Source organism: Polynucleobacter sp. UK-Gri1-W3, assembly GCF_018881595.1.
Lineage (GTDB): Bacteria > Pseudomonadota > Gammaproteobacteria > Burkholderiales > Burkholderiaceae > Polynucleobacter.
The window spans coordinates 118,630-176,300 of the sequence record NZ_JACVQA010000001.1 but is presented as its reverse complement, the minus strand read 5'-3'; the positions used below and the strand labels follow the sequence as shown (position 1 = coordinate 176,300).

The following is a 57,671-nucleotide window of genomic DNA, read 5'->3' as shown; positions in this document are numbered from 1 at the left end:
TATTGTTCTGGCAGTGTTGGGCGCGATTGCGATGTTTGTTACTTATTATGTTTTACCAACGAGCAAACCAGAGGCAAAAGTTCAGCAAGCTTCATTGAAAGAAGTTTTCTTTAGACCAGATTTGATGCGCTTAAATCTCGGTGTGTTTGTGTTGCATGCAACTCAAGTAGCTATGTTCTTGGTGGTCCCACGTTTACTCGTGCAAGCTGGTTTGCCGCTCTCATCACATTGGGAAATTTATCTTCCTGTAGTGCTTCTGTCATTTGTCTTCATGGCACCTGCAATTATTTATGGTGAAAAGAAACAACAGTTAAGAACGATTCTATTAGTTGCGATTGTTTTATTGCTAGTTGCAGAATTGATCTTTACGCAAGCGAATTCAGTGATGATGATTGCCGCTGCATTACTGGTTTATTTTGTAGGATTTAACCTCCTAGAAGCATTACAGCCCTCTTTAGTATCTCGTTTTGCAAAAGAATCTAAGGGCACCGCATTAGGCGTTTACAACACTACACAATCGATTGGCCTGTTCTCAGGGGCCGTTATTGGTGGCTATTTAATGGATAGCCATGGCGATTTGTCGGTCTTTGCGATGGGTGTAGTGCTCTTGGTTTGCTGGCTTATAATTGCTTGGTCGATGGGTGAAATGCCAACGAGAGCAACAGAATCAAAGGATGTAAGCACAACGACATAACCGCAGCTTCATAGATTAAATTAAAGCAAGCAGTTTATTTTTTAGCAGTAATAACAGTAGTATTTTTTCTTCGGGAGACAACATGGCTTCGGTAAATAAGGTCATCATCGTAGGTAACGTAGGACGTGATCCAGAGACGCGTTACATGCCAAGCGGCGACGCAGTTACAAATATTTCAGTAGCAACATCTGATCGCTACAAAGACAAACAAACCAACGAAATGAAAGAAACCACAGAATGGCACCGTGTTGCATTCTTTGGCAAGCTTGCAGAAATCGCTGGTCAGTACCTCAAAAAAGGTTCACAGGTTTACGTTGAAGGTCGTTTGCGCACACGCAAATGGACTGACGCAAGTGGCCAAGAAAAGTATTCCACAGAGATCGTTGCAGAAACTATGCAAATGCTTGGTGGCAAGCCAGTAGGCGGAAGTGGTGATGGTGGCGAGAGCTATAGCCGCTCAAAGCCGGCTGAGCATTCTGCTCCAGCAGCCTCTAATGCCGCATCACTCGGTGCAATGGATGACGATATTCCGTTTTAAAGTAATTACCGCAATAGCAAAAACCCCTTCTAGGATTTCCTACAAGGGGTTTTTATTTACCTACTTATTTACTGCCCTACTGGCGTGCATGACGAATGTTATCTGGCCAAAGTGAATTGTGATCGGTGCGGAATGGATTAATGTCTAGCCCACCGCGCCTTGTGTAGCGAGCATACACAGACAGCTTTTCTGGTTTGCACTGACGCTTGATATCGGTAAAGATAGTTTCAACGCAGTGCTCATGAAACTCACCTAATTGCCTAAAGCCAATCAGGTAACGTAATAAACCTTCTTCAAGGATTGGTCTACCTTGGTAACGAATTTGTACGCTAGCCCAATCAGGTTGACCGGTAACCGGACAATTGGATTTGAGCAGATGGGAGACTAAGCATTGCTCAATCGGCCCAAAGGATTCATTCACACCCAGCAGGCTTGGGTCTGCTGGCAAATTTGGATCCACTTCAATATCGAGGCGATCCATCAAGATGCCACCCATCTCCTGCATGCCTTTTTTGGAAACTGCTTCAGTGGGGTTGATGCGAGTGGTGATTTTGCTGCCAGCAACTGCAGATAGGTCCGTAATAAGCCGCTCTTTCACTTCATTCTCATCTTCAAAGCGTGCGCTATTAAGGCTGTTGAGATAGAGCTTGAATGACTTGGATTCAATCATGTTGGTTGAGTCTGCGGGAATCTGAAACTCAGCCAATGCAATTTGGGGCTTGCCTTTTTGATTAAGCCAGCTCAGTTCAAAGGCGTTCCAAATATCCACACCTACAAACGGTAAAGCTTGACCCTCTTTAAGTCCCAGCTTTTTTCTATTTTCAGTTCTTGGGATAGGAAACAACAAACTTGGATCATATTGATCTGGGTATTGTGTTGATTGTCCGAGTGAAATTGTTGCCATGAATTGCTTTTTTTCTTTTTGTTTTGAGTCGATATGTTTTTAGTTTTTTGGCTTATTCGATACGCCTGATACAACATGGCCGGTTGGGGCTACAGAAGCCGCTGATTGGCAATGGCCTGTTTGATCGTCAAAGAAAAAGTCAGGTTCGAATTCTCGCAAGAACTCGCTCTTTGAGAGACCACCTAGGAACATCGCTTCATCCACATCAATGCCCCATGCCATCAATGTTCGTATAGCGCGTTCGTGTGCTGGGGCAGAGCGTGCTGTTACTAGTGCAGTGCGAATGCGCATCCCATTTTCACTAGTGGAGCGTTGCAGTCTATGAAGCGCTTCCAATAGTGGTTTGAATGGTCCAGGAGGCAATGGAATATCAACCTTCTTGCTCTCGTGATCAACAAAGGCCTCCAACCCCTTTTTTTGAAACACTTGTTCAGCTTCATCAGAGAACAGTACTGCATCTCCGTCAAATGCGATACGAATTTCATTAGGATGAGATTCGGCAGTTTTACTGGACTCTGGATATACACGCGCTGCAGGAAAGCCTGCATCAATCGTCGCTCTCACATCGTCCTCATTGGCAGACAGAAAGAGGTTGGCATGTAGGGAACGCAGGTAGTGATACGGAGGCCTACCTCTTGTAAATACGCCACGTTCTAAATGCAAGCCATGATGTTCTGCTGAGCGGAACACCCGCAGGCCGCTGACGGGGTCATTGCGAGAGAGAATCACCACTTCAACCCGCTGTTCACCCTCATCATTAAAGGCGAGGAGTTTCTTCACTAGTGGGAAAGCTACACCCTTTTGAGCAGCCTCACTCAGGCGCTCGAGCTGCAACTTCATATAAGCACTGTCATCGGTCGATTCGAAGATGCGATTTTCTTCTTCGAAATCAAACAGGGCGCGCGAAGAGATCGCGACGACGAGTTTTCCGGTGAGTGTGTATGACATATTTAACGGAGTCTATTTCAGGAACAGACGATATGCAGAGTTATTGGTTTCATCCCAGTGTGGATAGCCTAAAGTAGATAAGAAGCTCTGGAATTTCTTCTGTTCATTTTTCGGCACTTGAAGGCCAATCAAAATACGGCCATAGTCAGCACCATGATTACGGTAATGAAACAGACTGATATTCCAGTTTGGCGCCATGCTGGTTAAGAATTTCATCAAAGCACCTGGGCGCTCTGGAAATTCAAAACGATAGAGCAATTCATCTTTAGCCAGTGCGGAGTGTCCACCCACCATATGACGTAAGTGTGATTTTGCTAATTCGTCATGAGTTAAGTCAATTGTTGCGAACTTTGCTTTACGGAAATGCTTTGCAATTGCTTCGCTGTCACCGGCTTTTTGTGTGCTGATACCAACAAAAATATGCGCTTCACTGTGATCGCCAATGCGATAGTTAAATTCAGTAACATTGCGTTTGCCGAGTAATTCGCAGAAGCGTTTAAAAGAGCCGCGTTCTTCAGGAATGGTGACTGCAAACACCGCTTCACGGAACTCACCAACATCTGCACGTTCTGCTACAAAGCGAAGACGGCTAAAGTTCATATTAGCCCCGCAAGCCACAGCCACTAGGGTTTTCTTCTTAATGCGCTTTTTCTCAACATACTTCTTCATGCCTGCAATGGCTAGTGCGCCAGCGGGCTCAAGAATACTGCGCGTATCGGTAAATACATCGTTAATAGCCGCACAAATTTCATCTGTGTCGACGGTGATGATTTCATCAACTACTTTTTTGCAGATACGGAATGTTTCTTTTCCAACCAACTTAACTGCCGTGCCATCAGAGAACAGGCCAACATCTTTCATCTCAATGCGTTTATTTGCCTTGAGTGATTGATTCATAGCATCTGAATCCGAAGCCTGAACGCCGATCACTTTAGTTTTTGGACTAACAGCTTTGACGTATTCACCAATGCCGGCTATTAAGCCACCGCCACCAATCGCCACAAAAATCGCGTCGATGGGTTTTTCATATTGGGTAAAAATTTCGTGGGCAATGGTGCCTTGCCCTGCAATCACATCAGGATCGTCAAAAGGGTGCACAAAAGTGAGGCCCCGTTTTTTGCCTAAAATCTCTGAGTGCTTGAATGCGTCACTATAGGATTCACCATGCAGAATGATTTCTATCCAAGATCCGCCTCTTGCCTTCACTGCATCGATTTTGACGCTTGGAGTGGTCACTGGCATCACGATCACGGCTTTGCACTTCATTTTGGCGGCTGATAGGGCTACGCCTTGGGCATGATTACCTGCGGAAGCAGCAATAACCCCACGCTTTAAGGCTTCTGGGGGTAGATGGGCCATTTTGTTATAGGCGCCACGCAGTTTGAAGGAGAAAACAGGTTGGTTATCTTCCCTTTTAAGGAGCACCTGGTTGCCCAAGCGTTTAGTCAGTTCTGGGGCGACCTGAAGCTCTGTTTCTCTGGCTACGTCATAGACGCGAGCCGATAAAATTTTCTTTAAATAGTTCGTTGCCATCCAATGAGCGTACCACGGATGGCTTCTAAGCCCTTAGATTTGCAGGGGTTTATTCATTTTGGGAGCAACTTTCTCGGAATCCTGCCACTATCAGCTTCGCTCTATTAAAATGCTTATTTATCAAATATGTCGCTATGAACGCACCATTGGCTTTAAACCAGTTGTTGGATGCTGAGGCGGGTTCTCCCCGTCTTCGCGAAATTCCCTACAACTACACCTCCTTTTCTGATCGAGAGATTGTTATTCGCTTATTGGGCGAGGAGTCCTGGCGCGTTCTCAATAACTTGCGTGGCGTTCGTCGCACAGGTCGTTCTGCGCGCATGTTGTTTGAAATTCTCGGTGATATTTGGGTAGTTCAGCGCAACCCTTTCTTGCAAGATGACTTGCTCGACAGCCCAACCCGTCGCAAACAATTAACCGATGCTCTATGGCATCGCTTGGGCGAAGTGAAGAAGCGCAATGGTGGGGATTCTGCAGATCAAGTAGATATCCTATTAAGTGCTGCCTATCGCGCAATTGAAAATTTCGAAAACGGATTTAAAGAAGTCGAAGTCATACGTAAGCGTGCTCGCAAGGAATTGGGTCGCCACACTGCTTCAGACAATATTTGTTTTGATGGTGTTTCTCGCGCTGCGCATGTTACTGATGCAACTGACTGGCGCGTTGAATTTCCACTCGTTGTGCTGAAACCCGATTACGAATCTGAAATTCCAGGCCTAGTGAAGGCTTGTGTTGAATTAGGTTTGACCATTATTCCTCGTGGAGGCGGCACTGGTTATACCGGTGGTGCTATTCCACTCTATGCAATGTCCGCAGTGATTAACACTGAGAAGTTGCAAGATATTGGCAGCGTCAAAGCTAAGAAGTTACCAGGGCTTGATGGTGAGGTACCAACAATCTTTACGGGTGCTGGCGTTGTTACACGTCGAGTAGCGGATGCTGCAGAGCTTGCTGGTCTTGTGTTTGCGGTCGATCCTACTTCTGCCGATGCAAGTTGTATTGGCGGAAACATTGCCATGAATGCTGGTGGTAAGAAGGCTGTTCTTTGGGGAACCGCCCTAGACAATCTTGCTAGCTGGCGCATGGTTGACCCTGAAGGCAATTGGTTGGATGTTGAGCGTGTTGAACATAATATGGGCAAGATCCATGATGTGGGAACCGTACGCTTTCAGTTGACTTGGTCTGATGGAAATAGTGAACCAGGTGAGCGCATTCTCAAAAAAGAATTATTAGAAGTTGAAGGTCGACGCTTCCGCAAAGAGGGTTTAGGTAAAGACGTTACTGATAAATTTTTATCAGGTTTACCTGGTGTGCAAAAAGAAGGTTGCGATGGTTTGATCACTAGCGCAACTTGGGTATTGCATCGCATGCCGAAATTCATGCGCACTGTTTGCTTGGAGTTTTTTGGTCAAGCACGAGAAGCTATCCCAAGTATTGTCGAGATCAAAGCGTATTTAGATGGTTTGAGTAAGCAAGGCGGGCCAATTCTGGCTGGTCTTGAGCATTTAGATGATCGCTATTTAAAAGCGGTTGGCTACTCCACCAAATCAAAGCGTAATAGCATGCCGAAGATGGTATTGATTGGTGATATTGCCGGTGACAACGAAGAGGCTGTCGCAGCCGCTACTAGCGAAGTAGTGCGTATGGCGAACTTACGCGTTGGTGAGGGTTTTGTGGCCGTTAGTGCTGAGGCTCGCAAAAAGTTCTGGCTAGATCGTGCTCGTACAGCTGCGATTGCCCGCCATACCAATGCTTTTAAGATTAACGAAGACGTCGTGATTCCTTTGCCCCGTATGGGCGAGTACACCGATGGTATCGAACGCATCAATATTGAGCTTTCACTCAAAAATAAGCTGCAAGTACTTGATGGCCTTGAAGCTTTCTTGAAAAAGAGCGCACTACCACTAGGTAAGAGTGATGCTGAATATGAAATTCCTACAGCAGAAATCTTGGGTGATCGGGTTCAGCAGGCCTTAGAGCTTATTGCCAAGGTGCGTGGGCGTTGGGCAGAGTGGCTTACTGAGATGGACTCTTATTTCCCACGCTTGCAGGACTACAGCTTGCGTGCCTCTTGGAAAGAAGAAGTGCGTTCAGAGCTGCGAATCATTTTTGGTGGTCTTGCATTTGAGCCGATTTTGGCTGAGTTGGAAGCAATCCACAAAAATATTTTGCGTAAGCGCGTATTTGTAGCTTTGCATATGCACGCTGGAGATGGCAACGTTCACACTAATATTCCGGTGAACTCCGATGACTACGAGATGCTGCAAGATGCGCATTGTTCGGTAGATCGCATCATGAAATTGGCACGCTCTTTAGATGGTGTCATTTCTGGTGAGCACGGAATTGGCATTACAAAATTAGAGTATTTGACTGAAGCCGAACTTAAAGACTTCCGTAGCTATAAAAATCGCGTTGATCCAGAGGGTCGATTCAATAAAGGCAAGTTGATGCCTCATGCTGATCTCAGCATGGCTTACACACCAAGCTTTGGCTTGATGGGTCATGAGTCAATCATCATGCAACAAAGCGATATTGGAGCGATTGCCGATAGCGTGAAAGATTGTTTGCGTTGCGGTAAATGTAAGCCTGTTTGCGCAACCCACGTACCACGTGCAAACCTGCTCTACAGCCCACGCGACAAAATCCTAGCAACTTCTTTGTTGATCGAAGCCTTCTTGTATGAAGAGCAAACTCGCCGCGGTGTTTCGATTCGTCATTGGGAAATGTTTGATGACGTTGCTGCACACTGCACGGTATGTCATAAGTGTTTGACGCCTTGCCCAGTCAAGATTGACTTTGGTGATGTGACCATGAACATGCGCAACCTTTTGCGCAAGATGGGACAGCAACGCTTTAATCCTGGTACTGCTGCATCTATGTTCTTCTTAAACGCAACTAGCCCAGAAAGTATTAATCTTGCTCGCAAGACCATGATTGGCTGGGGCTACAAGTTGCAACGCTTGGGTAACGATGTATTGCGTAAGTTTGCAAAGCAACAAACTGCTCATCCACCTGCAACAGTAGGTAAACCAAGCGTCAAAGAGCAGGTCATTTTCTTTGTAAATAAGAAGATGCCTGGCAATCTTCCTAAGAAAACGGCGCGTGCTTTGTTGGATATTGAAGATGCGAACTATGTTCCCATTATTCGTGATCCTAAGACGACTTCTGCAGACACAGAGGCGGTGTTTTATTTCCCGGGCTGTGGGTCTGAGCGTTTGTTCTCGCAAGTTGGTTTAGCTACGCAAGCCATGTTGTGGAATGTGGGCGTACAAACTGTTCTGCCACCTGGGTACCTTTGTTGTGGTTACCCCCAACGTGGCAATGGTGATTTTGATAAAGCGGATAAGATGATTACGGATAACCGCGTGTTATTCCATCGTGTTGCCAATACCCTGAATTATTTAGATATCAAGACCGTCGTTGTTTCGTGCGGAACTTGTTATGACCAATTAGCTGGATATCAGTTTGAACAGATCTTTCCTGGCTGCCGCATTATTGATATCCATGAGTTCTTGGCAGAGAAGGGCGTGAAGCTCTCCGGGGTAACGGGTGTGAAGTACATGTATCACGATCCTTGCCACTCCCCAATGAAGTTGCAAGATCCCTTGAAGACGGTTAATGAACTCATTCAGCTAGAGGATGGCAAGGCCATTCAGAAGAATGATCGTTGCTGTGGTGAGTCTGGTACTTTGGCTGTTACTCGCCCCGATATTTCTACTCAAGTGCGCTTTCGCAAACAGATTGAGATGGAAAAAGGCGCTAATGATTTGCGCAAAGACGATTTCACTGGTGATGTCAAAGTGTTAACCAGCTGCCCATCATGCTTACAAGGTCTCACGCGCTTTGATGCCGATAGCGATACAACAGCCGATTACATTGTTGTGGAGATGGCTCAAAAAATACTGGGTAAGGATTGGATGCAAGACTATGTAACCAAAGCAAACCAGGGTGGTATTGAGAGGGTTCTCGTTTAATGATTCCGAGTAATGTTGTTGTGCATCAACAGTCTAAGGTTCTAGAGCTTTCCTATGAGGGCGGCAATATTTATCGCTTACCTTTTGAATTGTTAAGAGTTTTATCACCCTCTGCTGAAGTCCAAGGTCACGGTCCAGGGCAGGAAACATTGCAAACTGGCAAGCGCGATGTTTTAATCGCCAACCTAGAGCCAGTAGGACACTACGCCCTCAAGCCTAGCTTTTCTGATGGACACGATTCTGGCTTGTTTACCTGGGATTACTTATTGTTTCTGTGTGAGAACCAGGAGCAATTATGGAAAGAGCATTTAGATAAATTGGTCGCTGCCGGTCTAGATCGTGATGCGCCAATGGGTCAGCCTGGTGGTGCATCAGGCCATTCTTGTGGAAGTCATTAATGAGTAAAACGCACTTCGGGTACAAAAGTGTTGACGAGTCGGAGAAGGCTGGCAAGGTTGCTGAGGTATTTCATTCGGTAGCCAGCAAATACGATGTGATGAATGACCTGATGTCATTTGGTTTGCATCGAGTTTGGAAAAAAATTACGATTGCGCGCGCAAATGTGCGCCCTGGCCAAAAGGTATTGGATATTGCTGGCGGTACTGGTGATCTAGCAGCAGCTTTTGCAAAAGCTGCTGACTGGGGCCGCAATCCTGATGCTCAAGTTTGGTTGAGCGACATCAATGCCTCTATGTTGGGGGTTGGGCGTGATCGTTTGTTAGATCGCGGCATGGCATTGCCTTGTGTTCAGTTTGATGCTGAAAAAATACCTTTCCCCAATAATCATTTTGATGTGGTGACGGTTGCATTTGGTTTGCGCAATATGACGCACAAAGATGTTGCTTTGGGTGAAATGTGCCGCGTAATTAAGCCGGGTGGCCGTGTCTTAGTCTTGGAATTTTCTAAGCCAGATGCTTTTTTACAGCCGGTATATGACACTTATTCATTTAAGGTTTTACCTTGGCTGGGCGAGAAAATTGCGCAAGATTCAGAAAGCTACCGTTACTTAGCAGAATCCATTCGGATGCATCCCGATGCAGAAACTCTTAAGGAAATGATGTTGGGAGTAGGATTTGATGAAGTAGAAACCCACAGGATGACTGGGGGTATCGTTGCCCTACATATTGGTATTAAATACTGATAATTAGATAGTTTTTAAGGTCTTAAAAACTAAAGAAGTACAGCAGTCAAAAGAAGGGGTAAAGATAAAAATGAATAAACATTTTTTTAAAGCGGTTCTCTTAAGTTTTACTTTGATCATTGGAATGGTTGGACAGGTGGATGCTGCTCGCTTGGGCGGCGGAAGAAGCCTTGGTCGAGCTCCAAGTGCGCCAATGCAACGTCAAGCTGCTCCTGTCCAAAAGCCAGTTCAGCAAGCACAGCCGACTGCTCCAGCCCCGACTCCTCAAACACCTGCACCTAGTCGTTTTGGCGGCATGGGCGGCATTTTAGGCGGCCTAGCTGCTGGTTTGGGAATTGGTTATCTCTTATCTCATTTCGGAATGGGTGAGGCGGCATCTTCTCTCATTACTGGTTTACTTATTGCAATGTTGGCAGGCTTTGTCATCATGTTTGTGATTCGCAGATTATTGCCAGCAATGTCTGTTGCTGGTCAGAATGCCAACGTACCACCACAAGGTATGCAACGCAGTAACGTAGACTCTCCAAGACAGGAACCTGCTTTTGCACCTGCTGCAAATGCATTCGGTGGTGTGAGTGCTGAGCCTGAGGTATTTCAGTCAACCTTACCCCCAGGATTTGATCAGCAAGCATTTTTGGAGAATGCAAAACAATATTTTGTGAGCTTGCAAAAAGCTTGGGATCAAGGCGACCTTGCATCCTTGCGTGAATTTACGACGCCTGATATGTTTGCCACGATTCAGCAGGATTTATCTGGTCGCACCGATGGCAGCAATCAAACGGATGTTGTCACGATTAATGCCCAGCTTATTGGTATCGAGACGGCTGATAGTCATTACCTCTGTAGCGTTCAGTTCAGCGGCATGATCCGCGAGCAACAGGGTGCTCCAGCTAGTGATTTCTCTGAAATCTGGAATTTAAGTAAGCCTGTGGACGGTCCTGGCGGCTGGGTACTAGCGGGCATCTCTCAGTTGGTTTAAGCTTTAGGTACTTTCCGTTGGAAAACCCGCACTAGTGCGGGTTTTTTACACTTATGAATAGACATTTTTCAACCACCCATACGTTTGCTTCTGGCGCAGCTTGCCGGGGGATTAATCACGTTTTGGGGAGTGAGCCCTGGGCCTCGGCTGAGTTGGCTCGGCACGCAAACAAAACCATTTTGTTGCAGCTACCTTTGGGCAATCTTTGTTTTGAGATAAAACCGGATGGTTGTTTAGCGAGCCTAAAAGAGATCGAGGCACCTTCGCTCACCTTGCAGGTTTCTGCTAAAGCGTTGAGTGATCTAGCAGGCAGCTCAGGTTCTTTGCGAGAGCAGGCATTTAAAGCTGTCAAAATTACTGGCGATGCAGACTTAGCCCAATTATTAGGTCGCCTAGCAGGACAGTTGCGCTGGGAATACGAGGAAGACTTGGCTCGCTTGGTGGGCGATGCGCCAGCCAATTTCGCCGTAAGACAGGGTAAAAAGTTTGTCTCTGCCACTCGATCTGCTGCCAGCGATTTACTGGACAATGTAGTGGAATATGTCAGCGAAGAAAAGAAAGTACTTTTAAATAAGCGAGACTTTATGGTTCGTAAATCCGAATTAAGTGAATTACGCGAATCTGTGGATCGCATGGAAAAGCGCATTCAACTTTTAGAGCAAAAGGCTAAATAAATCGTGCGTCGAATTGCCCGTCTCTGTTTCATATTTTTCACTGCATGGCGATATGGTTTATTGCCACTTCTGCGCGATCTTTTAAAGCCTGGCATTCGTCGAGGTTTCTTAACGATATTGTGCTGGGCTTCGCCGGGCCGTCATTTGCCTAGAGGCGACCGCATTCGATTAACGCTAGAGGCGCTTGGTCCTATTTTTGTGAAGTTTGGCCAAGTACTTTCAACTCGTCGTGATTTATTGCCAGAAGACATTGCCAATGAATTGGCTAAATTACAAGATCAAGTACCGCCATTCTCTAATGAAGAATCCCGTCGCTTAATTGAGAAAGATTTAGGGCAGCCGATCGAAGAAGTCTTCCTTAGCTTTGATGCAACTCCAGTAGCAAGCGCATCTGTTGCGCAAGTCCACTTTGGCGTATTACGTGGCACAGATAAACGCCCAGAATGGGAGGGTCGCGCAGTAGCTATAAAAGTCTTACGTCCAGGCATTCTCCCAGTGATTGATGGTGATATTGCACTGATGTATGACTTGGCTAAAGTCGTAGAAAAGATTTCTGAGGATGGTCGCCGATTAAAGCCGCGAGAGAATGTGGCAGAGTTTGATAGACACTTGCATGATGAATTGGATCTCATGCGCGAAGCTGCTAATGGGAGCCAGCTACGCAGACAATTTGCGGATTCTCAAAAGTTAATGATTCCCGAGATGTACTGGGACTTATGTCATACCAATGTGATTGTTATGGAGAGAATGTATGGCATCTCCATTGGTAAAACTGCAGCGTTAAGAGAGGCGGGCGTTGACTTTAAAAAGCTGGCTTCTGATGGTGTAGAAATCTTCTTTACTCAAGTATTCGAGTATGGTTTCTTTCATGCGGATATGCATCCCGGCAACATCATGATTAGCTTGGAGCCTGAAACATTCGGCCGTTTCATTTCACTAGATTTTGGAATTGTTGGTGCATTAAGTGAGTCGGATAAAAATTATTTAGCACTCAATTTCTTAGCATTTTTTAATCGTGACTACCGTCGCGTTGCTGAGTTACATATTGAGTCAGGCTGGGTTCCAGCCAATACCCGGGTCGAGGAATTAGAGGGCGCGGTACGTTCAGTTTGCGAGCCGTATTTTGATCGCCCGCTAAAGGAAATTTCCTTGGGTATCGTGCTGATGCGTTTATTCCAAACGTCACGCCGCTTTAAGGTGGAAATTCAGCCGCAACTCACTTTGTTGCAAAAAACCCTTCTCAATGTCGAGGGACTGGCCCGTCAGCTAGATCCTGATCTGGATCTGTGGAAAACAGCGAAGCCGATTCTGGAAAAATGGGTAAGCAAGCAGTTAGGGTGGCGTGGTCTTATTGATGGCATCAAGGAAGAGGCACCTACTTGGGCCAAAATTCTGCCGACACTGCCACGTTTGATTGCGGATAGCCTGGCACAGGCCCGAACCCCCATAAAAGACCAAACAGGCGAATTAGAGGTTTTAAAGGCCCTTTTGTTGCAAGAAAGACGCACACATCGCCTTTTGGCAGGCGCTTTGCTCTTTGCCGGTGGGTTTTTGGCTGGAATTTTGATCATCAGCCTAGGCATTTATTAGTCTCTCGCTGATTGGTTGCTAACCCGCTAAAATAGCGGGTTAGGCAGAACACATGAAAAAATACTTTATTGCTGGCATCCTCGTTTGGGCACCATTGTCGATCACCATTTGGGTGATTGCTTGGGGCTTGGGTCTGCTCGATGGTGTTTTTGGTTCGGTAATGCACGCCATTATTGTGGTTCTCCCTGATGATGCCGCTAGAGATTTGCAGCATTTCCGCGAGCTCCCAGGTGTTGGCATATTGATTGTGATTGTGGTCATCCTGCTCACCGGATTAACTGCTATTAATTTCGCTGGACAGTGGTGGTTAAAGGTCTGGGACAAATTTGTTAATCGCATACCGATTGTTCGTTCAATTTATTCAAGCGTTCAGCAAGTGTCATCCACTTTATTTTCTGGTAGCGGCCAGGCCTTTAGTAAAGCCTTGCTCATTCGTTATCCCCATGCCGATTCTTGGGTGATTGCTTTTCAAACCGGGATACCTGCTAAAGAAGTAACTGCCAAATTAGGCGAAGACTACGTTAATGTTTTCTTGCCAACTACCCCAAACCCTACCTCTGGTTTTTTCATGATTGTGCCGCGTGCACAAACAATTGAGTTGGAGATGAGTGTAGAAGAGGCATTGAAGCATATTGTTTCAATGGGCTCTGTTCCTCCCAATAGTTCTAGTGGCCTAACTGCATCTCAGTTGCCACACCATTTTTGATTTATAGGAAATTCTTATGTCGATGCGAAGCCATACCTGCGGCCAGGTAACCGATTCACTGATTGGTCAAGAAGTCACACTCTCCGGCTGGGTTAATCGCCGTCGCGACCACGGAGGCGTTATCTTTATTGACCTGCGCGATCGCGAAGGTTTTGTACAAGTAGTTTGCGATCCCGATCGCCCAGAAATGTTTGCCCTTGCTGAGCAAGTACGTAGCGAGTTCTGTATTCAGATCAAAGGTCTTGTTCGTGCCCGCCCTGCTGGTACTGAGAACGCTGATTTAGTCAGCGGAAAAGTAGAGATTCTTTGCCATAGCTTAGTGATCCTCAATGCTTCTGTAACTCCGCCATTCCAAATTGATGATGAGAATTTATCTGAGACTACTCGTCTGACCCATCGTGTATTGGATTTACGCCGTCCACAAATGCAAAAGAATTTGCGTCTGCGTTACAACGTCGCAATGGAATGCCGTCGTTATCTAGATGATGCTGGTTTTATCGATATCGAAACACCAATGCTGACAAAGAGCACTCCTGAGGGCGCACGTGATTATTTAGTACCATCCCGTGTGCATGATGGCCAGTTCTTTGCATTGCCACAGTCACCACAATTATTTAAACAGTTGTTAATGGTTGCTGGCTTTGATCGTTACTATCAAATTACTAAATGCTTCCGTGACGAAGATTTGCGTGCTGATCGTCAGCCTGAATTTACTCAGATCGACTGTGAAACCGCTTTCTTAAGTGAGTTGGAAATTCGTGATTTATTTGAAAACATGATTCGTCATATTTTCAAGAAGACCATGAATGTTGAGTTGCCTAACCCATTCCCAACCATGCCTTATTCCGAGGGCATGGCGCGTTTTGGCTCCGACAAGCCAGATTTACGTGTGAACTTTGAATTCACCGAATTAACGGATTTAATGAAAGACGTTGATTTCAAGGTGTTCTCGGGCCCTGCCAACCAAGTTGGTGGCCGAGTGGTTGGCTTGTGCGTTCCTGGCGGCGCTGAAATCAGTCGTAGCGAAATCGATGACTACACCCAATTTGTGAGTATCTATGGTGCTAAGGGTCTAGCTTGGATCAAAGTGAACTCTGTTGCTGAGGGTCGCAATGGTTTGCAGTCACCAATCGTTAAGAATTTGCATGATGCAGCAATTGAAGGCATCTTGAAGCGTACTGGTGCAAAAGATGGCGACATCATTTTCTTCGGTGCCGATAAAGAAAAAGTAGTGAACGATGCGATTGGTAATTTACGTTTACGCATTGGTCAGTCTGCTTGGGGTAAAGCGCATGGTCTCTTTACCGAAGGTTGGAAGCCATTGTGGGTAGTTGATTTCCCAATGTTTGACTACGATGAGGGCGAAGCCCGTTGGGTTGCTTGTCATCATCCGTTTACTAGTCCTAAAGACGAGCATATGAAGTATCTGGAATCCGATCCAGGTAAGTGCTTGGCTAAAGCGTATGACATGGTTCTGAACGGTAGCGAAATTGGTGGTGGCTCTGTCCGTATTCACCAAGAAGCAGTTCAAAGCCAAGTATTCCGTGCATTGAAGATTGATGCAGAAGAAGCGCAAGCGAAGTTTGGTTTCTTATTAGACGCCCTTCAATATGGTGCGCCTCCACACGGTGGTATTGCGTTTGGTCTCGATCGCATCGTAACCATGATGACTGGTGCAGAATCCATTCGTGATGTGATTGCCTTCCCTAAAACACAACGCGCGCAATGCTTATTAACTCAGGCTCCTAGCCCAGTCGATGAGCGTCAGTTGCGTGAGTTGCATATCCGTTTGCGTCAAGCTACACCAGCCGCTTAAAGCAATTTAAGTAACCCACCTTGAAAATCCCTATTTCGGTTTTAGTCGTTATCTATAAATCGAATAGGGATGTTTTGTTAATAGAGCGCGCTGATCGTGCGAGCTTTTGGCAATCAGTAACTGGCAGCCTTGATGCTCTGGATGAAAATCTGGCCTTAGCAGCTGCCCGCGAAGTTTTTGAGGAAACAGGTATTGCTGTTGATCAGTTGCCAACAGGTGCATTACAGAATATGCACCACCAGATCGAATATGAAATCTACCCCGAGTGGCGCTTTCGTTATCCTCCTGGAGTCACTACAAATATCGAGCATTGGTTTGCTCTACAGGTTCCTGACGACACAATAGTTAAATTGGCCCCTAGAGAGCATGTAGCTTATGAGTGGCTACCCTACAAAGAGGCGTCTAAAAAATGCTTCTCTCCTAGCAATGGCGAGGCTATTGTGAAATTATTTTCTGCGAGTTAAGCCAAGTCAAACAGTCAACTAGGAATAAGATAGGGCGATGAGACATTCATCAGGGCATCATCACAGCAGCGCAGATTCAAAGACACCAGGACGTAGTGATTGGCGTGTTATTCGCGATCTTCTCCCTTATCTTTTAGAGTATCGCTTTCGGGTATTAATTGCTCTGAGCTGCTTAGTTGCCGCCAAGGTTGCCAATTTAGGCATTCCAATAGTCATGAAGGAGTTGATAGACTCTTTAGACATTAAGGCTAGCACCCCCCAGGCTCTTCTGGTTGTCCCTCTAGGAATTATTCTTGCCTATGGTTTATTAAGAATTTCTGCATCTGTATTTACAGAACTACGAGAAGCTTTATTTGCTAAGGTAACTCAGAATGCAGTTCGCAAAGTAGCGCTCCAGGTATTTGAGCATTTACATTCTTTGGCGCTGAGTTTTCATCTAGCCCGCCAGACGGGTGGCGTGAGTCGAGATATCGAGCGCGGTACACGCGGTATTCAGTCGCTGATTTCTTATTCCTTGTACAGCATCCTACCGACATTTATTGAGTTTTGCTTAGTGTTGGGTTACCTTGCTTATTCCTACGATATTTGGTTTGCCGCAATTACATTCATTGCTTTAGTCCTCTATATTGCTTTCACGGTAGTGGTTACAGAGTGGCGCACCCATTACCGCCGCACCATGAATGATATGGATTCAAAAGCCAATCAAAAGGCGATCGATTCTCTATTGAATTTTGAGACAGTAAAGTATTTTGGTAACGAAGCTTTTGAGGCTAGCCGTTACGATGAAAATTTGCTGCGCTATCAAGCCGCTGCCGTGAAGTCACAAAAGACCTTGGCCTTCCTCAATCTCGGCCAGCAGATCATTATTGCAACTGGTCTGATGCTCATTCTATGGCGAGCAACCGCAGGTGTTGTCAATGGCACGATGACTTTGGGCGACTTGGTCTTAGTCAATACACTAATGATTCAGCTTTATATACCGCTCAATTTCTTGGGTGTGATTTATCGCGAGATTAAGCAGTCATTAACTGATATGGATCGCATGTTCTCTTTACTCAATACCGACAAAGAGATTGCTGACTCCCCGGATGCAAAACAACTGCAAGTTCAAAATCATGGCCATGGCCCCGATGTGCGATTTGAACATGTATCTTTTCACTACGAGGCTAAGCGTGAAATACTGCATGATGTCAGTTTTAATATTCCCGCTGGAACGATCACAGCGGTAGTAGGTCAAAGTGGCGCAGGTAAGAGCACCTTAGCCAGATTGCTATTCCGTTTCTACGATGTTCAAGCGGGAGAAATTCTGATTGATGGACAAAATATTCAGGCTGTGACACAGGCTAGTCTGCGCAAGGCAATTGGTATTGTTCCGCAGGACACAGTCCTGTTTAATGACACGATTGGCTACAACATTGCCTATGGTGATCCTTCCGCAACCATGGAAGAAGTCCAGGAGGCTGCCAGGGCAGCCCAAATCGACAGCTTCATTAAGCGCTTACCTGATGGGTATGACACCCAAGTGGGAGAGCGGGGTTTAAAGCTCTCGGGTGGTGAGAAGCAGCGCGTGGCGATTGCTAGAACACTACTTAAGAAGCCTGCTATGTTGATCTTTGATGAGGCTACCTCAGCGTTAGATTCGAAAACAGAACGTGCTTTTCAGGATGAGCTGCTCGGTTTGGCTAAGAACCGAACAACACTCATCATTGCCCATCGTTTATCAACCATTATTCATGCGGATCAAATATTGGTTATGGATCACGGACAGATTGTTGAGCGAGGAACCCATGCAGAGTTGCTTGCGCATCAGGGTAAATATGCCGAGATGTGGCAAATGCAAGAACGTGCGGCCCTTGATTAGAATGGCTTGATAACTTAGATTATTTCTTCACCCTCTATGTCAGTCAATAAAGAAACAATTCTCAAAGATGCTTTTACTGCTGCAGTTGCTGTAGCGGACCCGCAAGTTATTGTTCCTCAATACTTGGCAAAGATATTTCCAAAGGGGCAAGAGCCAATCGGGAGATGTTTAGTGGTGGGTGCAGGAAAAGCCAGCGCTTCCATGGCTAGCGCACTAGAAGCTTATGCAAAGGGACATTGGCCACAAGTGAAATTAGAGGGGGTTGTCCTCACGCGTTATGGCCACAACTCACCAACTAGCCATATCAGAATTGTTGAAGCAGGGCATCCAGTGCCTGATCAGGCTGGTATGGATGGGGCTAAAGAGGTTTTAGCGTTAACCAAACGGCTTAAGCAGGGTGACGTATTGATTGCCCTGGTATCCGGCGGAGGCTCAAGTCTTCTTACCTTGCCGCAAGAAGGCATTTCCATTGATGACATGCGCAAGACCACAGAAGCACTCTTACGAAGTGGTGCACCAATTGAAGAGATGAATGTAGTGCGTAAGCATCTATCTGCAATTTTGGGTGGCAATTTAGCTAGGGTTGCGATTGAGCGTGGTGCACGAGTAGAAGCGCTATTAATTTCTGATGTAACAGGCGATTCCCCTGCTGATATTGCTAGCGGTCCATGTGCTGCTGACTACTCAACCTATTTAGATGCACTGAATATTTTAGAGAAGTATGATTTAAATGATTCTTCTATTCCGAAGTCAGTTTTGAATCATCTCAAGCAAGGTTTAGCTGGAGAAAAACCAGAGACCTTAAAAGATTCTGATTTAGTTGATGCTCAAGTGGCAAATCATGTGATTGCAACCGCTTATAAGAGCCTAGAGGCATCTGCCCAATATGTTCAATCCCAAGGTTATGAACCAATCATCTTGGGCGATACGATTACTGGAGAGGCGCGAGAGGTTGGCATTGAACAGGCCGCCTTAGTTCGTAATTACATGGCAAAGGGGTTGGATAAACCGCTCGCCCTGATTTCCGGTGGTGAATGCACTGTCACGATTCCGGCAGGCATTAAAGGACGCGGTGGCCGCTGTAGCGAATATTTACTTTCCCTATTTGCCGCCAGTTCTGATTTGCCCAATATTGCAGCTCTTGCAGCCGATACCGATGGAATTGATGGTAGTGAAAAAAATGCGGGAGCCTGGTTTGATGTTGGAGTGCGGGAAGCTGGTCAAATCAAAGGTCTTACACCTGAGCCATTCTTATTGGCACATGATTGTTATGGCTTCTTTGCAGAATTGGGCGCTTTAGTGGAAACTGGCCCTACACTTACTAACGTGAATGATTTCCGCATCATCTTGCTAGAAAAATAATATGTCCAATAGCCCTACTAAAATTCAATTGATTCAACCAGACGATTGGCACTTGCATATACGCGATGGTGAAGTGATGAAAGATGTTTTGGCAGACACCGCGCGCCAATTTGCACGCGCCATCATCATGCCAAACCTAAAGCCACCAGTGACAACTGTGGATCTGGCCAAAGCTTATCAAGAGCGTATTCAGGCAAACCTTAATGCCTTAGGCGTAACTAGCTTTACTCCTTTGATGACCTTGTATCTCACCGACAATACGTCTGTTGATGAAGTGCACAAGGCCAAAGCCGCAGGCATTGTAGGTTTCAAGTTATACCCTGCGGGCGCAACTACGAATAGCGATGCTGGTGTTAGTGACCTCAAACATTGCCATGCGGCATTAGAGGCAATGCAAGCAGTCGGAATGCCCTTGCTTGTGCACGGTGAAGTCACGCATGCGGATATTGATATCTTTGATCGTGAGGCAGTATTTATTGACGCGGTATTAGAGCCGTTGCGTAAAAAATTACCTGAGCTCAAGATTGTGTTTGAGCACATCACCACTAAACAGGCTGCTCACTATGTACGTGATGCAGTGACAGGTGGGAAAAATACGATTGCAGCTACGATTACCCCACAACATTTGCTCATGAATCGCAATGCGATTTTTGCTGGCGGTATCCGTCCTCATAATTATTGTTTACCAGTGCTTAAACGCGAAGAGCATCGTGTTGCATTATTAGAAGCTGCTACTAGTGGTAACTCTCGCTTCTTTTTGGGTACTGATAGTGCGCCGCATGCCAAGGGTGCTAAGGAGGCTGCTTGTGGTTGTGCGGGTTGTTACAGCGCCTTTAATGCCTTAGGTTTGTACGCAGAAGCATTTGAGAGTGTTGGCAAGTTGGATAAGTTAGAAGGCTTTGCGAGTTTCTTTGGCTCAGACTTTTATACATTGCCACGTAATAGCAAAACAGTTACTTTGGTAAAGCAGCCACAAAGTATCCCTGCCCAATTGCCATTGGGTGACACTACGATCGTGCCACTTCGTGCTGGTGAAACCATCGCCTGGTCACTCGTTTAAAAAACTCAAATCATTCGTTTCTTAGCCAAATTGTTCTGACTGCGTTAGACTGCAGGCGCAGAGTCAATTGGGCAATCGCCGCCTCTTTATTGAGGGGGAGGAAAGTCCGGACTCCATAGGGAAGGGTGATGGCTAACGGCCATCCACGGCGACGTGAGGAATAGGGCCACAGAGACGAGCGTATTTAGTTACGGTGAAACGCGGTAACCTCCACCCGGAGCAATCCCAAGTAAGCAGGCGATGAGGCGTCCCGCTGAGTCTGCGGGTAGGGAGCTTGAGCCGTTAGGTAACTAACGGCCTAGAGGAATGATTGCCCCTAGATGCAAATCTAGGCGACAGAATCCGGCTTATCGATTGACTCTGCACTTATTCTGAAATAATTTCGACGCTGTAAGTCAATTCCGCTGTTTTGGCCAACATGGTTGTGGCTGAACAATATTTTTCATGAGAAAGCTTGACGGCACGATCTACCTTTGCCTGGTCCAGATCTTTACCCTTAACAATGAAGTGCAAATTGATCTTGGTGAAGACTTTGGGGTCTTCCGTGGCTCTTTCAGCCTGGAGAGCCACTTCACAGCCGCTAATAGCCTGACGGGCTCTCTGTAGGATTAAAACCACATCAAAGGCTGAGCAGCCGCCTGCGCCCGCTAAAAGCAGTTCCATTGGCCTTGGGGCTAGGTTTCTGCCGCCCGCTTCAGGGGCGCCATCCATATTTACAAGGTGTCCGCTGCCAGTTTCTGCGGAGAAAGCCATTCCGGTATTACCCAACCAACTTACTCGACATTCCATTATTAGTGACCCCTAACTTACTAAATTAATCAATATTATCAATAGTTTACCTATTTTAAGTGAAACCAAGTTGCTGCATAGCAACATAAAAATATTGATTTTGGTCAATATTCTTGCGTTGCACCATGCTCCTTGTGTAGAATAACCATATTGGTAGTTAGTCTTGTATAAGACCGCGACTTACCTCCCAGTGTCTCCTCCACCCAAACATAGGTGGATTCCAACCCAGGACTCGTTCCTGGGTTTTTTTTAGGTTACAATTCAAGGCTTTACTGAATTACCGAGCCGGTCAGCGGTAATTTGTTGTACCAGTCGAATTGCAGAATCTGCGAGCTTGCAAACATAAGCAGGGCCAAGGTGGACGTAATTTGGTTGGGGTAATTTTTTTGACCATAACAATTTGAGAAATCATGAAAACTTTTTCTGCAAAATCCCATGAGGTAGTGCATGAATGGTTCGTGATTGACGCTACGGACAAAGTCCTCGGTCGTGTCGCCAGTGAAGTGGCACTCCGTCTACGCGGCAAGCACAAGCCTGAATACACCCCACACGTTGATACTGGCGACTTTATTGTCGTTATCAATTCTTCTAAGCTCCGTGTCACAGGCACAAAAGGCTTGAACAAAATTTATTACCGTCACAGCGGATACCCAGGTGGTATTAGCTCGACTAACTTCGACAAGATGCAAGACCGTTTCCCAGGTCGCGCTTTGGAGAAGGCTGTGAAGGGTATGTTGCCAAAAGGCCCACTAGGCTATGCCATGATTAAGAAATTAAAAGTCTACGGCGACGCCAATCATCCGCATGCGGCTCAACAGCCAAAAGCGTTAGAGATTTAAGGAAACCAAATGGCTATTAATTACGGAAATTGGAATTACGGTACTGGTCGTCGCAAGAGTTCTGTGGCGCGTGTATTCATTAAATCTGGCAAAGGTGAAATCATTGTTAATGGTAAGCCTATCGATGCATATTTTGCTCGTGAAACATCACGCATGATCGCTCGTCAGCCTTTGGCTCTCACAGCCCACTTAACGACCTTTGATATCAAAGTAAACGTTTCTGGTGGCGGTGAAACTGGCCAAGCTGGTGCGGTTCGTCACGGTGTTACTCGTGCATTGATCGACTACGACAACGCTTTGAAGCCAGCCCTGTCTAAAGCAGGCTTGGTAACTCGCGATGCTCGTGAAGTTGAGCGTAAAAAGGTTGGTCTGCACGGCGCACGTCGTCGTAAGCAGTTCAGCAAGCGCTAATTCTTTCAGTCGCTCAAGTTTTATCGAAAGGGTCGCGCAAGCGGCCCTTTTTGTTTCTACAATTGAGGTATTCAGAAGTTTTAAAAGAAACTTCGCATGATCGGTATTTTGGAGAATGGCATGATTAAAGTTGGCATCGTAGGCGGCACTGGTTACACCGGAGTGGAGTTGTTGCGTTTATTGGCGCAGCATCCCGAGGTAGAGCTCACTGCAATTACCTCTCGCACAGAAGCTGGCATGCCAGTGGCTGACATGTTTCCATCTTTACGTGGCCGTGTTTCTCTGAAATTTACAACGCCCGATGAAGCCAAGCTCAATGAATGCGATGTAGTGTTCTTTGCAACTCCACATGGCGTTGCCATGGCGCAAGCAAAAGAGTTGCTCGCCAATAATGTGAAGATCTTGGATCTTGCTGCAGACTTCCGTCTTAAAGATGTGAAAGAATTTGCCAAGTGGTATGGCATGGAGCATAGCTGCCCAGAAATTTTGGCAGAAGCAGTTTATGGTTTGCCAGAGATCAATCGTGATGCCATTAAGAAGGCCCGCGTGATTGGTTTAGCTGGCTGCTACCCGACTTCAGTGCAGCTTGGGCTTGCACCATTGCTGTCACCGAAATCAACTGGTGGTAAACAGCTGATCGATGGTAGTCATATTATTTCTGATTCGAAGTCAGGAACTTCTGGTGCTGGACGTAAAGCGGAGATTGGTACGCTCTTGTCTGAGGCAAGCGATAACTTCAAGGCGTACAGCGTCAAAGGACATCGTCACCTTCCTGAAATCGAGCAGGGCTTAAAAGCAATCGCTGGTCATGATCAGATTGGTTTGACCTTTGTGCCGCATCTAACGCCGATGATTAGAGGCATTCATTCAACCTTGTATATGCGTTTGACTGACGCCGGTAAAGAGGTCGATTACCAAAAGCTCTATGAGAGCTTCTATAAAGACGAGCCTTTTGTCGACGTCATGCCTGCAGGTAGTCACCCAGAAACACGCTCTGTAAGGGGTAGTAATGGCATTCGGATTGCGATTCATCGTCCAGGCGGCGGTGATACTTTAGTTATTTTGGTGGTGGAAGACAACTTGGTGAAGGGTGCTTCAGGCCAGGGAGTCCAGTGCATGAACCTCATGTTTGGCTTCCCAGAGACGACAGGCCTTACCCAGATTGCTGTATCTCCTTAATTTCATAAGGAATACCCCTTCAGCAAGCTAGCCATTAAAAGCCTAAAATAAGACATTGCCTTTTGAATTAGGAGTAAATCATGACTGAATTAGCTACACAACCTGCACAAGATTTAGCTGAGCCACCAACCCCATTGGTGTTCACGGATAGCGCTGCTGCAAAAGTGGCGGACTTGATTGCTGAAGAAGGTAATCCAGAGTTGAAGCTTCGTGTATTCGTACAAGGCGGCGGATGCTCAGGATTTCAGTATGGCTTCACATTTGATGATGCTGTGAATGAGGATGACACTCTCTTTGAAAAGAATGGTGTTACTTTATTAGTAGATTCAATGAGCTTCCAATATTTAGTTGGTGCTGAGATTGATTACAAAGAAGATATCAATGGATCACAATTTGTGATTAAGAACCCAAATGCGCAAACTACTTGTGGTTGCGGATCTTCCTTCTCTGCTTAATTAACTAGGATAGTAAGCGCCTAGAACTCTAGGGCCCTTCGCTCCTGTAACGGCTGGCAAATTTGCTGGCCGTTTTTCTTTATGGGCCCACGCAAGCCATGCAAAAGCAAGGCCTTCCACAAGTTGCGGATCAATGCCTGCAGAATCACTAGTCGTAATTTCTAATGGCTGTTTGAATAAATTCTGCGACTTCACTTTAAATAAATTCATTAAGGCATTATTTCGGGCGCCACCACCACAGACGATCAGCTTCTGGGTTTGCGGGGCATGACATGCTAAAGCTTCGAGGGCTGATTGGGCTGTTAGATGCAGCAAGGTGGCTTGTACATCTTCACAAAGATAATTAACCGCACTGATTTTTTCTTGTAACCAAGCAAGATGAAAGTCATCTCTGCCAGTACTCTTGGGTGGGACTTTGGCAAAGAAGGGATCGGCTAACATTTTCGCAAGCAATACTTCATTAACTTTTCCTTGTAACGCCCAGTTGCCATTCTCATCAAATGCGTTGCCTTGATGCTCTTGTATCCACGCATCCATCAGCATATTTCCTGGCCCGCAATCAAAGCCAGTGACTTCACCGTTCTTGGGAAGTATTGTGAGATTAGCGATACCGCCAATATTGAGAATGGCTAAATTTTGATCATCTACAAACTGTTGCGCATGAAACGCTGGAACCAAAGGTGCCCCATGACCGCCAGCAGCTATATCCCGACTCCTAAAGTCAGCGATGACATCAATACCCGTTTTTTCTGCCAATAGGGCTGGATTGAGTGTTTGATGTGTGTATGCCATGTCACCCAGATGGGGTTGGTGGCGAATGGTCTGACCATGCGCGCCAATAGCGGTGATATCGGAAGCCTGGAGCTTAGCTTTCTTGAGCAACTGATTGATAGCTTCTGCATAAGCCAAAGCCAAGGCATTACCCGCTTGTTTTTCTCGGTGGAGCTCGTTTGGCCCAGGGCTTTGGAGCTCAGATAAAGCTTTTCGCAACTCGGAGGAGAGGGGGGTGCTAATGGCTTCCAGAGCGCTGCTCTCCCCATTAGGACCTATCTTGGCTAGAACGGCATCTATCCCATCCAGGCTGGTGCCGGACATTAGGCCGATATAGAGGGAATGGGGTTTGTTCATGTAACTCTCAGGAATGCGACAATTATGCTTTAGCAATTTAACTACTAATTTAACTGAATCAGCAATCCGAATCAGCATGACGGCTAAACAAGAACAAAAATATCCTTTGACCCCTGAAGTCTTTGCGGCACTAGAAGTCACCAAACGTGGCTGTGATGAGCTATTGGTTGAGGCGGACTGGGTTCAGAAACTTGCTCGTAGCCAGGCTACCAAGACACCACTACGGATTAAATTGGGTTTAGATCCTACAGCCCCCGATATTCATCTGGGTCATACCGTTGTTTTGAATAAGTTACGTCAGCTACAAGATTTAGGTCATACCGTTATTTTCTTGATAGGCGACTTTACTAGCATGATTGGTGATCCATCAGGCCGTAACGCTACCCGTCCTCCTTTGACCGCAGAAGCAATTGCTGTGAATGCAGAAACTTATTATCGCCAAGCGAGCATGGTGCTCGATCCTTCTAAAACTGAAGTGCGTTACAACAGTGAGTGGTGCGACCCACTGGGTGCGCGCGGCATGATTCAGTTGGCTGCTAAACATACTGTTGCCCGTATGTTGGAGCGTGATGACTTTACTAAGCGCTATCGCAATGGTGTGCCGATTTCGATTCATGAGTTTTTGTATCCACTCATGCAAGGCTACGACTCTGTTGCACTCAAGAGTGATTTAGAGCTGGGTGGTACAGACCAGAAGTTCAATCTTCTAGTTGGTCGTGAGCTCCAGCGCGAGTATGGCCAAGAGCCTCAATGTATTTTGACAATGCCACTCCTTGTTGGTCTGGATGGCGTTGAGAAGATGAGTAAGTCCAAAGGCAATTACATTGGCATTAGTGAGTCTGCTGGCGATATGTTCGGTAAGCTTCTCAGTATCTCTGACGATTTGATGTGGGATTACTTCACATTACTGTCATTTAGGCCAATGGCTGAGATTGATTTGATGAAACAAGAAGTTGCAGCAGGGCGCAACCCAAAAGATTGCAAAGTCTTGCTCGCACAAGAAATCGTTGCACGTTTTCATTCACAGGCTGCAGCAGAAAAAGCCTTAGAAGACTTTAATCATCGCGCTAAAGGTGGTGTACCCGATGACATTCCAGAAGTAAATCTATCTGGGGCTCCAATGCAAATCGCCAATCTCCTGAAGGCTGCAGGCTTGGCACCATCAACATCAGAAGCGAATCGCAATATCGAACAAAACGGTGTGAAGATTGATGGTGCAACCATTGCCGATAAACAGCTAAAGGTTGAGGCTGGCACCTACGTTGTACAGGTTGGAAAACGTAAGTTTGCTAAAGTGACGCTAGCTTAAATATCTAAGCTGTTGCTAGGTGGAGTTAAACCAAAGTGCTCATAAGCCTGGCGGGTTGCCACTCGGCCTCTTGAGGTTCTTTGTAAGTAGCCCTGTTGAATCAAATAGGGCTCAAGAACATCTTCAATCGTATCGCGCTCTTCGCCGATAGCTGCTGCCAAGTTATCAATGCCTACTGGGCCACCATCAAACTTGTGCAAGATCGCTTCTAAGAGTTTTCTGTCCATCACATCAAAGCCACTTGGATCCACGTCCAGCATCTTGAGTGCAGCGTCGGCCATGGCTTTGGTAATGGTACCGGTACCCTTTACTTCTGCATAGTCACGTACGCGGCGTAATAGACGGTTAGCAATACGAGGAGTGCCACGAGCACGCTTTGCAATTTCTACTGAGCCTTCTGGATCAATATCAGCCTTAAGTAAGCTGGCTGAGCGATTAATAATTTTAGTGAGCTCTTCAGTCGTGTAGAACTCAAGTCTGGCCACAATACCAAAACGATCACGCAATGGATTGGTCAGCATGCCGGCACGAGTAGTGGCGCCGATCAGGGTAAATGGTTTGAGATCAATCTTCACGCTGCGCGCTGCAGGGCCTTCGCCGATCATGATGTCTAGGCTGTAGTCCTCTAGCGCGGGATACAGAATTTCTTCTACTACTGGAGATAGGCGATGAATCTCATCGATAAAGAGAACATCGTTTTCTTCTAAATTGGTAAGCAAGGCAGCAAGATCGCCTGGCCTATCCAGAACAGGGCCGCTGGTTTGACGTAAGTTCACGCCAAGCTCCCTGGCAATAATGTGAGCAAGAGTAGTTTTACCAAGTCCAGGAGGCCCAAACAAGAGAACGTGATCCAGGGCTTCTTGGCGCGCTCTCGTGGCGCTGATGAAAATCTCTAATTGTGCTCTAGCCTTAGTTTGGCCAACATACTCATCAAGTTGTTTAGGGCGAAGGGCTCTTTCGAAAACAGCTTCAGTATTGCCGGCTGAACCACTCACGATGCGGTCGGTATTCTCCGGTAAATCTTCAGGAATTGAGCTGAGGTCGTCTGTATGAATTGCCATGCTACAAGTGTAGTAGTGTTTGACTATTAGGGCTTAGATAGATACTTCAGACCCATTCGAATACCATCAGAAACGCTAGTATCGGGTGGAATTTGCTTTAGTGCTAACAGCGCTTCTTTTTCTGAATAGCCTAAAGCCAAGAGTGCTTGCAGTACTTCGCTACTGGCTTCAATCGCTTGAGGCTTGCCACCTGTAATGCCTAGGTCTGGGGCTAACTTGCCTTTGAGCTCTAGGCAGAGACGTTCAGCGGTTTTCTTGCCAATGCCAGGCACTTGAGTGAGGCGCCCGGCTTCTTGAAGCGCAATAGCTTGAGCCAGTTCATTCACACTCATTCCAGAAAGTACCGCTAATGCTGTACGAGAGCCAACACCGCTAATCTTGATGAGCTGTCTAAATGCTTCACGTTCAGTCTCAGTCGCAAAACCAAAGAGTTGCTGCGCATCTTCTCGCACCTGAAAGTGTGTCAGAAGAGTAATTTTTTGACCTGCTTGAGGCAACTGATACAAAGTGCTCATCGGTACATCAACCTCATAACCAATGCCTTGGCAATCGACTAAGAGGCGAGGTGGGTGAACTGAAACGAGGGTACCTTGAATGCGACCAATCATGTAAAGATCTTAACCTGTTTATATTGTTATTTCTTGCTACTCTTTTTGGGTACAAGAGCAGCGGTAATTGCTTTCGGAATCTGGGCATGATGAGCGGCACAAATAGCAACACCCAACGCATCAGAAGCATCAGTGCCTGGGGCGCGGTTCAGTCTTAAAAGACGCTTAACCATTTCCTGCACCTGCGGCTTGGCTGCGCGGCCAGTACCCACAATGGCTTGTTTGACTCGAAGTGCGCTGTACTCAGCTACCGGAAGTTTTTCTGAAACAAGGGCAGCAATGACAGCACCCCGTGCCTGGCCCAACATCAGCGTAGACCGAGGGTTGACGTTTAAGAAGACCTCTTCAATGGCAGCGGATTCTGGGCGATAGGTCTCTAGAACTTCTTTAACGCCAGCATAGAGGGCGCCTAAGCGCTCAGGTAAGCCTTTAGCTGGATCGCCACTCTCAATCGTCCCAGAAGCTACGTAGGTCAGCTTTTGGCCATTAACATCAATGACTCCAAAACCGGTGGTCCGTAAACCTGGGTCGATTCCTATCCAGCGCATGAGTTTGTTTATTACTTCCTATTTTCTTAGTGACGGAAGTGACGTGTGCCAGTAAAGATCATGGCAATGCCATGCTCATTTGCTGCGGCAATGATTTCATCATCACGCATGCTGCCGCCTGGTTGGATTGCACAGCTTGCGCCACCATTCACCACTACATCTAAGCCATCACGGAATGGGAAGAAAGCATCACTTGCTACCGCAGAACCTTTAAGGCTTAAGCCAGCATTCTCAGCCTTAATACTAGCCATACGGGCAGAGTCTACGCGGCTCATTTGGCCTGCGCCGATTCCAAGAGTCATCCCATTTGCGCAATACACAATCGCATTGGATTTAACAAACTTGGCAACACGCCATGCAAACATCATGTCATGCATTTCGCTTGGAGTTGGCAGACGCTTGCTGACAACGCGCATTTCACTCTCGAGAACGTTTTTAGCATCTGGGGATTGCACGAGCAAACCACCGCCAACGCGTTTGAAGTCAAAAGCATTAAATGCAGTACCCAATGGAATCTCTAGCAGACGTACATTTTGTTTCGCAGCAAAGATCGCTTTGGCTTCATCACTAAAACTAGGGGCAATCAATACTTCTACAAATTGTTTAGAGATGGCTTCAGCTGCAGCGCCATCGCATGGCACGTTGAAGGCAATGATGCCGCCAAAAGCGGAGCTCGGATCAGTCTTGAAGGCTTTTTGATAGGCCTCAAGCGCAGTAGCACCAACCGCTACGCCACATGGGTTGGCGTGCTTAATGATGACGCAAGCTGCAGCGCCACCGGCATTGCCAGTAAAGCTCTTGACGCATTCCCAGGCAGAATCGGCATCCGCAATATTGTTGTAGGAAAGCTCTTTTCCTTGAAGCTGTTTGTAATTGGCTAGCGCGCCGTCTACTGGATAGATATCTTTATAGAACGCTGCAGATTGGTGTGGGTTCTCACCGTAACGCATCTCTTGTACTTTTTCAAAGGCAAGGTGCAAAGTTTCTGGATAAGCAGAGCGGGCTTTGTGATCTAAGTCATCGCCTAAGGCTGAGAGGTAGTTAGCAATCGCACCATCGTATTGTGCGGTATGTGCAAATACTTTTTTCGCCAAAGCTAAGTTAGTCTTGTAAGAAACCACATTGTTATTGGCTTTCATTTCCGCCAAAACAGGGGTGTAATCTTTTGGTGAGATTAAGACAGTAACATCCTGATGATTTTTTGCGGCAGCACGCAACATTGCTGGACCACCAATATCGATGTTCTCAACCGCATCTTCAAATGAACAGCTTTCTTTGGCAACAGTTTCATTGAATGGGTATAGGTTGATTACCAACATATCAATCGTATCAATGCCATGCTCTTTTATAGCCGCCATATGCTCTGGAAAATCTCTGCGAGCCAACAAGCCGCCATGCACCATCGGGTGGAGGGTTTTTACGCGACCATCGAGCATCTCCGGGAATTTAGTCAAGGAAGAAACTTCAACAACGGGCAGATTATTTTCAGCCAAGAGTTTTGCGGTACCTCCAGTAGAAATGAGCTTTACGCCTTGCTCATGGAGGGATTTAGCAAAAGGCAAGATGCCATTTTTATCGGAGACGGAGAGGAGGGCTGTACGGATCATGGTTTTCGGGGATTAATTTAAAAAATGGCTTTGTTATTAGCGATGCTGAGGATTACTTCAGCAGTTGATGCTCAACAAGTTTCTTGTGTAGGGTGTTGCGATTAATGCCCAGATATTGAGCTGCTAACGATTGGTTCTGCTTGGCATGCTGCATTACCAGTTCCAGCATCGGTTTTTCAACCACAGCTAATACCATTTGATATATGTCAGTTGGGGCAGTTCCCTTAAGGTCATTTAGGTAACCTTGTAATTGGGTTTCAATACATTCGGTAATCGGGTGCTTATTGGTCATAACAATCTATCAATACAAAAAACTAAAAAATAAAATTAGAAAACAAAATAAGGTAGCTAAATTAAGTCAGGGCTATGCTGCTTCCAAAAATAACAAGCGATCAGAATGAGATTTCATCTCGTCAAAATAGTCATTGACCATTTGAAGTTGGGTTTTGCAGTCATCGGCGGTATTCATACGCTGACGAAAAGCATGGGAATCACGCAAGCCCTTGCAGTACCAGCCGATATGTTTGCGAGCAGTACGAAGACCGATATGCTCGCCATAGAACTCATAGTGATCTAAGAGGTGTGCATTCATGATGGACTGAATCTCATTGATCTCCGGGGTTGGTAGCTTGCCACCCGTTTCGAGATAGTGATTGATCTCACGAAAGATCCAGGGACGGCCTTGAGCGGCACGACCAATCATAATGGCATCAGCACCAGTGATCTTTAAAACTTGCTCCGCTTTTTCTGGGCTGGCGATATCTCCATTAGCAACTACCGGGATATTTACATTATTTTTGACGGCGGTAATAGTTTCATATTCTGCCTCACCGTGATACAAATCTACTCTAGTGCGACCATGAACAGTGAGCATCGAGATGCCAGATTTTTCTGCAAGACGCGCAATCTCAATGGCATTCTTATGTTCACGATCCCAACCGGTACGTATTTTCAAAGTAACAGGTACTGCATCGGGACCAACTCCAACAGCATTCACCACTGCTTCTAGGATTTGCTGCACTAATGGCTCATCGCGTAGTAATGCGGAGCCGGCCGCAACGTTGCAAACTTTCTTAGCAGGGCATCCCATATTGATATCGATAATCTGGGCGCCGTGATCTACATTGATTTTTGCCGCTGCCGCCATCATCGCTGGATCAGCTCCTGCGATTTGGACGGCGATGGGCTTAAATTCACCAACATGGTTAGCGCGACGTTGCGTCTTTTCACTCTTCCACAGCAGGGCATTTGAGGCCACCATTTCAGAGACGGCGTACCCTGCTCCCAACTTCTTACAAAGCTGTCTAAATGGGCGGTCCGTTACTCCAGCCATAGGGGCTACAAATAACTTATTTGCGAGGAGGTGAGGGCCAATATTCATCTAAAGGGGGCTTAGGCGGAAAGCATGACACTTTAGCACAGTCGACCTCAAATCTGCCTATTTTTTAAGCAAATTGCTTGTTGCAGATCAAATGGTGAGAACTTTAATTCTGGGGGCTATATAAGCCCTTTAGCGCCTACCAAACATCATCTGGCGAGCTAAGGCTGTTTTGACTGGCGGAAGCCACTGAAGGGCTGATAAAGCCAATCCACGAGCTACCACAATTGGGGCTAGATTGGAGGTAAACACTCTGGCCATGAAGTCAGTAAGACCAATAGTGGTTGTTCTATCAACTTTGCGACTTTGGGCATAGCTCTGAAGTGCATTTTGTACGTCTGATGGAGATTGTTCCTCTGGGGATCTAGAAAATACTTCGACTAACTTCTCAGACAGTAAGAAGGCGTCTCTCAATCCCAAGTTCAAACCTTGACCGGCTACTGGGTGCAAAGTTTGCGCTGCGTTACCGATCCAGACTTCATTTTCTTTAATAATTTCTTTGCGATAGTTCAAGCCTAGTTCATACAAACGACGATCTTGAATTTTTAGAAAGCGTCCAATACGCGAACCAAATTCTTTTTGTAGCTCACTTAAGAATTCTGTATCACTCAGTTGCAAACGATGTTGTGAAGATTCTGGTGAGCCGCACCAAATAAGATTCAGAATGTTAGAACCATAGTGGCTGGGCAACACTGCCAAGGGCCCTTCAGCAGTAAATCGTTCCCAGGCTTGATGAGGTTCAGCATTTTCAACTTCAACTAAACCTACGAGAGCTGACTGATCATAGTCTCTACCAGACTCAACCCATTCTTGTGTCTTAAATAAGCCGCCCTCAGCATGCACGATACATTTAGCCTGGATCTGACTCCCTTGGATATCTTTATGTATGTGCTCCCAAATAAAGTGAGGGCTTTTTGCCTGAATAGCTCGGAGGGCTTGGCGCAGAGCGATGTGAATATCTCGATAGCGAATGATGTGACCTAATGCATCTTGCTTGAGCTCTTCTCGCGTCATGAGTGCTCGGCCAAAGCGACCTGACTGTGAAACATGTACACGATGAATCTCCGCAAATTGTTTTGGCCAAGCATTAATAGTATCGAGCAAGAGTTTGCTGCCGTGTGAGAGAGCAATGCCTCTACTATCAGCGCTTGCTAAATCTTCATCATTGGCGGAGTTACGATCAAATAGAGTAATTTTTGCATTAGGAAATTTCTGCAAGGTCCATGCGGCGCAAGCAAGCCCAACTGGACCACCTCCCTGAATCAAGATATCGAAACTAGATGTACTCATTTTTATTGGAATATCTTTATGCGTTTTTCATGAGTGCTTCAATCTCATCAGCCTTGACAGGCACGCCACGAGAAATCAATTCACATCCTGAATCATTAATAACAGCATCATCTTCAATACGAATGCCGATATTCCAGAACTTTTCATCAATATCATCCGCAGGCCTCACATACAAACCAGGCTCTACTGTAATCACCATGCCACTTTTAAGAACGCGCCATGGCTTTTCTTCGCTAGATGCATCTTGGCTAGCTTCACGATAAGAGCCCACATCATGCACATCCATGCCTAACCAGTGGGATGTACGGTGCATATAGAAGCGACGATAGGCTCCAGTCTCAATGGCATTTTCCAGGGAACCCAGCTCTGCAAGTTTGAGCAGCTTTTCATCTAGAAGGCCTTGGGTAAGCACTTTCAGTGCTGCTTCATGTGGCTGCATAAATGTATTGCCAGGCTTAGTCATTGCTACCGCAGCCTCTTGCGCAGCTAAAGTTATGTCATACAGGGCGCGTTGTGGCCCAGTAAATTTTCCATTCACTGGAAAGGTTCTCGTAATGTCTGAAGCATAGCCATCGAGTTCACAACCAGCATCAATTAAGCAAAGCTCACCACTACGTAATTCGGTTGCGCCTGCGCGATAGTGAAGAATGCAAGAGTTTGCACCACCAGCAACAATGCTGTTGTAGGCAACACTTTGCGCACCGCTATTGCGGAACTCATGAAGTAATTCAGCCTCGAGATGGTACTCACGCATGCCTGGTTTACAGATTTGCATGGCGCGGACATGCGCGCGAGCAGAGATGGCAGCAGCGCGACGCATGATGTCAATCTCATGAGCATCTTTGAATAAACGCATTTCATGAATGAGAGCCTCAACATCGTGAAACTCAGATGGTGGGTTGATGCCAGAGCGTGCTTGAGCTCGTACTTGTTTCATCCAGTGACGCAAGCGTCTATCGGCTTCAGCACTTTCTGCAAGGCGGATATACACTGCATCTTCATCGGCCAATAAGTCGCTTAGTTTTTGATCTAGCTCTTTATTACTGTGAGCATATTCAACACCTAAGGCTTCTGGTGCAGCTTGAGGGCCTAGGCGAATACCATCCCAGATTTCTCGTTCAGGATCTTTAGGTCTGCAAAACAAATGGGATTGCAGTTGACAGTTTTTTCCGTTGCCCAAAATTTTCATAACCAGCGTAGCGCCCGGCTCTTCGAAACCAGTTAAGTAGTAAAAGTCGCTGTCATGGCGATAAGGAAATTCGCTGTCTCGGTTACGGGCAAGTTCAGGAGCGGTTGAGATGACAGCAATTCCTCCACCAGTCTTGGTAAAGATTTGTTCTGCTAATTTGTTTCTACGAAGCTGATAAATGTTCGTTTTATTCATATGCTGCATTAAGCTCATGTAAGCGTTGTGGTGTGCCTACATCGTGCCATGGACCGAGATATTTTTCACCAGACACTTTATTTTGCTCCATTGCAGATCTCAAAAGGGGCGCGAGCTTGGCTGGTGCTCCGAATTCCAGGTCTTTAAAGAGGTCTTTGTGATAAATCCCAATTCCAGAAAAGGTGAGTTTTTCGGCTCCAATGGATTCTGTGTTGCTTAGAACTGTGCCTTGGAGGTAAAAATCCCCCTCAGGATGCTGGACTGGGTTTGGAACCATCAATAAGTGAGCCAAAGACTTACTACCATCCATCCGCATCCGGGATGCCGTTTCTAATAGTTCAGAAATTGGTAAGTTCGGGCTAAATACATCCCCGTTAATCACTAAAAAGTAGTCTTCTGGAGCGATGATAGGTAGTGCCTTGCAAATTCCACCGGCTGTTTCCAGGGCACTTCCTTCGGGGGAGTACTGAATGTGAAGACCGAATTGCTTTCCATCCCCTAGGGCGGCCTCAATTTTTTCACCTAACCAAGCGTGATTAATGACTACGTCTTGAATATGGGCCTTTACCAAAGCCTCCAAATGCCATGCTAGTAAAGATTTATTCTGAATACAGAGTAGGGGCTTTGGCAAATCATCCGTAAGGGGACGCATGCGCTCACCTCTGCCGGCCGCAAGCAAAAAACAAGGAATCAGATTACTTTTACTCATCAGGAGTTACTAATCATCCTTTATTTGTGCGAGTGGATTCTAGAATTCGAGCTAACGGTTTTAATTCAATATAGCGGTTCGCAGTAGCAATTGCATATTCCAAAACAAGTGGAATATCCTTAAGGTATCCATCTTTGCCATCACGATGAAAAAGCCTTGCAAAAATACCCAGAACCTTAAGGTGGCGCTGTAAGCCCATCCATTCAAAATCTCGATAGAACTGCCCAAAATCATTTGGCATTGGCAGGCCGGCCTTACGGCCTTCTTCCCAAAACTTAATCACCCAATCAATGACACGTTCTTCCGGCCATGCAATGTATGCATCGCGCCACAATGAAGAGGCATCATAAGTAATGGGCCCATATACTGCGTCCTGAAAGTCAATCACTCCAGGATTATTTTTTTCTGTCACCATCAAGTTACGAGAATGGTAATCACGATGAACATAGACTTTAGCTTGCGCTAGATTATTTTCAATAATGAGTTCGAAAGATTTTTTGAGTTGCTCAGCTTGTTGCGTATTGAGTTCAGTTTGGAGATGCTTTTTTAAATACCACTCTGGAAATAAATCCAACTCTCGCTGTAATAATGCTTCATCATAGTTTGGTAATACATCTGGCTTACTCGCCAATTGCATCAGAACTAATGCATGAGTTGCATCTTTATAGAGATGATCCGCTGACTCGTTAGTGAGTTCAGCAAGGTAGGTTTTGGTTCCTAAGTCATTTAATAGTAAGAAGCCTTCGGCAAGGTTTTGCTCGAGGATTTTTGGCACATTCAAGCCTGCCTCTGAGAGTAATAAATCGACCTGAATAAAGGCATCCAAAGGCTCATGTTGGGGCGGGGCATCCATGACGATCAAAGTCCCAAAACCGGGCTTTTTGGACTCAATTCGGAAATAGCGTCGAAAGCTGGCATCAGCCGAGGCAGGCGTCAGAGAGTCGAGATCTAATTGCCAGCTAGCTTCCAGGGCTTTTAGCCAGCTGCGGAGGGTGTTTAAGCGTAAGTCAGTCATGGTCGATTCGTATAATAAGGCGGGTCTGGATCTATGAGTCATTATCGCCGTCGCGCCGGCCTTTGCGCCCCTCTTTTTTTGCATGTAACCCTGCGCGTAATGATGGGGGTTGCATTGCTTCAATTTGCCCTTTGCGGACGTGCTCAAGCGCCTGCTCCTTTGCCAGCAAATGCGCAAGCTAATTCCAATACCGTTTTATTACCAGATCGGGGTAATGTTACTGTTTTAAAGGTAGATGATCAGCTTCGAGTTGGTAAACCCATCAATGATGGAGAGGCTTTGACATTCACCTCAAGCGATTCAATTAATGGAACTGTTGATCGCGATATGCATTTAAAGGGGCGAGCCCAAATTCGTCGCAATGGTGGCGTTATTAAGGCAGATGAAATTACTTATAACCCCGATACTGACGTTGCTGATTTATTGGGAAATGCAGAGCTCTCCAAAGGGAATGTAACCTTTAAAGGACCTAAGGGAACTTTTAAAGTGGATGCACGCGAGGGTTCCATGGAGCCCGCTGCATATGAATTGAGAGACAACGGTGGCAATGGCACTGCAAAAAAATTAACGATTGAAAATGCTGATGTCTTTGTCTTTGATAAAGCGACCTACACCACATGTACTCCGCAAAATATGGATTGGTATTTTTCAGCCAGTACTATAGAGATTGATAATGAACAAAAAGAAATGGTGGGAACGCACGGTGTAATGCGCTTCTTTGATGTACCCATTGCATATGTTCCGTATTTCACAGCGCCCACTGGTGGGCAACGCCGTTCAGGTTTACTTGCTCCAGTCGCTGGCTATAACTCAAATAACGGCCTTGATATTACCCAGCCTTACTATGTCAATATCGCCCCTAATCGCGACCTACTTTTATTGCCTCGCTACATGAATCATCGCGGTGCAATGCTTGGCGCTCAATATCGCTACTTGGATACCCTCTATTCTGGAACTGCGATGGGTGAATATATGTCGTACGATAAAAAAACCGGTACTAGCCGCTGGAAATATGATTTTCAACAACGACAAGTATTTAGTGGCGGTACAGGTCCTGGCGGCATTCCAATGCCGGGCTCATGGTCAGGCTATGCAAATATCGCACGTGTTTCGGATAATTTATATCCAACTGATTTTTCGCAGAGTATCGCAGGGGCTGTTACAAGTCAGTTTCGTCAGGAGGTGGGAACCACTAAAGGGTTAACAGGAAGCTTAAGCAATTGGATGGTGTCAGCTAGGGCATTAACATTTCAAACTTTGCAACCTGATCCAACTAATATAGTTCAGGCGCCATATAACGTATTGCCAAACATTACAGCTGCATACAACAATCGATTAACTCCAGCGGTCGCCGATACAAGTGGCAAGTATGTTACTTTGCCAACAGGTCCAGCAACTACTTTTTCTGCTGACTACACAAGATTCTCTTACAACATTGCTGGAAACTTATCGTCTACCGCCCCAGGTGTTTATAGCCAAGCGGATAGAACGGTTATTAAAGGCGCTATGGCTTTACCCCAGGTGACCCCAGGCTACTACATCACACCAAAAGTAAGCTTTCAATCAAATATGTATAACGCCACTCCATTTGTAACGGGTGGGGCACCAGTCGCACAAGGATTCACCATCCCAACCTTTAGCTTGGATTCAGCATTAGCTTTCGAAAGGGATGCCTCAGAATTAAAAGGTTTCTTTGGCCGGGATATGTTGCTGACTATGGAGCCTCGTGCTTTTTATGTTTATACGCCTTATCAGAGTCAAGCGCAGACGCCAATATTTGACACGGCGGATGCGGGCTTTGGCGTTTCCCAAATCTTTAGTGAAAATACCTTTATTGGTAACGACCGCATTGCAGACGCCAATGCAGCCACGCTTGGACTAACAAGTCGCATGATTGAGGCCAATACAGGATCAGAGCGCGCCAGTGTCACCCTTGCTCAAAAGCAGCAGTTCGCTGGACAGCGAGTTGGTTTGAACGGTACTATTTTGAATCCCACTACTTATTCAGATACATTGGGCTCAGGCTCTGTGCGTCTGCTTGGTAATTTCAGTGCGGATGTATTTGGTCAGTACAACACTCAGCTCAATCGTTTTGTTCAAACTACTATTGGCGGTAGTTGGCGTCCGACCCAGGGAAGAAGTTTAAATTTCGGCTACCGCAACGTTTGGTCCCCACCAGTGCAGGCATCAGTTCAAAATAATCAAACATTCGTACCTGCATCCACTACAACGGATCAATACAATATTTCTGGTCAATGGCCTATTACCCGGGAAATTTCTGTTCTAGGCCGTTGGGGCTACGATGCCTTGACTACTAAGACCTTAAATACCTTGGTGGCCCTTGAATGGAACAGGGATTGCTGGACATTCAGAGGGGCTTATTCTCAAGTCTTGAATACTTCTCAAATAACCACTACCCAAGTGCTCTTTCAGGTCGAATTTAAGGGCTTTGGTAGCGCTGGAAGCAATCCAGTTGATATCATGAAGCTAAATGTTCCTGGATATATGCCTACCTCTAAGCCTATACCACCTTCAACATACGAGAACTATCAATAATGCTTTGTATGAATCGTTTTAAACAAATTAGCATCTATGCCATTTTCCTTGGCTTTGGATTATTGGCGAACACCCCATTTGCACAAGATTCAGCAAAGACAAGTGCAACTGCGGAAGGCAAGATTCGCAATATTGATGGTGTCGCAGCAGTGGTCAATACGGGTTATGTAACACGTAAGGAAATCGATGATCGAATTGCTGCACTTAAAAAGCAAGGCGTAAAGCTGCCTGAAGATGGAACAGTTCGACAAGCAATTCTAGATCGCCTTATTTTGGAAAAAATTCAATTGCAAAATGCTGATCAAGAAGGGGTGAGAGTTACCAATAAAGAGCTGGACAAAATTATTGGCGACATTGCTGCTAAGAACAAGTTAAGTTATGCAGAATTCAAAGCTAAGGTCATTGCTTCTGGGAGTACATTTGAGCGCTATAAAGAGATGTTGCGCGACGATGTCATTGTCTCTCGTTATCGGGAGCGCGAGGTTGAAGGTAAGTTGAAGATATCCGATGCTGAAATCGATAACTTTATTGCTGAACGAACAAAAGCTATGACTTCTGGTGGCGCACCACGATCAACCCCAGCAGCAAAAGGAGAGCCAGAGGAGATCGATGTAGCTCAAATCTTTATTCCGGCAGATCCTGCTGCTGGAGCTGGTGCCCAAGCAGAGGCCAAGAAGAAGGCCGATGCTTTATTGCGTGATGCCCGCGGTGATGTTGATTTCTTGCAATTAGGGGCAATGGCTGCAAAAGAAAATCCAAAGATTAAGTTCCAAGATTTGGGCTATCGCACCCCCGATCGTTTGCCGCAATTATTTTATGAAGCTGTTCGTAATACTGGTGGTGGGCAAGTTGCTAGTGCTGTTGTGAAGAGTCCTGCTGGCTACCACGTCCTCAAGGTTTTAGATCGCCGTGCCGCAGGCGCGAGTCCGTCACCCCAACAAGCTAGTGCCCCAGATGCTGGGACAACCACCCCCCAGAACATTCCCATTACACAAACTTTATCTCGCCATATTTTGCTCAGAAGTCGTGCTGGCTTGAGCGATCAAGATGCAGAGAGACGCTTGCAAGGATATCGTGATCAGATACGTGTTAAAACTGCAGATTTTGCAGAGCTTGCAAAAAAATACTCTGAAGATGGGTCAGCAGCTAATGGTGGCGACCTAGGTTGGATGAGTCCTGGCGATTTAGTTCCAGAGTTCGAGCAAGCTATGAATCGCTTGCAAATTGGTGAGGTTAGCAATCCGGTTAAAACTGAGTTTGGTTGGCATTTGATTCAGGTGCTAGACCGTCGCGAAGGCCAGCTTACTGTCGAGAAGCAACGTCAATTTGCACGCGCAGCAATTCGAGAAAGAAAGTTTGATCAAGCTTATCAAGAATGGATGCGTGAGCTGCGTGATAACGCAACTGTTAAAATTCTGAACGTGGATGATGCAGCAAGCAGCGCACCTCGTTAATCTCGTTGTAAGTACCGGCGAACCAGCCGGTATTGGACCAGAAGTTTCTTTAGCGGCTTCGCTTGAGTTTCTCCGTAAACATTCTGACGCTCAAGTCACATTGTTAGGTAACGATCATTTATTAGGGCTGCCAAAAAATCTCAGCCCTGAGTTATCTAGTCGATTACACATTCAGTCTCTCGCGCTTGGAGTGCCTTCAGTCCCGGGGATTCTGGATTCAAATAATTCACATTACGTTGTTAGTTTGTTAAATCAGGCAATTGATGGTTGCCTTCAGGGGCGCTTTGATGCGATGGTGACTGCACCACTGCAGAAAAGTATTATTAACGATGCTGGGACCCCTTTTACTGGGCATACAGAGTATCTTGTACAGCGTTGTAAGGTCTCCCATGTTGTGATGATGTTATGTGCATCCTTGCCTAGTGGCTTTTTAGGCCTTAAGGCGCCAAGAGACTTACGCGTTGCTCTCGCTACCACCCATCTTCCTCTGAAGAGTGTTCCACAAGCGCTGAGCTACGACTTGATATTGGAAACAATTCAAATTGTTAACCAAGACTTGCAAAAGAAATTCGGAATCGCCAAGCCTCTCATACGGGTGGCAGGTCTAAATCCTCATGCAGGAGAGTCTGGGTATCTAGGCCGCGAAGAAATTGAAATTATTTCGCCAGCAATTGAAGCGGCTAAGAAGTTGGGTATCCATGTTTCCGGTCCTTATCCTGGCGATACGATGTTCGACCCAGCTTCCGTTGCGCAAGTAGACGCTTTTATTGCGATGTATCACGATCAAGGTTTGGCACCGTTCAAATTCGTTACTTTTGGCAATGGAGTAAACGTTACATTAGGATTGCCGATCATCCGCACCTCAGTAGATCATGGAACGGCTTTAGATATTGCCGGCAAGGGAATTGCTGACTCAGGTAGCATGCTTGAGGCTTTGTGCTTAGCTTATGAGTTAGCACTTAATCAACGAAGGCAAGGCTAATACATGCATCAGGCTCGCAAACGATTTGGTCAAAATTTTCTGCAGGATAGCGGAATTATTTACTCCATTGTGGCGCTTATCAATCCCGGTTCAGATATGCATGTCATTGAAATCGGACCCGGTCTTGGTGCATTAACCCTTCCTTTGCTAAGCAATCTAGATCATTTAGACCTTCTTGAAATTGATCGTGATTTAGTAGCTTTTTGGAATGAGAAAAATCTCAAAGGGCTTACTGTAATTGAGGGTGATGCCCTTAAATTCGATTTCTTGGCATGGGCACAGAATCGTGCTGCTAAGCAAGACTTGTGTAAGGTAGTTGGTAATCTGCCATACAACATCTCATCTCCACTACTGTTTCATCTGGTGGCCGCTGCAAGTCATATTGATGAGCAGGTATTTATGTTGCAAGCAGAGGTGGTGGAGCGAATGGTGGCAAAGGCAGGGGGCTCAGACTTTAGTCGCCTATCCGTGATGCTTCAGGCTCGCTATGACATGGAGCTGGTATTAGAGGTTCCACCAGAGGCCTTTGATCCTCAGCCTAAAGTGAATTCTGCTGTTGTACGAATGATTCCAAGAAGAAATTTTGCGTTATCTGATGCGCAATGGAACTCTTTGGAGAAAGTGGTAGCCGCAGCCTTTTCTCAAAGAAGAAAAATGTTACGTACCAACTTAAGTGCTTTTGCAGATAGATTGAAACTGACTGAAGCGGAGCTCAAAGCAAGAGCTCAGGATATTTCTGTTGATCGCTATATCGAGTGGGCAAAAATTCTTGCCTCGTAATTTATTGGTAAGCGCTGGGGTCAATCACGCGCATTTCAGCTTCAATCCAACCCTCTACTTCTCTTTGTAGTTCTTCTGCTGATTTATTCGCTGAGCTAATTGCTGGCCCAATTGAGAAAATGACTGTGCCAGGTTCCTTGATAAAGCTATTCTTTGGCCAACAGCGACCAGCGTTGTGCGCAATGGGAATCACTAAGGCATCAGTCGCGCTAGCAAGGCGTGCCCCACCCTTGCGATAAGGTTTATTTGAGCCGATAGGTGTCCTTGTACCTTCCGGAAAGAGCATGATCCACTTGCCTTCGCTCAAGCGTTTACGGCCTTGAGTGGCCACTGAATGGGCTGCAGTCTGCTTATTAGAGCGATTAATGTGGATCATTTTTAGTAATGCTAGTGCCCAGCCAAAAAAGGGAATCCAGAGTAATTCACGCTTAAAGACAAAGCAAAGCTGCTTTGGCAGTAATGCGATGTAAGCAATCGTTTCATAGGCGGACTGATGCTTACTAAGAATGATGACACGCTCATTAAGTACAGCCCGCATATTTTCCATGCCACGAATTTCATAATGAATTCCGCATAATGGTTTTAATAAAGCGATAACGATTTTGTTCCAAAGCCCAATAAAGGTGTAACGGTTTTCTGGGCTTAGGAATGGAAAAGCCAGCATGCATAAGACTGACCAAATAGGCGTGAATACGACTAAAAATAAAGCAAAGAGGATGGAACGGAACAATTTCAAGATTGGTCTAAACCTTATTTTCTAAAAGTGCATGTGCAAATGCCAGGAGGTCAGCATGAATTTGCGTTCCTTCTGGAAGCTTACCTTTTGCGAGAGTCTTTTCGCCCTTGCCGGTGAGCACTAAATGGGGGGTTGCTCCTAAGGCTACTCCAGCCTCGAGATCACGCAAAGAATCACCTACTATTGGCACACCGGTTAACGGTTTAACACTATCCGTCTTTTTGTAGCGTAGAGCAATTTCTTTCATCATGCCTGGTAAAGGTTTACGACAATCACACTGATGCGCATCCTGATGGGGGCAAAAAAAGATGCTATCGATACGACCGCCTAACGGTTTGAGCAGGGCATCCATCTTGCTATGCATGGCATGTAAATCACTAATTGTGAAATAGCCTCTTGAGAGACCAGACTGATTAGTGGCGACGGTAATTTGATAACCTGCTTGATTCAGCAAGGCAATAGCTTCTAGACTTCCTGGAAGAGGAATCCATTCGTCCACTGACTTTACATAATCATCGCTATCTTCATTGATCACGCCATCGCGATCCAGAATGATTAATTTAGAGGAGCAAGTGCTCATGCTAATTTGCCGAGATCGGCAACGAGATTCATTTTCTGGTGAAGTTGTTGCAAAAGTGCAAGACGGTTATCGCGCAGCTCAGGATTAGGGTCCATCACCATAACATCCGCAAAGAATTGATCAATTGGCCCACTCAAGGCTACAAGAGTCCTTAAGAGTTCAACGAATTGACGTTTTTCATAAGCTGCATTGAGTGCCGGGGTAACCGCTTCCAAAGCATTGTAAAGCGTTGTTTCTGCTGGAATTTGCAATAATTTTGTAGAACATACAGCTGGAATCACAGTAGTCGTTTTCTTCAAGATATTGCTAATACGCTTATTCGCTGCAGCCAGTTGAGCGGCTTCTGCCAGAGCATTAAATTCACGTAAGGCAGTCAGGCGCTCGATCAAATCATTAATTTGTGCCGGGTCTTGACTCAAGACTGCATCAATCTCGGCACTAGTAAATGCTTTACCGGCAACAGATTGGTCACGCAAATAAGCGCGGAGACGATCGATGATGAAAGCGTAGATATCAGCAGCTTTTGCTTTTTCTTGAACATCAGCTTGTGGAAACTGCGCGCGAGCGAGTTCAATTAATTCAGGCAAATTCAGCGAAAGATTTTTTTCTAAGAGTAAGCGACAGATGCCTAAGGCATGACGGCGCAAAGCGTAGGGGTCTTTATCACCAGTAGGGGCAAGGCCAACACCCCAAATACCAACCAAGGTTTCTAGTTTGTCGGCAATAGCCAAGATCGTGCCAGTTTGAGTTTGAGGCAAAGTATCGCCTGCAAAGCGCGGCATATAGTGTTCGCTGCATGCGCTGGCGACATCGGTATTCTCACCATCATGGGTAGCGTAATAACGCCCCATGATGCCCTGTAATTCTGGAAACTCACCAACCATATCGGTTAATAAGTCTGCTTTAGCAATTTCTGCTGCGCGTGAAGCCAGCTTTTCATCGGCGCCTAATTTCTTGGCAATACCTACTGCAAGACCTTGAACACGCTTGGTGCGATCTAGCTGATTACCTAATTGATTGTGATAAACCACCTTGCCAAGATCTGCCACGCGGGAAGCTAATGGACGCTTTTGATCTTGTTGAAAGAAAAAGCGGGCATCCGAGAGGCGTGGGCGCACTACGCGTTCATTACCAGAAATGATGGCATCCGGGTTATGAGTTTCAATATTAGAAACAATCAAAAAGCGATTGCGTAACTTGCCTTGCTTATCCGTAAGTGCAAAATACTTTTGATTGGTTTGCATTGTCAAAATCAAGCATTCTTGAGGCACTTCCAAGAACTCTTGATCAAAATGACACTCATAGATGGCTGGCCACTCAACGAGAGCCGTTACTTCATCTAGAAGGCTATCTGGCATTAACACTAAATCATCACCAGCCGCTTTTAAAAGGGCTGCTTCAATTTGGGCGCGACGCTGATTAAAGCTAGGAATAATCTTTGCTTTAGACTGCAGGTCAGCCTCGTATTGTTCTGCATTGGCAATCGTGACAATACCGGGAGCCAGGAAGCGGTGACCTTCAGTCTGATTGGCTGCATCAATACCCAAGGCGCTAACGTTTAAATTATTACTGCCATAGAGTGCAATGATGCGGTGAGCAGGACGAGCAAATTGCACATCTGCTAATTGACCATTCTTCTGCAACACCTGATAGTGCATCATTTTTGCAATGGGCAGCTTATTCAACGTTTGCTCAAGGGCGGTTTGTGCGGTTTGCTCAAGGGAGGCACCTTTGGCAATGACATTGAGGTACAGAGCTTCATTCTTACCTTCACCCGATTTTTCTAGGGTGGCAAGATCAATATCTCCATACCCAAGCGCACCTAATTTTTTGAGCAATGGCGGGGTAGCTTTGCCTTCAGCATCAAATGCAATGCTGGTAGGTAGTAATTTTTCACGTACAGGAAAGTCCGGCGCTTGATCCAAGACGTTAGTCACTTGAACTGCTAATCGGCGTGGTGTAGCAAAGCTGGTGACTTTAGATGAATCGGATGCTAAGCCAGCGGCTTTGAGGGCTGTGAAGATACCTTCGCTAAACCCATCACCTAAGCGACGTAATGACTTTGGCGGTAGCTCTTCGGTAAATACCTCAATCAATAATGTTGCTGATTGGGGGTTTGAATTAGATGTGCTCATAGGTGGAATGCAAAAATCTCGATGCGCTTAAGCCTGAGCTTTAGCTTGACGTTGACACATTGGGAAGCCCAGCTTTTCTCTAGACTCAAAGTAAGCTTGAGCAACCGCGCGAGAAAGATTGCGAATACGGCCAATATAGGCTGCACGCTCAGTAACCGAGATGGCACCACGGGCATCCAGTAAGTTAAACGTATGCGCCGCTTTAAGGACCATTTCATAAGCGGGTAGAGCTAATGGAACTTCCATCAAGCGCTTGGCTTCACTTTCAAAGTTTGTGAAGTTGGCAAACAATAAATCGGCATTGGAGTGTTCGAAGTTATAGCAAGATTGCTCAACTTCATTCTGGTGATATACATCACCATAAGAGATTCCATCAGCCCAAACTAGGTCATATACGTTTGAGCAGTTCTGAATGTACATTGCCAAACGTTCAATGCCGTAAGTGATTTCACCAAGAACCGGTTTGCAATCTAAGCCACCCACTTGCTGGAAGTAAGTAAATTGAGTTACTTCCATGCCATTGAGCCAAACTTCCCAACCAAGACCCCAAGCGCCAAGCGTTGGGTTTTCCCAGTCGTCCTCTACAAAGCGAACATCGTTCTTTTTGAGATCTAATCCTAGAGCAGCTAAGGAGCCTAAATACAGATCCAGAATATTTTCTGGAGCAGGTTTTAGCACCACCTGATATTGGTAGTAGTGTTGTAAACGATTTGGATTCTCACCATAGCGACCGTCTTTTGGTCGGCGGGATGGCTGCACGTAAGCTGCCTTCCATGGCTCGGGACCAATTGCACGAAGGAAGGTAGCGGTATGGGATGTACCGGCACCAACCTCAAGGTCGATAGGTTGCAATAGGGCACAACCTTGTTGGTCCCAATAATCTTGAAGTTTGAGAATGATTTGCTGAAAAGTAAGCATGATTAACCTGGCTAAGCCGTTGATTTTACATGGCTAGAGCACTCTAGAGTTAAAAAATGCTTAAAAACGTCTGTAGCGAATCAAGCCCCAAAGTAAGAGAAGGCAAGAAATACCCAAAATCGGTAAATTACCCCAAATTACATACGGTGTTTTGCCAGAATAGCCCTGTACTTGGGTGCTTAGAGTTGCTTGGGTAAATTCTGGGAGTGCTTTGAGAACTTTGCCATCGGAACCAAGAACCGCAGTAATTCCCGTATTAGTTGCACGCAAAGCAGGCAAGCCAGTTTCTAATGAGCGTAGCTGCGAAAGTCTGAGTTGCTGAGTCGATGCTTGTGATTCACCAAACCAAGCAAGATTAGTCATATTGATTAGTAAGTTAACCGGTTTATCGCTATGTTGAATGCGAGAGGCTAATTCACCACCAAAGACATCTTCGTAGCAAATCGTGATAGCAGCATGAATATCTTCTTGATCTTTACGTGAGATCGTAAACGGCGCTTGATCTAATCTGCCCCTAGCAAAATCACTCATAGGTACATGAAATGCTTTGACAAACCACTGAAAGCCAATCGGAATAAATTCTCCGAAGGGAACGAGATGGGCTTTATCGTATTGATAGGGTGCCGTATTGGGCGAAAGCCCTGTTGCGCGATTTGAGTACTGCATCCCAGCTTCTCCGGGCACTTCACCAATGACCCCAAGCAGGAGACTACTACCGCTTTTATTGGAAAAGTTTTGCAAGTAATCCAATAAGCCAATCGGCAAATTAGGGAGTGGCCATGGAAAGGCTGTCTCAGGAATGATGATGAGATTTGCTGCTTCTTTAGTAATTTCTTGGGCGTAAAAATCAATTTGTTGACCAATAGCTTGAGGATTAAATTTCAGACTTTGTTCAAAGTTGCCTTGAATGAGTCGAACGCTAATAGGCTCACCAGTAGGTTTGGTGAAAGTAAACAGCCCGCTAATTTGGGTTACGCCAATAACAGCTGCAATGAGAATTGCGCTTGATATGACATGCTTGCGAAGTTGGTAAATTTCCCAGGAAGCCCATACCGCTAAAAAGGTACAGGCTAGGCCACCAAAGAAAGGCGCCACTGGAGCGAAGGGGCCATTAAATTGGGTTTCAGCAAAACCCATCCAAGGAAATCCAGTAAAGATATAGCCACGCAGAAATTCTGCGAGTACCCAGCTTGATGCCAAGAATAGGCCAGATAAGCAATTCTTTTTAAACAGCGGAATGGCTAGTGTTGCAAAAGCAAAATAAAGCGCTACATAGGCGGATAAGAGAAACACTCCCATGCAAGCCAGTCCAGCATGCATGCCGCCGACATCATGCAGGCTAATGTAAAGCCACCAAAGGCCGATAACAAAATAGCCGATTCCGAATGAGAGACCTAAGGCAAATTGTTTTTTGAGAGACGCTGAGGATTGGGGGTCAAGGCGCCACCAGAGAAGGCTTAAAACAGGAATCTGAATCCAGCCGCCATAAGGCAACTCAGCAATAGCAGCGAGAACCGCGCCCAATACAAACAAAATAAATACAGAAAAGATTTTAATGCTCATACGTGGGTGATAGGGGTGCTGATCAAGCAATATAAATCTCAGTCTGATTTTTTATTAGTTTGTCGCGCAAGCAGTATATGAATTTGTCTTGGGTCGGCGCGCTGCACTTCAAATTCAATACCATCTATCTCAATGAGCTCACCCATTTTAGGTACGCGGCCTAAATGCTGGATAACCAAGCCTGCAACTGTTTCGATGTCCTCAAGTTCAAAATGGGTCCCAAGCATTTCATTAAATTGCTCAAGTTCAGTAATGCCCTTGACGCGAATATCACCATTATCTAAAGCAATCAGGTTGTCAGCTTCTTCATCAACATCATGTTCATCTTCAATATCGCCAACAATTTGTTCAAGCACATCTTCGATCGTAATAATTCCAGCTACGCCACTGTATTCATCTACAACTATGGCTAAGTGATTACGATTGTCTTTAAAGTCTCGTAGTAAGACGCTGAGACGTTTGGATTCCGGAATAAAGACGGCTGGACGCAACCAATCTCTTACTTGAAAGTCTTTCTCAGCGGAATGACGTAATAAGTCTTTAGCTAATAAAATTCCAATGACATTATCTCGACTGCCTTCAAATACCGGAAAACGTGAATGAGCTGCTTCGATCACGCTCTTAATAATTTCAGGAAGTGTCTGGCTAATATCGATCCAGTCAATTTGGGCGCGAGGTACCAGGATATCGCGAGCACATAACTGACCGACTTGAAAAACGCCTTCAATCATTGAGAGAGCATCAGCGTCTATGAGTCCTTCAGATTGAGCCTCACGCAGAGTTTCAATGAGTTCTTGACGACGTTCACTAGGTTCAGCGGGCTCTGGGCTTAAAAAGTCGGCCAGGCGGTATAAAAGGGATTTGTTGGGGTCAGACATATAGCAAGAATAGCTTAGAAATATGGCAAATTAAGAATAGGGATTGGCAAATCCCAATTTTTGGAGGATTTGGATTTCCAGTGACTCCATCTTTTTGGCTTCCCGTGTGATTTCATGATCATACCCTTGGGCGTGAAGGCAGCCATGCACAATTAAGTGCGCCAAATGGGCTTTCAATGTTTTATCTTGTTCCTTGGCTTCCTTTTGAAGTACTGGTAGGCAAAAAATAATATCGGCTATCAAAACTTTTTTTGAGAGCTCATAAGGAAAAGTGAGGACATTGGTGGCGTAATCTTTTTGACGAAAAGCCAGATTTAACTTTTTGCCTTCTGCGGCATTCACAAAGCGAAAAGTAATTAGGCCATTAAGGGGCGTAACACTTTTAACCCATTTCTTAATGAGAGTGGAGGGGGCTGCCTTACTAACGGCGGATTCAATCGCAGGACTCGCATACTGCAGATCAATTGACAGTTTGGGAGGAATCGTTTGGCCTTTAGTGGGCATGTGCTTCTACCATTTCGCCCCTGAGGGTGAAATTTAGTACTTCCGTGATGCGAATATCAACCATCTGGCCAATGAGACCCTCAATATCTTGATCGGGTGCCACAAAATGAATCACGCGATTATTTTCAGCTCGGCCTTGTAAATTAATACCATCCTTTGCGAGACCTTCGATTAATACTCTTTCCGTATTACCCAACATTTTTTGACTAATTGCATTTGCTTGTTCTTCAACCAATGCTAATAAAGTCTGAAGACGCTTGAGCTTGACTTCATATGGCGTGTCATCGGCGAGATTGGCTGCTGGTGTTCCTGGACGTGGGCTAAAGATAAAGCAAAAGCTGTTATCAAAATTCAGCTGTTTCACCATCTTGAGTAACTTCTCAAAGTCAGCCTCAGTTTCACCTGGGAAGCCCACAATAAAATCACTCGATAAGGTTAGATCAGGGCGTACAGTACGCATCTTGCGAATAATGCTCTTGAACTCTAGAGCGGTATAGCCACGCTTCATCGCGGATAGCATGTTGTCTGACCCGTGTTGTACGGGAAGATGCAGATGACTCACAAGCTTAGGTACTTTGGCGTAGACATCGATGAGGCGTTGTGTAAATTCTTTAGGGTGGCTAGTAGTAAATCGAATACGCTCAACCCCAGGAATTTCGGCAATGTATTCAATGAGCAAGGCAAAGTCAGCAATCTCTTCGGTGCCACCCATTTTGCCCAGATAGGCATTGACGTTCTGACCAAGCAAAACAATTTCTTTGACGCCTTTACCGGCAAGGCCTGCCACTTCAGTAAGCACATCATCAAATGGTCTTGAGACTTCTTCGCCACGTGTATAAGGCACAACACAGTAGCTGCAATATTTAGAACAGCCTTCCATAATCGAAACATAAGCCGAACCACGAGTTTGGCGTGAGGCAGGCAGATGATCAAACTTTTCAATCTCAGGAAAAGAAATATCTACTTGCGAAATTCCCGTTTTGCGTCGCTCAGCAATCAAGTCGGATAAGCGATGGAGTGTTTGGGGTCCGAATACAACGTCAACATAAGGTGCGCGACTGACAATCTGTTGGCCTTCTTGGCTGGCTACGCAACCACCGACTCCAATGAGTAAGTCGGGATTTTTTTTCTTTAGTTCGCGAAGTCGACCCAAATCTGAGAAAACTTTGTCTTCTGCTTTTTCACGTATGGAGCAGGTATTCAGGAGGACTACGTCGGCATCTTCAGGCCGATCTGTCATGACCATGCCTTCATCAGCATGGAGGAGGTCTGCCATTTTTCCCGAGTCGTACTCGTTCATTTGACAGCCAAAGGTTTTGATATAGAGTTTTTTCATATGCCGTTCTCAGGTTTATAGCTGGGGGCGAAGCTCAGATTTTACTGCCTAAGGCATGCTCGGGCTTATCTTGTACTTATATGAGTCTGTAAGCCAAAATAGCCACGATTGTGGGTGGAATGGCTGCAATCAACAAATACAGCGCAGAAACTGAATGCCCAGGAAAGTGACTGCGTAAGATTGCAATACCTGCCGGGTTAGGGGCATTGGCTATTACCGTGAGACCACCACCCGCAACCGCACCACCCACTAAAGCCAGCTTGAACTCTGGCGAAGTTCCGGTAACCAAGGACCCTAAATAGGTGAGGGCGGCATTATCTGTAAACGCGGTTAACACAAGGCTGCCATAAAAGACTGCAGTAGGACTCATCATTTCGAGAATCGGTTGTAACCACCAACCCTGTAGTGCGCCCAATACAACTAAGCCACCCAAGAAGAATCCCACCAAGAGTGCCTCTTTCAGAATCAGAGGGCTTTGATGTTTAGGGTAGGCAGTGGTAAAGCCAATAAAGAACAGCAGAATCCACATAAAAATAACTGGATCATGCGCAAAGAAAACCACTCCAAATAAGAACAGTAGATGCATCAAGATCACTGCTAACGGGATCTTCGCCTCTTTTCTATTTTCGTTCGGTTCGATGAGTTGTCGATGAAAGATAAGGGTCGCTGCGAAAGCATTAATAAAAATGGCAATACAAGACTCTAGGCCAAAGTTACTAAACATAAATGCCGAACTCCATCCCCAAGTAGAGGCGACCATGAGAACCGGTGGAGCAGCAAAGTTAGTGAGCGTGCCCCCAATGGAAATGTTTACAAATAGCACGCCAAGAGTTCCAAATAGAAGCGCTTTAGAGCATTGATGGCGATAGACTAGATCACGCAATAAAAAAGCGGCCAGAGTCATTGCTGCGGGCTCGGTAATTAAGGAGCCTAAGAGTGGTGTTGCCCCGAGTATTAAAAAATACAAGGCAGGAGCGCTACGAACGCGAAATACATATTTCAAGAACTTAGCAAGCGCATGCAAAATTTGAGTAGAAATATGAAGAATGGGTTTTGTACCCGCCACAATCATGATGGCAAAGACAAAGAGTGGTTCCGTGAAATTGCGTTTATTGAGAAAAGCTTTGGCAGTACTTAAGTCATCGTAAAAAGAAATGAAAATAACCAAGACGGCCGCCCAAAAACCAAAAACAATCTCCACTTCGCCAAGGAGGTGCCATAGGCCAGCATGCCGTGGGGATTTTTTAGCGATAGATTCAAAATAGCCAGTGCAAAAGGTGTGCAAAACGGCAACTGCAAAAATAACGCTTGCGCCAAGTTCTGTGGGGGTAAAGTTCATAACAGAATGGTAGCAGGTGCTTGACAAAACTTAGGCATTGTTAATTTAGGAGATATTGATGAAATTAAAGGTTGGATATCAGGAGCTCATTCAGGAGGCAATGTCTGAAATTGAGACTCTGCCCATGGAAAAGGCGCAGGAATTATTAGCTGACCCCCGTGTAGTATTTGTGGACATTCGTGATATTCGCGAATTAGAGCGAGAGGGCATGATTCCAAATGCTCTGCATGCTCCCAGGGGTATGCTGGAGTTTTGGGTTGATCCAGATAGCCCCTACTACAAGCCCATCTTTGGCGAGGGGAAAAGATTAGTGTTGTATTGCGCCTCTGCATGGCGTTCGGCATTGGCCACGCAAACTCTACAAAGAATGGGCGTGCCCAATATCTGTCATTTAGAGGGTGGCTTTAGCGCATGGAAGAAAGCGCAATTACCTACTGTAGATAAAGCAAGCAAATCCCATTCCAGTTAAAGTAATTCCCTAATTGAACTCATTGAAATAATTTTTTTAGGACCATCATGAGAAAAGTAGTCTCGCAGTTTGGCCAAGGCCCACTTCAGCAGAAATTAACCGCTGGAGATCTCCATTTTTTAGCCGATGCAGAAATTTCTAAAGGAGGCTCTGGAACTGGGCCGAGTCCTCATGAGTATCTGGGCGCTGCTTTGGCTGCCTGCACATCGATGACTTTAAAGATGTACGCAGAGCGCAAAGAAATAAAATTGGAGAATGCGATTGTGACTGTAGATATTGAGAGGGCTGATGATATTGAAACGTTCTCCCGAGAGATTGAGCTCCAAGGAAATTTAAGCGTAGAAGAAAAAGATCGCTTACTGGAAATTGCAGGTAAGTGCCCAATACATAAAGCCTTAGCTGGTCAGATTCAAATAAAAACCCAGCTGGTAAATTAATACGAGCTGGGTTTGTGTTGCTAACTACGGCCTTTTTAGACCGAGTGATGTAGCTTAATTTGGTGCTTGCGCTGGCTGATTATTTTTGCCGGCGTTGTAGCCAGCATTGTAATTTGCGCCTTCATTTTTCTTGTATGCATCATAGACATATCCAGATGCTGCACCAACTGCTGCACCGCCAACTGCACCCCAGATAGGGTTGCCGTGGAAGATTGCAGTGCCAACAGCGCCGGCTGCTGCGCCAATGCCTGCGCCTGAAAGTGTACGTTGCTCAGTGTTACTCATGTTTGAGCAACCAGCGATTGCTAAAGTTGCTGCAGTAATTGCGATAATTTTTTTCATCTCAACTGTTCCTTTAAATGTGTATTGGTTTGGTTAAGTTGCTTGGATTATTTTCTGGCGCAAGGGAAGCGTGACGCCAAGAAGCCCAAGAAAACCCCTGATGCTGGCTTGTCAGCAACCTGCGGATTGCTTTGTGCAAACTTTACAAAATCACCAATAACTTCATCACGTGCTGGCGCAGGTTGCTTAACGCAAATAAATGGCTTTGCACGTTGTGGGTGGCGTGTAGCTAAATAGGTTTCATACACAGCAGTAGTAAAGCCAATACAAAAGCTTCGTGATTCTGGGCTTGCTGGGAGTTTGCAAACGTTCGCAAGCTCTTGAGTGCTTAATACTTTGATGGTTTCTTGGGCTTGGGCAAAGCCGGAAAATGAAGCTAAAGCGGCTAATGCAATGAGGAATTTTTTCATGGGTTCTCCCTTAGATGTATGTAGGAATGATAATAAACCATATAAATTCCTATATATGCACTAAAAAAGGGCAATATGCCCATTTTTCAGATTTTTAATTCCTCATAACGATCCAAAAAAATAAGGGGGAAATGTCATGAAAAATTTGAAGTCAGGTAGGGATGCTTTATTCATCTTCCCATGCGGCATTAGGTTTCTGACCCTGCACGCGGACTTTGAGTTCTTAGAGCTAGGATCTGTAACAAGAAAAACCAAGTAAATGCTTTGGTCAAAATCTTAGTGGGCTTTACCGTTTCAACAATTACATCTTTATTGGTTACAGTATTGCTGTTTATTTATAGCCTGATTCATACCTATAATGAGTCATGGCTATATTTGAACTAGACGGAAACGCCCCACAATTGGCTGCGGGTGCTTGGGTTGCCGAGAGCGCAGAAGTGATCGGCAAAGTAGAGCTCCATCTAGATGCGAGTATTTGGCCCAAGGTAGTTATCCGCGGCGATAACGACCTCATTCAAATTGGAGAAGGTAGTAATGTGCAAGACGCATCTGTACTGCATACCGACCCAGGTTTCCCACTCATCATTGGTAAGCATGTCACTGTAGGTCATCAAGTCATGTTGCATGGTTGCCAAATTGGGGATGGTAGTTTGATTGGCATTGGCGCGGTTGTTTTAAATGGCGCCAAGATTGGTAAAAACTGTTTGGTTGGTGCGGGCGCGCTCGTTACCGAAGGAAAAGAATTTCCAGATGGTTCCATGATTTTGGGAACGCCTGCCAAAGCAGTTAAAGAATTGACCTCAGAGCAAATTGCTGGCATCCACGATATCGCTGGACGTTATGTCAAAAATGCTCAGCGTTATGTCAAGACGTTGAAGAAGATTTCCTAACCCGCCACTCTCATCCGTTAAATATTTTGCTCTACGTATTTAATGTAGTTCTTCCAGTCTTTTTACTCATTCTGATTGGGTATGTTGGTGGGCGTGCAGGTAAGTTAGGTATTAATGCCTCCATAGAGTTAAACCGATTTGTTGTCTGGTTGGCATTGCCGGCTCAGCTCTTTAACTTTGCTGCTAATAGCGGTTGGCAAACCCTCTGGCAGCCAGGTTTTATCACTGCATTTTTTCTGAGTTGTTTGATTGTTTTCGTCCTAGTGCTTTCGATTAGCTGGATACGCAATCGAGATTTAGCTGCAGCCAGCTTCGATGGTCTTAGCGCTTCTTACTCAAACACTGGGTATATGGGCATACCCTTGTGCGCACTTGCCTTGGGTCAAGATGGTCTGGCGCCTGCGATTATTGCTACATTCATTGTGTTTGTCATGTTTGCTTTGGCGACAGTGCTGATTGAAATTGGCATTTTGTCGCATAAGAAATCGCATGAGATTGTGTTGAGTGTCATCAAATCGCTTTGTAGCAATCCATTATTAATTGCCCCGGTTGCTGGTTTGATATGGGCTTCTAGTGGCTTGACTTTGTATGATCCGATTGCGCAGGTGATTGCATTCTTGGCTGCTGCATCGACACCTTGTGCATTGGTCTCCATTGGTTTATTTCTAATACAAAAAAGTACTGCCGCTCCAGCGCAAGCTTGGGGTATTAGCTTGGCAAAGCTGATTTTTCAGCCCTTAATTGCCTGGATCACTGCAGCGCTAATTTTGGATTTACCAGCATTATGGGTGAGCACAATTGTGATTTTGAGTGCACTACCTACTGGTACCGGGCCTTTTATGTTGGCGCAATATTACAAAGCTGACGGCAGCGTGATTTCTAGAGTGGTTTTAATAACAACTGTGAGCTCATTACTCACGCTCTCATTATTTTTGTGGTGGAGCAACGGGGTTTAATCCCTCCGCATCGATTTGTTTTTTCCAAGATGCCTTTAAGGTTCAGCGCAATACGAACACTAAACGCGGCAGAGCTTCTCCAAAAGCTATAAAGCTTGGGAGTCATATCAACACCACATTTAATCTGATGGCTATCGGTATGTTGAGATGGACATTGCAGTCTTAATTCATGCAAAGTGCTTTAGACTTATTCCTATGGAAGATATTAATTTCTGGATTGGCATCATCGCAACTATGGCCTTTGCTGTGACAGGGGTTTTGGCGATTGCAGATCGTGGCGTTGATCTTTTTGGTGTTTTGGTGCTTGGGCTTATCACTGCGATTGGCGGAGGTACTATTCGCGACATCATTTTGGAAGCCCCTATTTTCTGGTCCGAGAATCAACTTTATGTGTGGCTTGCACTAGGCGCCAGTGTTGTTACTTTCTTCGCAGAGTCTTTCTTCACGCAACCGCAAATTTATCGCTGGATGCTATATATGGACGGTTTTGGTGCGGCACTCTTTGCTATTCAGGGGGCTGATAAGGCCTGGAGTATGGGTTATGGCCTACCAGTAGCGCCCGTTATTTTGGGTGTTGTTACGGCAATCGGTGGTGGTTTATTGCGCGATGTTTTGGCTGGCAGAAAAACACTCATCATGTCACATGAGCTTTATGCAATTCCAGTAACCCTGGGATGTTGTGCCTATGTTCTGATATTGAACTTCTTACCTCAGTATGTAGTTGAGGGTTCCGTGATTTGTATGCTCGGAATTTTTGGACTACGCGCAGCAGCTATTTGCTGGGATCTGCGCGTACCCAAAATGTTTATTACTAAAACGCGCTAACAGCGTCATTCCCCTAATTTCCCATTTTTGTTACACGGTTTTTTATATCCGCAAGATATAAGCCATGCCTTGCATTAGACGTGAGGCTAGTACTTGTTGTGAAATTGCCTCTAGTTTTCTCATTTCTCGGGAAAACCCCGATCCTAATTGATGGGGAATTACCCTAACTAGTGGATTTCTTTGAATTTTTTCAAAGCATAATCGATTTGTTGTTTTTTATTTAATAAAAATAGTTAGGAGCTACTGATGTCAACATCAACTAAAGCAGCCCCAATGACCGCTGAAGAACGCAAAGTTATTTTTGCTTCATCTTTAGGTACGGTTTTTGAGTGGTACGACTTTTACTTGTACGGTTCACTTGCGGCAATTATTGCTAAGCAATTCTTCTCAGGCCTAGATGCTGGCTCTGCCTTCATTTTCGCTTTGTTAGCGTTTGCTGCTGGTTTTATCGTTCGCCCATTCGGCGCATTGGTATTCGGTCGCTTAGGCGATTTGATTGGTCGTAAGTACACCTTCTTGGTAACCATCTTATTGATGGGTGGTGCGACCTTCATCGTAGGTATTCTGCCTAATTACGCAACTATCGGTGTTGCCGCTCCAGTGATCTTGATCGCATTGCGTATGCTTCAAGGTTTGGCTTTGGGTGGTGAGTACGGTGGTGCTGCTACTTATGTTGCAGAACATGCCCCTAATGGTAAGCGTGGTGCCTACACAGCTTGGATTCAGACAACAGCTACTCTTGGCCTGTTCCTCTCCTTGCTCGTGATTTTATTCACACGTGAATTCACTGGTCCAGACTTTGATGTTTGGGGCTGGCGTGTTCCTTTCATTGTTTCTATCGCATTGTTGGCGGTTTCTGTATGGATTCGTTTGTCCATGAATGAATCACCAGCTTTCAAGAAGATGAAAGAAGAAGGCAAATTGTCTAAAGCTCCTTTGACAGAGTCATTCGGTCAGTGGAAGAACTTGAAGATTGTTATCTTGGCATTGTTTGGTCTGGTTGCAGGTCAGGCAGTGGTTTGGTATACAGGCCAGTTCTATGCTTTGTTCTATCTCACCCAAGTGTTGAAGGTGGATCCTAAGTCTGCAAACTTGTTGATTGCTGCTTCATTGGTAATCGGTACACCATTCTTCGTTATTTTCGGCTCATGGTCTGACAAGATTGGCCGCAAAGTGATCATCATGGGTGGCTTGTTAATTGCTATCATTTTGTACATCCCTAACACACCAGTTTCATTGTTCAATGGCTTAACCCACTTTGCTAACCCAGCATTGGAAAAAGCAATGGCAACTGCACCAGCGACTATTACTGCTGATGTGAATGAATGTACATTCCAGTTCAACCCAACTGGCACAGCGAAGTTCACAAGCTCTTGCGATATTGCAAAGCAGGTGATGGCTTCTAACTCTGCTAGCTACAGCACCATTGCCGGTCCTGCAGGTGGTACAGCGGTTGTGAAGATTGGTGATACAGAAATCACTGGCTACACTGCGAAGGGTCTTGAGCCTGCTGAAGCAAAAGCGAAAGATGCTGAGTTCAAGAAGCAAATTCGTGACGCGTTAAATGCTGCTGGCTATCCTGTAAAGGCTGACCCTGCTGCAATTAACTATGCTGCAGTTCTTGGTA

General features: G+C 45.7%; 55 protein-coding genes, 1 other RNA gene and 1 pseudogene (2 of these 57 only partly in view). 31 read left to right on the top strand and 26 right to left on the bottom strand.

The window, feature by feature from the left end:
* Nucleotides 1-694 carry the 3' portion of an MFS transporter gene (locus ICN36_RS00860; RefSeq protein WP_216226583.1) on the top strand. It extends 491 nt beyond the left edge of the window, so 694 of the gene's 1,185 nt are visible here — the last part of the coding sequence; its start codon lies beyond the left edge, outside the window; it ends in the stop codon at nt 692-694.
* A gap of 82 nt (nt 695-776) precedes the next feature.
* Nucleotides 777-1,232 carry a single-stranded DNA-binding protein gene (gene ssb / locus ICN36_RS00855; RefSeq protein WP_216152474.1) on the top strand — a complete coding sequence of 152 codons (456 nt, stop codon included), beginning with the start codon at nt 777-779 and terminating at the stop codon, nt 1,230-1,232.
* A gap of 76 nt (nt 1,233-1,308) precedes the next feature.
* Here the strand turns inward: ssb and queF are convergent, their stop codons facing one another.
* Genes queF through ilvA form a run of 3 tightly spaced genes read right to left on the bottom strand, consistent with a single transcriptional unit; the run spans nt 1,309 to nt 4,617 of the window.
* A complete protein-coding gene (gene queF / locus ICN36_RS00850) occupies nt 1,309-2,136 on the bottom strand; it encodes an NADPH-dependent 7-cyano-7-deazaguanine reductase QueF (RefSeq protein ID WP_216226581.1) in 828 nt (275 codons plus the stop codon).
* A 39-nt stretch (nt 2,137-2,175) separates the two neighbouring features.
* On the bottom strand, nt 2,176-3,084 hold the full coding sequence (locus ICN36_RS00845) for a 5'-nucleotidase (RefSeq protein ID WP_216152472.1): 909 nt from the start codon (nt 3,082-3,084) through the stop codon (nt 2,176-2,178).
* Nucleotides 3,085-3,096: 12 nt separating this feature from the next.
* Nucleotides 3,097-4,617 carry a threonine ammonia-lyase, biosynthetic gene (gene ilvA, locus ICN36_RS00840; protein ID WP_216226575.1) on the bottom strand — a complete coding sequence of 507 codons (1,521 nt, stop codon included), beginning with the start codon at nt 4,615-4,617 and terminating at the stop codon, nt 3,097-3,099.
* Between the two features lie 134 nt (nt 4,618-4,751).
* On the opposite strand from ilvA, the gene ICN36_RS00835 reads away from it, so the two are divergent.
* From ICN36_RS00835 to rnpB, 13 genes are all read left to right on the top strand, one after another.
* Nucleotides 4,752-8,591 (top strand): FAD/FMN-binding oxidoreductase, encoded by a 3,840-nt coding sequence (locus ICN36_RS00835; protein WP_216226574.1) that lies wholly within the window; start codon nt 4,752-4,754, stop codon nt 8,589-8,591.
* Nucleotides 8,591-8,989: a gamma-butyrobetaine hydroxylase-like domain-containing protein gene (locus tag ICN36_RS00830; RefSeq protein WP_216226572.1), complete on the top strand. Its 399-nt coding sequence runs from the start codon at nt 8,591-8,593 to the stop codon at nt 8,987-8,989. Before ICN36_RS00835 ends, ICN36_RS00830 begins: the two co-directional genes overlap by 1 nt.
* On the top strand, nt 8,989-9,732 hold the full coding sequence (gene ubiE / locus ICN36_RS00825; RefSeq protein WP_216226571.1) for a bifunctional demethylmenaquinone methyltransferase/2-methoxy-6-polyprenyl-1,4-benzoquinol methylase UbiE: 744 nt from the start codon (nt 8,989-8,991) through the stop codon (nt 9,730-9,732). The genes ICN36_RS00830 and ubiE overlap by 1 nt, the downstream gene beginning before the upstream one ends.
* A gap of 70 nt (nt 9,733-9,802) precedes the next feature.
* Nucleotides 9,803-10,711: a Tim44 domain-containing protein gene (locus ICN36_RS00820; protein ID WP_216226570.1), complete on the top strand. Its 909-nt coding sequence runs from the start codon at nt 9,803-9,805 to the stop codon at nt 10,709-10,711.
* Nucleotides 10,712-10,764: 53 nt separating this feature from the next.
* A complete protein-coding gene (locus ICN36_RS00815) occupies nt 10,765-11,385 on the top strand; it encodes an SCP2 domain-containing protein (RefSeq protein ID WP_216226569.1) in 621 nt (206 codons plus the stop codon).
* A 3-nt stretch (nt 11,386-11,388) separates the two neighbouring features.
* Nucleotides 11,389-12,975, top strand: coding sequence for a ubiquinone biosynthesis regulatory protein kinase UbiB (ubiB, locus tag ICN36_RS00810; RefSeq protein ID WP_216226567.1), 1,587 nt, complete (start codon nt 11,389-11,391; stop codon nt 12,973-12,975).
* A 52-nt stretch (nt 12,976-13,027) separates the two neighbouring features.
* A complete protein-coding gene (locus ICN36_RS00805; protein WP_216226564.1) occupies nt 13,028-13,681 on the top strand; it encodes a DUF502 domain-containing protein in 654 nt (217 codons plus the stop codon).
* A 16-nt stretch (nt 13,682-13,697) separates the two neighbouring features.
* Nucleotides 13,698-15,497, top strand: coding sequence for an aspartate--tRNA ligase (gene aspS / locus ICN36_RS00800; RefSeq protein ID WP_216226563.1), 1,800 nt, complete (start codon nt 13,698-13,700; stop codon nt 15,495-15,497).
* Nucleotides 15,498-15,517: 20 nt separating this feature from the next.
* Complete coding sequence (gene nudB / locus ICN36_RS00795) at nt 15,518-15,961, top strand: dihydroneopterin triphosphate diphosphatase (protein WP_216226561.1); 444 nt, start codon at nt 15,518-15,520, stop codon at nt 15,959-15,961.
* Nucleotides 15,962-15,998: 37 nt separating this feature from the next.
* The gene (locus ICN36_RS00790; RefSeq protein WP_216226559.1) at nt 15,999-17,822 is read left to right on the top strand and encodes an ABC transporter ATP-binding protein/permease; all 1,824 of its coding nucleotides are present in this window, start codon (nt 15,999-16,001) and stop codon (nt 17,820-17,822) included.
* Between the two features lie 36 nt (nt 17,823-17,858).
* On the top strand, nt 17,859-19,184 hold the full coding sequence (locus tag ICN36_RS00785) for a glycerate kinase (RefSeq protein ID WP_216226558.1): 1,326 nt from the start codon (nt 17,859-17,861) through the stop codon (nt 19,182-19,184).
* Between the two features lies 1 nt (nt 19,185).
* Nucleotides 19,186-20,244 carry a dihydroorotase gene (gene pyrC, locus ICN36_RS00780; RefSeq protein WP_216226557.1) on the top strand — a complete coding sequence of 353 codons (1,059 nt, stop codon included), beginning with the start codon at nt 19,186-19,188 and terminating at the stop codon, nt 20,242-20,244.
* A 59-nt stretch (nt 20,245-20,303) separates the two neighbouring features.
* An RNA gene (gene rnpB / locus ICN36_RS00775) (RNase P RNA component class A) lies at nt 20,304-20,610 on the top strand.
* On the opposite strand, the gene ICN36_RS00770 is transcribed toward rnpB, so the two are convergent.
* Nucleotides 20,611-21,033, bottom strand: coding sequence for an OsmC family protein (locus ICN36_RS00770; protein ID WP_216226555.1), 423 nt, complete (start codon nt 21,031-21,033; stop codon nt 20,611-20,613).
* 410 nt (nt 21,034-21,443) lie between these two features.
* On the opposite strand from ICN36_RS00770, the gene rplM reads away from it, so the two are divergent.
* The 4 genes from rplM to erpA all read left to right on the top strand — a co-directional run bounded on the left by rplM (nt 21,444) and on the right by erpA (nt 23,917).
* Nucleotides 21,444-21,872, top strand: coding sequence for a 50S ribosomal protein L13 (gene rplM, locus ICN36_RS00765; RefSeq protein ID WP_011903721.1), 429 nt, complete (start codon nt 21,444-21,446; stop codon nt 21,870-21,872).
* 9 nt (nt 21,873-21,881) lie between these two features.
* Entirely contained in the window at nt 21,882-22,283 is a 402-nt protein-coding gene (gene rpsI / locus ICN36_RS00760; protein ID WP_072582726.1) for a 30S ribosomal protein S9, read from the top strand.
* A 120-nt stretch (nt 22,284-22,403) separates the two neighbouring features.
* The gene (argC, locus tag ICN36_RS00755; protein WP_216226844.1) at nt 22,404-23,462 is read left to right on the top strand and encodes an N-acetyl-gamma-glutamyl-phosphate reductase; all 1,059 of its coding nucleotides are present in this window, start codon (nt 22,404-22,406) and stop codon (nt 23,460-23,462) included.
* 80 nt (nt 23,463-23,542) lie between these two features.
* Nucleotides 23,543-23,917 carry an iron-sulfur cluster insertion protein ErpA gene (erpA, locus tag ICN36_RS00750; RefSeq protein WP_068319574.1) on the top strand — a complete coding sequence of 125 codons (375 nt, stop codon included), beginning with the start codon at nt 23,543-23,545 and terminating at the stop codon, nt 23,915-23,917.
* On the opposite strand, the gene ICN36_RS00745 is transcribed toward erpA, so the two are convergent.
* A complete protein-coding gene (locus ICN36_RS00745; RefSeq protein ID WP_216226554.1) occupies nt 23,918-25,045 on the bottom strand; it encodes an anhydro-N-acetylmuramic acid kinase in 1,128 nt (375 codons plus the stop codon).
* A 76-nt stretch (nt 25,046-25,121) separates the two neighbouring features.
* Here ICN36_RS00745 and tyrS point away from each other — a divergent pair, with 76 nt between their 5' ends.
* Nucleotides 25,122-26,354 (top strand): tyrosine--tRNA ligase, encoded by a 1,233-nt coding sequence (gene tyrS / locus ICN36_RS00740; RefSeq protein WP_216226553.1) that lies wholly within the window; start codon nt 25,122-25,124, stop codon nt 26,352-26,354.
* Here the strand turns inward: tyrS and ruvB are convergent.
* From ruvB to ICN36_RS00690, 10 genes are all read right to left on the bottom strand, one after another.
* Nucleotides 26,351-27,415: a Holliday junction branch migration DNA helicase RuvB gene (ruvB, locus tag ICN36_RS00735; protein ID WP_216226552.1), complete on the bottom strand. Its 1,065-nt coding sequence runs from the start codon at nt 27,413-27,415 to the stop codon at nt 26,351-26,353. The two genes, tyrS and ruvB, sit on opposite strands and share 4 nt — an antisense overlap.
* Before the next feature lie 26 nt (nt 27,416-27,441).
* Nucleotides 27,442-28,023, bottom strand: a complete 582-nt coding sequence (ruvA, locus tag ICN36_RS00730) for a Holliday junction branch migration protein RuvA (protein ID WP_215391651.1) — start codon at nt 28,021-28,023, stop codon at nt 27,442-27,444.
* 26 nt (nt 28,024-28,049) lie between these two features.
* Nucleotides 28,050-28,571, bottom strand: coding sequence for a crossover junction endodeoxyribonuclease RuvC (ruvC, locus tag ICN36_RS00725; protein ID WP_216226550.1), 522 nt, complete (start codon nt 28,569-28,571; stop codon nt 28,050-28,052).
* Between the two features lie 26 nt (nt 28,572-28,597).
* The gene (purH, locus tag ICN36_RS00720) at nt 28,598-30,178 is read right to left on the bottom strand and encodes a bifunctional phosphoribosylaminoimidazolecarboxamide formyltransferase/IMP cyclohydrolase (RefSeq protein ID WP_216226549.1); all 1,581 of its coding nucleotides are present in this window, start codon (nt 30,176-30,178) and stop codon (nt 28,598-28,600) included.
* Between the two features lie 52 nt (nt 30,179-30,230).
* Nucleotides 30,231-30,470 (bottom strand): helix-turn-helix domain-containing protein, encoded by a 240-nt coding sequence (locus tag ICN36_RS00715; protein ID WP_068319558.1) that lies wholly within the window; start codon nt 30,468-30,470, stop codon nt 30,231-30,233.
* Nucleotides 30,471-30,542: 72 nt separating this feature from the next.
* Nucleotides 30,543-31,559 carry a tRNA dihydrouridine synthase DusB gene (gene dusB / locus ICN36_RS00710; RefSeq protein ID WP_216226548.1) on the bottom strand — a complete coding sequence of 339 codons (1,017 nt, stop codon included), beginning with the start codon at nt 31,557-31,559 and terminating at the stop codon, nt 30,543-30,545.
* 129 nt (nt 31,560-31,688) lie between these two features.
* Nucleotides 31,689-32,846 carry an FAD-dependent monooxygenase gene (locus tag ICN36_RS00705; RefSeq protein WP_216226546.1) on the bottom strand — a complete coding sequence of 386 codons (1,158 nt, stop codon included), beginning with the start codon at nt 32,844-32,846 and terminating at the stop codon, nt 31,689-31,691.
* A gap of 16 nt (nt 32,847-32,862) precedes the next feature.
* Nucleotides 32,863-34,230 (bottom strand): aminopeptidase P N-terminal domain-containing protein, encoded by a 1,368-nt coding sequence (locus tag ICN36_RS00700; RefSeq protein WP_255531183.1) that lies wholly within the window; start codon nt 34,228-34,230, stop codon nt 32,863-32,865.
* Complete coding sequence (gene murU / locus ICN36_RS00695) at nt 34,223-34,939, bottom strand: N-acetylmuramate alpha-1-phosphate uridylyltransferase MurU (protein WP_216226542.1); 717 nt, start codon at nt 34,937-34,939, stop codon at nt 34,223-34,225. The genes ICN36_RS00700 and murU overlap by 8 nt, the downstream gene beginning before the upstream one ends.
* 13 nt (nt 34,940-34,952) lie before the next feature.
* The gene (locus ICN36_RS00690; RefSeq protein ID WP_216226541.1) at nt 34,953-35,954 is read right to left on the bottom strand and encodes an aminoglycoside phosphotransferase family protein; all 1,002 of its coding nucleotides are present in this window, start codon (nt 35,952-35,954) and stop codon (nt 34,953-34,955) included.
* Between the two features lie 33 nt (nt 35,955-35,987).
* Between ICN36_RS00690 and ICN36_RS00685 the strand changes: the two genes are divergently transcribed.
* Genes ICN36_RS00685 through rsmA form a run of 4 tightly spaced genes read left to right on the top strand, consistent with a single transcriptional unit; the run spans nt 35,988 to nt 41,726 of the window.
* Entirely contained in the window at nt 35,988-38,510 is a 2,523-nt protein-coding gene (locus tag ICN36_RS00685; RefSeq protein ID WP_216226540.1) for an LPS-assembly protein LptD, read from the top strand.
* Between the two features lie 8 nt (nt 38,511-38,518).
* A complete protein-coding gene (locus ICN36_RS00680) occupies nt 38,519-39,964 on the top strand; it encodes a peptidylprolyl isomerase (protein ID WP_255531182.1) in 1,446 nt (481 codons plus the stop codon).
* Nucleotides 39,939-40,946, top strand: a complete 1,008-nt coding sequence (pdxA, locus tag ICN36_RS00675; protein ID WP_216226843.1) for a 4-hydroxythreonine-4-phosphate dehydrogenase PdxA — start codon at nt 39,939-39,941, stop codon at nt 40,944-40,946. The genes ICN36_RS00680 and pdxA overlap by 26 nt, the downstream gene beginning before the upstream one ends.
* A 3-nt stretch (nt 40,947-40,949) precedes the next feature.
* Nucleotides 40,950-41,726: a 16S rRNA (adenine(1518)-N(6)/adenine(1519)-N(6))-dimethyltransferase RsmA gene (gene rsmA / locus ICN36_RS00670; protein ID WP_216226538.1), complete on the top strand. Its 777-nt coding sequence runs from the start codon at nt 40,950-40,952 to the stop codon at nt 41,724-41,726.
* A 1-nt stretch (nt 41,727) separates the two neighbouring features.
* Here rsmA and ICN36_RS00665 read toward each other — a convergent pair whose 3' ends face one another.
* The 9 genes from ICN36_RS00665 to ICN36_RS00625 form a co-directional block, all read right to left on the bottom strand.
* Nucleotides 41,728-42,462: a 1-acyl-sn-glycerol-3-phosphate acyltransferase gene (locus ICN36_RS00665; RefSeq protein ID WP_216226537.1), complete on the bottom strand. Its 735-nt coding sequence runs from the start codon at nt 42,460-42,462 to the stop codon at nt 41,728-41,730.
* 7 nt (nt 42,463-42,469) lie between these two features.
* Nucleotides 42,470-43,042 carry a D-glycero-beta-D-manno-heptose 1,7-bisphosphate 7-phosphatase gene (gene gmhB / locus ICN36_RS00660; RefSeq protein WP_216226536.1) on the bottom strand — a complete coding sequence of 191 codons (573 nt, stop codon included), beginning with the start codon at nt 43,040-43,042 and terminating at the stop codon, nt 42,470-42,472.
* Nucleotides 43,039-45,177 carry a glycine--tRNA ligase subunit beta gene (gene glyS / locus ICN36_RS00655; RefSeq protein WP_216226535.1) on the bottom strand — a complete coding sequence of 713 codons (2,139 nt, stop codon included), beginning with the start codon at nt 45,175-45,177 and terminating at the stop codon, nt 43,039-43,041. The genes gmhB and glyS overlap by 4 nt, the downstream gene beginning before the upstream one ends.
* A gap of 27 nt (nt 45,178-45,204) precedes the next feature.
* Nucleotides 45,205-46,095 carry a glycine--tRNA ligase subunit alpha gene (gene glyQ / locus ICN36_RS00650; protein WP_216226530.1) on the bottom strand — a complete coding sequence of 297 codons (891 nt, stop codon included), beginning with the start codon at nt 46,093-46,095 and terminating at the stop codon, nt 45,205-45,207.
* A gap of 60 nt (nt 46,096-46,155) precedes the next feature.
* Complete coding sequence (gene lnt / locus ICN36_RS00645; protein ID WP_216226529.1) at nt 46,156-47,658, bottom strand: apolipoprotein N-acyltransferase; 1,503 nt, start codon at nt 47,656-47,658, stop codon at nt 46,156-46,158.
* A 38-nt stretch (nt 47,659-47,696) separates the two neighbouring features.
* Nucleotides 47,697-48,536, bottom strand: a complete 840-nt coding sequence (locus ICN36_RS00640) for an HlyC/CorC family transporter (protein ID WP_216226528.1) — start codon at nt 48,534-48,536, stop codon at nt 47,697-47,699.
* Between the two features lie 30 nt (nt 48,537-48,566).
* Complete coding sequence (gene ybeY / locus ICN36_RS00635) at nt 48,567-49,040, bottom strand: rRNA maturation RNase YbeY (RefSeq protein ID WP_216226527.1); 474 nt, start codon at nt 49,038-49,040, stop codon at nt 48,567-48,569.
* The gene (gene miaB, locus ICN36_RS00630; protein ID WP_216226526.1) at nt 49,030-50,376 is read right to left on the bottom strand and encodes a tRNA (N6-isopentenyl adenosine(37)-C2)-methylthiotransferase MiaB; all 1,347 of its coding nucleotides are present in this window, start codon (nt 50,374-50,376) and stop codon (nt 49,030-49,032) included. The genes ybeY and miaB overlap by 11 nt, the downstream gene beginning before the upstream one ends.
* Before the next feature lie 76 nt (nt 50,377-50,452).
* Complete coding sequence (locus ICN36_RS00625; RefSeq protein ID WP_216226525.1) at nt 50,453-51,715, bottom strand: putative Na+/H+ antiporter; 1,263 nt, start codon at nt 51,713-51,715, stop codon at nt 50,453-50,455.
* Between the two features lie 58 nt (nt 51,716-51,773).
* Between ICN36_RS00625 and ICN36_RS00620 the strand changes: the two genes are divergently transcribed.
* Together ICN36_RS00620 and ICN36_RS00615 are read left to right on the top strand one after the other, a co-directional pair.
* Nucleotides 51,774-52,184 (top strand): rhodanese-like domain-containing protein, encoded by a 411-nt coding sequence (locus ICN36_RS00620; RefSeq protein ID WP_216226522.1) that lies wholly within the window; start codon nt 51,774-51,776, stop codon nt 52,182-52,184.
* A 47-nt stretch (nt 52,185-52,231) separates the two neighbouring features.
* The gene (locus ICN36_RS00615) at nt 52,232-52,621 is read left to right on the top strand and encodes an OsmC family protein (protein WP_216226521.1); all 390 of its coding nucleotides are present in this window, start codon (nt 52,232-52,234) and stop codon (nt 52,619-52,621) included.
* Between the two features lie 54 nt (nt 52,622-52,675).
* Here ICN36_RS00615 and ICN36_RS00610 read toward each other — a convergent pair whose 3' ends face one another.
* Together ICN36_RS00610 and ICN36_RS00605 are read right to left on the bottom strand one after the other, a co-directional pair.
* Complete coding sequence (locus tag ICN36_RS00610) at nt 52,676-52,963, bottom strand: glycine zipper domain-containing protein (protein WP_215360261.1); 288 nt, start codon at nt 52,961-52,963, stop codon at nt 52,676-52,678.
* A gap of 47 nt (nt 52,964-53,010) precedes the next feature.
* Nucleotides 53,011-53,373: a Rap1a/Tai family immunity protein gene (locus ICN36_RS00605; RefSeq protein WP_216226519.1), complete on the bottom strand. Its 363-nt coding sequence runs from the start codon at nt 53,371-53,373 to the stop codon at nt 53,011-53,013.
* Between the two features lie 136 nt (nt 53,374-53,509).
* Between ICN36_RS00605 and ICN36_RS11985 the strand changes: the two are divergent.
* From ICN36_RS11985 to ICN36_RS00585, 5 genes and pseudogenes are all read left to right on the top strand, one after another.
* Nucleotides 53,510-53,691 (top strand): annotated as a pseudogene (locus tag ICN36_RS11985) (ammonium transporter); the annotation flags it as partial.
* A gap of 47 nt (nt 53,692-53,738) precedes the next feature.
* Nucleotides 53,739-54,263, top strand: coding sequence for a gamma carbonic anhydrase family protein (locus tag ICN36_RS00600; protein WP_216226518.1), 525 nt, complete (start codon nt 53,739-53,741; stop codon nt 54,261-54,263).
* A 26-nt stretch (nt 54,264-54,289) separates the two neighbouring features.
* A complete protein-coding gene (locus ICN36_RS00595) occupies nt 54,290-55,219 on the top strand; it encodes an AEC family transporter (protein WP_216226517.1) in 930 nt (309 codons plus the stop codon).
* A 195-nt stretch (nt 55,220-55,414) separates the two neighbouring features.
* Nucleotides 55,415-56,044 (top strand): trimeric intracellular cation channel family protein, encoded by a 630-nt coding sequence (locus ICN36_RS00590; RefSeq protein ID WP_216226516.1) that lies wholly within the window; start codon nt 55,415-55,417, stop codon nt 56,042-56,044.
* 246 nt (nt 56,045-56,290) lie between these two features.
* Nucleotides 56,291-57,671, top strand: the 5' portion of a protein-coding gene (locus tag ICN36_RS00585) for an MFS transporter (RefSeq protein ID WP_216226514.1). The gene runs 290 nt beyond the window's last position; only the first 1,381 of its 1,671 coding nucleotides appear in the window; it begins with the start codon at nt 56,291-56,293; its stop codon lies off the right edge, out of view.

Coding starts and splice junctions, on each gene's coding strand:
- ssb (WP_216152474.1), top strand. CDS start 777: ATGGCTTCGGTAAATAAGGTCATCATCGTAGGTAACGTAGGACGTGAT.
- queF (WP_216226581.1), bottom strand. CDS start 2,136: ATGGCAACAATTTCACTCGGACAATCAACACAATACCCAGATCAATAT.
- ICN36_RS00845 (WP_216152472.1), bottom strand. CDS start 3,084: ATGTCATACACACTCACCGGAAAACTCGTCGTCGCGATCTCTTCGCGC.
- ilvA (WP_216226575.1), bottom strand. CDS start 4,617: ATGGCAACGAACTATTTAAAGAAAATTTTATCGGCTCGCGTCTATGAC.
- ICN36_RS00835 (WP_216226574.1), top strand. CDS start 4,752: ATGAACGCACCATTGGCTTTAAACCAGTTGTTGGATGCTGAGGCGGGT.
- ICN36_RS00830 (WP_216226572.1), top strand. CDS start 8,591: ATGATTCCGAGTAATGTTGTTGTGCATCAACAGTCTAAGGTTCTAGAG.
- ubiE (WP_216226571.1), top strand. CDS start 8,989: ATGAGTAAAACGCACTTCGGGTACAAAAGTGTTGACGAGTCGGAGAAG.
- ICN36_RS00820 (WP_216226570.1), top strand. CDS start 9,803: ATGAATAAACATTTTTTTAAAGCGGTTCTCTTAAGTTTTACTTTGATC.
- ICN36_RS00815 (WP_216226569.1), top strand. CDS start 10,765: ATGAATAGACATTTTTCAACCACCCATACGTTTGCTTCTGGCGCAGCT.
- ICN36_RS00805 (WP_216226564.1), top strand. CDS start 13,028: ATGAAAAAATACTTTATTGCTGGCATCCTCGTTTGGGCACCATTGTCG.
- aspS (WP_216226563.1), top strand. CDS start 13,698: ATGTCGATGCGAAGCCATACCTGCGGCCAGGTAACCGATTCACTGATT.
- ICN36_RS00790 (WP_216226559.1), top strand. CDS start 15,999: ATGAGACATTCATCAGGGCATCATCACAGCAGCGCAGATTCAAAGACA.
- ICN36_RS00785 (WP_216226558.1), top strand. CDS start 17,859: ATGTCAGTCAATAAAGAAACAATTCTCAAAGATGCTTTTACTGCTGCA.
- pyrC (WP_216226557.1), top strand. CDS start 19,186: ATGTCCAATAGCCCTACTAAAATTCAATTGATTCAACCAGACGATTGG.
- ICN36_RS00770 (WP_216226555.1), bottom strand. CDS start 21,033: ATGGAATGTCGAGTAAGTTGGTTGGGTAATACCGGAATGGCTTTCTCC.
- rplM (WP_011903721.1), top strand. CDS start 21,444: ATGAAAACTTTTTCTGCAAAATCCCATGAGGTAGTGCATGAATGGTTC.
- rpsI (WP_072582726.1), top strand. CDS start 21,882: ATGGCTATTAATTACGGAAATTGGAATTACGGTACTGGTCGTCGCAAG.
- argC (WP_216226844.1), top strand. CDS start 22,404: ATGATTAAAGTTGGCATCGTAGGCGGCACTGGTTACACCGGAGTGGAG.
- erpA (WP_068319574.1), top strand. CDS start 23,543: ATGACTGAATTAGCTACACAACCTGCACAAGATTTAGCTGAGCCACCA.
- ICN36_RS00745 (WP_216226554.1), bottom strand. CDS start 25,045: ATGAACAAACCCCATTCCCTCTATATCGGCCTAATGTCCGGCACCAGC.
- tyrS (WP_216226553.1), top strand. CDS start 25,122: ATGACGGCTAAACAAGAACAAAAATATCCTTTGACCCCTGAAGTCTTT.
- ruvB (WP_216226552.1), bottom strand. CDS start 27,415: ATGGCAATTCATACAGACGACCTCAGCTCAATTCCTGAAGATTTACCG.
- ruvA (WP_215391651.1), bottom strand. CDS start 28,023: ATGATTGGTCGCATTCAAGGTACCCTCGTTTCAGTTCACCCACCTCGC.
- ruvC (WP_216226550.1), bottom strand. CDS start 28,571: ATGCGCTGGATAGGAATCGACCCAGGTTTACGGACCACCGGTTTTGGA.
- purH (WP_216226549.1), bottom strand. CDS start 30,178: ATGATCCGTACAGCCCTCCTCTCCGTCTCCGATAAAAATGGCATCTTG.
- ICN36_RS00715 (WP_068319558.1), bottom strand. CDS start 30,470: ATGACCAATAAGCACCCGATTACCGAATGTATTGAAACCCAATTACAA.
- dusB (WP_216226548.1), bottom strand. CDS start 31,559: ATGAATATTGGCCCTCACCTCCTCGCAAATAAGTTATTTGTAGCCCCT.
- ICN36_RS00705 (WP_216226546.1), bottom strand. CDS start 32,846: ATGAGTACATCTAGTTTCGATATCTTGATTCAGGGAGGTGGTCCAGTT.
- ICN36_RS00700 (WP_255531183.1), bottom strand. CDS start 34,230: ATGAATAAAACGAACATTTATCAGCTTCGTAGAAACAAATTAGCAGAA.
- murU (WP_216226542.1), bottom strand. CDS start 34,939: ATGAGTAAAAGTAATCTGATTCCTTGTTTTTTGCTTGCGGCCGGCAGA.
- ICN36_RS00690 (WP_216226541.1), bottom strand. CDS start 35,954: ATGACTGACTTACGCTTAAACACCCTCCGCAGCTGGCTAAAAGCCCTG.
- ICN36_RS00685 (WP_216226540.1), top strand. CDS start 35,988: ATGAGTCATTATCGCCGTCGCGCCGGCCTTTGCGCCCCTCTTTTTTTG.
- ICN36_RS00680 (WP_255531182.1), top strand. CDS start 38,519: ATGAATCGTTTTAAACAAATTAGCATCTATGCCATTTTCCTTGGCTTT.
- pdxA (WP_216226843.1), top strand. CDS start 39,939: ATGCAGCAAGCAGCGCACCTCGTTAATCTCGTTGTAAGTACCGGCGAA.
- rsmA (WP_216226538.1), top strand. CDS start 40,950: ATGCATCAGGCTCGCAAACGATTTGGTCAAAATTTTCTGCAGGATAGC.
- gmhB (WP_216226536.1), bottom strand. CDS start 43,042: ATGAGCACTTGCTCCTCTAAATTAATCATTCTGGATCGCGATGGCGTG.
- glyS (WP_216226535.1), bottom strand. CDS start 45,177: ATGAGCACATCTAATTCAAACCCCCAATCAGCAACATTATTGATTGAG.
- glyQ (WP_216226530.1), bottom strand. CDS start 46,095: ATGCTTACTTTTCAGCAAATCATTCTCAAACTTCAAGATTATTGGGAC.
- lnt (WP_216226529.1), bottom strand. CDS start 47,658: ATGAGCATTAAAATCTTTTCTGTATTTATTTTGTTTGTATTGGGCGCG.
- ICN36_RS00640 (WP_216226528.1), bottom strand. CDS start 48,536: ATGTCTGACCCCAACAAATCCCTTTTATACCGCCTGGCCGACTTTTTA.
- ybeY (WP_216226527.1), bottom strand. CDS start 49,040: ATGCCCACTAAAGGCCAAACGATTCCTCCCAAACTGTCAATTGATCTG.
- miaB (WP_216226526.1), bottom strand. CDS start 50,376: ATGAAAAAACTCTATATCAAAACCTTTGGCTGTCAAATGAACGAGTAC.
- ICN36_RS00625 (WP_216226525.1), bottom strand. CDS start 51,715: ATGAACTTTACCCCCACAGAACTTGGCGCAAGCGTTATTTTTGCAGTT.
- ICN36_RS00620 (WP_216226522.1), top strand. CDS start 51,774: ATGAAATTAAAGGTTGGATATCAGGAGCTCATTCAGGAGGCAATGTCT.
- ICN36_RS00615 (WP_216226521.1), top strand. CDS start 52,232: ATGAGAAAAGTAGTCTCGCAGTTTGGCCAAGGCCCACTTCAGCAGAAA.
- ICN36_RS00610 (WP_215360261.1), bottom strand. CDS start 52,963: ATGAAAAAAATTATCGCAATTACTGCAGCAACTTTAGCAATCGCTGGT.
- ICN36_RS00605 (WP_216226519.1), bottom strand. CDS start 53,373: ATGAAAAAATTCCTCATTGCATTAGCCGCTTTAGCTTCATTTTCCGGC.
- ICN36_RS00600 (WP_216226518.1), top strand. CDS start 53,739: ATGGCTATATTTGAACTAGACGGAAACGCCCCACAATTGGCTGCGGGT.
- ICN36_RS00590 (WP_216226516.1), top strand. CDS start 55,415: ATGGAAGATATTAATTTCTGGATTGGCATCATCGCAACTATGGCCTTT.